Here is a 56824-nt window from a genome sequence, read left to right as displayed (position 1 = left end):
CGGCGGCGAAGCGTTCGAGCGCGGTGACGGCGTCGCGGCTGCGCCGCCACGGGCGCACGATGAGCCGGTCCACGCCCAGCGCCTCCCAGGCGGGGATCTCGCCGGGCGACGCGAGGGCGTAGGCGTGGACGGTCGCCGGGACGTGCCCGCGCGCCCGCAGGCGGGCCAGCTGCGGCCGGACCGACTCCAGCGTGTGCGGCATGCCGATCCACCCGTCGCAGGACTCGCCCGCCGCCCGGCGCAGGGCGGCCGGTGACTCGCCGCCGGCCAGGACCGGCAGGCGGCGCTGCACCGGCTTGGGCTCGAAGGCCACCTCGGGAAAGGAGTAGAACCTCCCGGCGTGGGCGACGGCGGGCTCGCTCCACAGCCGGCGGGCCACGGCCAGCGCCTCGTCCAGCCGCGCCCCGCGGGTGGCGAAGTCGACTCCGGCCGCGTCCCACTCCACCCGGTACCATCCGGCCCCCACGCCGCAGACGGCCCGGCCGCCGGAGACCACGTCGAGCGTGGCGAAGGCGCGGGCGGACACGAAGGGGTGGCGCAGCGCGAACAGGTGGACCGCGGTGCCGAGCCGTACCCGCCGGGTGTGGGCGGCCAGCCAGCACAGGTAGGCGGGCGCGTCGAACAGGGGCGTGGCCGGCTTGATGCCCGGGTCGGCGCCGCCGGGGTAGGCCGCGGTCGACAGGTCCGTGGCGAACACCAGGTGCTCGGGCAGCCAGACCGACTCGAAGCCCAGCTCGTCGGCGGCCACGGCGACGTCCTTCCAGGCGTCCGGGTGCAGCAGGCCCAGCGGCACGCCGTACTTCACGGCCATCTGGGCACCCCCGCGACCGCCTCGCGCACGCGCGCCCGGTGCTCGGCGGTCCCGCCGTAGGCGGCGGCCAGCGACCACGCCCGGGCCAGCCAGTGCCGCAGGTCCAGCTCGTGGGTGTAGCCGACGGCCCCGTGGACCTGCAGCGCGGTCCGGGCGGCGAGCACGGCCGCCTCCCCGGCCGCCGCCTTGGCGCCGCTGACGTCGCGGTCGGCGGTCGCCTCCGAGCAGTCCACCGCCAGCGCGGCCCGGTAGACCAGCGGCGCGGCGAACTCCACGGCCACCGCCACGTCCGCGAGCATGTGCTTGACCGCCTGGAAGGCGCCGATGGGCCTGCCGAACTGGGTACGGACCTTGGCGTAGGCGACCGAGGTGTCCAGCAGCCACCGGGCCACCCCGACGAGCTGCGCGGCGGTCGCGACGGTCGCCCTGCGCAGGGCCGGTACGGCGGAGCCCGGCAGCAGAACCGCCTCCCCGTCGAAGGACGCCTCGAACATGCGGCGGCCCGGATCGGTGCCGGGATGCGGCGTCAGCCGTACGGCGTCGCGCCCGGCGGCCCGCGGCCAGGCCACGACCAGGTCGGCGACGTCGGCGTCCACGGCGAGCCCCGAGCCGGGCTGCACGAGCGTGACGCACAGCGCGCCGGTGGCCAGCTTGCCCAGTTCCGGCCCGCCCAGCAGGAACGGCGCGGCCACGGCCGTCTCCACCACGGGCCCGGGCAGGCAGGCGCGGCCGGTCTCCTCCAGGGCGAGCACGACGTCCGCGAGCCGCAGGCCGAGTCCGTCGTGCTCGGCCGGGACGAGCAGGCCGAAGAAGCCGAGCTCGGCCAGCCGTGCCCAGGCCGGGCCGCGCCGCTCGGCGAGCAGGCCGGGGCCCTGGGCGGCGAGCAGGTCCCGCACGGTGGCGGCCAGGGCCAGCTGGTCGTCGGTGAAGGCGAAGTTCATCTCCCCAGCCCCAGATCCATCTCGGCACCCAGGTTCATCTCGGCAGCCCCAGCACGCGCTCGGCGATGATGGTGCGCTGGATCTCGTTGGTGCCCGCGTAGATCGGTCCGGCCAGCGCGAACAGGAAGCCGTCGAACCACGGCGTGGCCGCCGCGCGCTCCCCGAGCAGCTCCAGCGCCAGCGTGTGCATGCGCAGGTCGAGCTCGGACCAGAAGACCTTGCCGAGGCTGGCGGCGGGGCCGAGGTCCCGGCCGGAGGCGATGCGGCGGGCGACGGCGTAGGTCTGCAGGCGGTAGGCCTCGGCGTCGAGCCAGCAGCGCGCGGCCCGGTCGGCCAGGGCCGGGTCGGCGCCCGCGGCCAGCTCCACGAGCCGGTCGGCGGTGGCCAGGAAGCGTCCGGGGCTGCGTAGGGTGAGGCCGCGCTCGGAGGAGGTGGTGGCCATCGCGATCCGCCAGCCCTCCCCCGGCGCGCCCAGCACCCCCGAGTCGGGGACGAACACGCCGTCGAAGCGCAGCTCGGCGAAGCCCGGCTCGCCGTCGAGCTGGGCGATGGGCCGCACCTCGACGTCCCGCAGCGGGAACAGGAAGTACGTCAGGCCGCGGTGCCTGCCCTCACCGGAGGTGCGGAACAGGCCGAAGCCGTGCGAGGCGTGGGCGGCGCGCGAGCTCCAGGTCTTGTGGCCGTGCAGCAGCCAGCCGCCGTCGGTCCTGACCGCGCGCGAGGTCAGGGCGGCCAGGTCGCTGCCCGCCTCGGGCTCCGACCACGCCTGCGCCCAGACGTCCTCCGCCCGCGCCATCCGGGGCAGGAACCCGGCCTTCTGCTCCTCGGTGCCGTAGGCGAACAGGGTGGGCGCCAGGAGGAAGATGCCGTTCTGGCTGACCCTGCCCGGCGCGCCCGCCGCCCAGTACTCCTCCTCGAAGATCAGCCACTCGACCAGGGAGGCGCCGCGCCCGCCGTACTCCTCCGGCCAGGACACCACCGACAGCCGCGCGTCTGCCAGGCGCGCCTCCCACTCGCGGTGGGCCTGGAAGCCGGCGGGCGTGTTCATGGAGGGCAGGTTCCGCGGGACGTTGGCGGCGAGCCAGGCGCGCACCTCGGCGCGGAAGTCACGTTCGGCCGCCGTGAAGTCGAGATCCACGAAACCAAACTAGCGCACGCTTGGTTCTCTGGCCAGGACGCCCAGCCCGAGCAGGAACATCAGCGCCGAGCACACCACGACGCTGTGCAGGGCGGGCGCGTACCACACCGGCGCGCTCTCCAGCAGCCGCCCCTCGGGAAACGGGGTGACGCGCGTGACCTGGTCCAGCAGGGCGAGGTACGGCAGCGCGAACGCGCCCACGGCCACGAGCGGCCCGCTGGAGGACCCCCGCACCCTCGCCGCCCACGCCAGCATCGCCAGGCAGACCGCCGCGAGCCCCAGCAGGACGCCCTGACGCCCGAGAGCCGAGACGTCCACCGCGGCGGCGTGCCCCCCGGAGTGCTCGGCGATCGCGACCGCGCCCAGGACGACGACGACCGGACCGGCGGACAGGCCGTGGGCGAACAGCGCGGCGGCCACGGGCGCGGGCCTGGCCCCGGCGCTGCGCGGCAGGGCGAGCACCCCGGCGAGGTAGGTGGCCACGGCGCAGGCCAGCAGCACGGGCCGCGCGACGGCGAACCACAACGGCACAGCGCCTGGCACCCCCGGGAACAGGTCGACGCCGGACACGGCCACCAACGGCACGCTCGCCTGGAACAGCAGGACGCCGAGCACGGCCAGGTACGGCGCACCGAACAGCCCGGCCAGCAGCGCGCCCAGCGGCTCGCCCCGGTAGACGAGAACCGCGGGGAAGGCCAGGAGCACGGCCGCCACGGCGAACACCGGCGCGTCGAGGACCACGAGGGCGCGGTCCCTCGCGACGACGTCCAGGGTGATCGTCAGCAGCCCGTACAGCGGCACGTGGCCGAGGAGAACGGCGGCCGTGGAGTTCGTCCTCATAGGGCTATGACGCCTCACGATGTGGGCCCAGCGCAACGCCCGGCGCCATGATTTAGCCAAGCGCTTGCTACACTCGGCGCATGCTCCAGGACGTCGCCCCAGCTCATGCCCGAAGAAGACGCCCAGGTCACGGCCGTTCACCCGGCCCGCCCAGGCTCATCCCAGGTAGGCGGCCCTGACCGCCGGGTCCTCCCGAACGGCGGCGGGCGGCCCGGTGGCGATCACCTTGCCCAGGTCCAGCACGACGAGCCGGTCGCACACGCCCATGACGAACCCCATGTCGTGCTCCACCAGCAGCACCGTGGTCTCCAGGGCGGCGATGACCTCGCGCAGCCTGGCCATCTGGTCGGCGTCCAGCCCCGAGGTCGGCTCGTCCAGCAGCAGCACCTTGGGGCGGCCGGCCAGCGCCCGCGCCAGCTCGACCAGCCGCCGCTGCCCCACGGGGAGGGCGGCCGCGTAGGCGTCCCGCAGCCGGGTCAGCCCGCACAGCTCCAGCACCTCGGCGACCCTCCGGCGGCGCTCGGCCTCCAGCCGCCGCCGCGCTGGCCAGCCCGCCAGGTCGGCGAGGAACGCCTGGTCCGGCCACTCCAGCGCGGCCAGCACGTTCTCGGCGACGGTCAGCCTGCCGAACACCTGGGTGCGCTGGAAGGTACGGCGCAGCCCCGACCTGGCGCGCCCGACGGCCGAGACGCCCGTCACGTCCCTGCCGCCGATCGCCACCCGGCCGCTCGTGGGCCGCCGCAGGCCCGAGATCACGTCGAACAGCGTCGTCTTGCCCGCGCCGTTGGGCCCGATGACCCCGCACACCTGCCCCTCGGGCACCTCGAACGACACCCCCGACAGCGCCCGGACGCCGCCGAAGGCCACCGAGACATCCCGGACGGCCAGCATCGTGCCGTTCATGCGACCCCCAGGTAGGCGGCGGTCAGCCGGTCGTCGTCCACGTCGCCCCTGTCGCCCGTCCAGGTGATCTCGCCCAGGCGCATGAACGCCACGCGGTCGGCGACCGCCAGCGCCTCGGTGGCCTTCTCCTCCACCAGCAGCAGCGCCACGCCGCGCTCGCGCAGCTCGGCGAACAGGGCGAAGACCTGCTCGACGACCCGCGGCGCGAGGCCCAGCGAGGGCTCGTCGGCGATCAGCACCTTGGGCGGCCGCACCAGGGCCGGGGCGAGGGTCAGCAGCTGCTGCTCGCCGCCGGACAGGGCTCCGGCGGCGACCGTACGGCGCGCCGCGAGCTGGGGCAGGCGGTCGTAGACGGGGGCGGGGTCGGGCAGCCAGGTGCGCAGGTTCTCCTCGACGGTCAGGCCGGGGAACACGCCGCGCCCCTCGGGGGCCAGGAAGATCCCGGCCCGGGCGCGGCGGTGGGCGGGCCAGGGGGTGACGTCGAGGCCGTCGAGGAGGACCCGGCCGCCGGTCAGGGGCAGGTCACCCGCGGCCACGGCGCACGTGGTGGACTTGCCCGCGCCGTTGGCGCCGAGCAGCGCCACGACCTCGCCCGCGCGAACCTCGAGGCTGACGCCCCGCAGCACCGTGCAGTCGCCGTACCCGGCCACGACGCGGTCGAGGACGAACAGCGGCCCCTCGCCGTCCCCCCGCCCCGCCGTCCCCGCGGCCGAGGCCACACGCTCCGACGCCGGGGGTGCCTGCGGTACGGCGGGGCGGGACGTCGGCGAGCGCCGGTGACGACGCTCGGCCAGCTGGGCCAGCACGCCGTCGGGATGCTTGGCCAAAATCACGCCGCCCAGCCCGAACAGGATCGCCCCCACGTGAGCCGAGACGCCCCAGTTCGCCAGCAGCTCCGGGAAGCCCGCCGCGATGAGGCCGCCCAGCACCGCGCCGCCGATGCGTCGCACGCCCTGGAGCACCACCACCGCGAGCCACACGAACCCCGCGAAGGCCGGCAGGTCGGTCGCGGTGATCGAGCCCTTGGACACCGCGAACAGCACCCCGCCCAGCCCCGCGATCGCCGACGCCAGCGCGAAGAGCATGATCTTGGCCCGTGGCGCCGACAGCCCCGAGGTGGTCGCCGCCGCCGGGGCGGACCGCACCGCCAGGATCGCCCGCCCGGACGCCGAGCGCTCCAGGTTGCGCACCAGCCACGCGACGACCGCGATCAGCGCCAGCAGCACCACGACCCGCACCCGCGGGGAGGTCGTGTCGGCGAACCCGAAGCCGATCGCCGGCAGCGGCCACCCGATGGTCCCGTTGCTGAAGGCGTCCACCTGGAACAGCACCTGGTCGGCCAGCAACGCCAGCGCCAGCGTGGCCAGGGTCAGGATCCGCCCGCCCAGCCGCAGCGCCGGCAGCGCGACCAGCACGCCCACCGCCGTGGCCGCCAGCACGCCGAGCACGATGGCCGCGAAGAACGGCAGCCCCGACGCGAACGCCCAGCCGCACGTCAGCGCCGCCATCGCGGCGAAGGCCGCCTGCGCCAGGTTGACCATGCCGCCGATGCCGGTCACCACGACGAACGAGCAGAAGATCAGCGCCAGCACCAGCCCCTGGGCCGCGACGCCGACGTAGTAGTCCGGCGCGGTGAAGGCGAAGGCCAGCAGCGCCGCCAGCCCGGCCGCCCAGGGCAGGCGCCGCCGCCACGCCGGCAGGCCCGCCAGGTAGTCGGGCGGCGGCGCGTCCTCGGCCGTGCTCCCCGCGACCCGCTCGCGCGACCGGTTGAGCAGCACCAGCCCCGCGAACAGCAGGATGACCGGTACGGCGGTGCGCAGCCCGGTGACCTCCTCGAAGACGTCGGCGTACCCGGCGACGAGGTTCTGCACCACGCCCAGGGCCAGCCCCGCCGCGAACGTCCACGGCACCGACCGCAGCCGCCCGAAGACCGCCGCGGTCGCCGAGGCGAACAGCAGCACGGTGTAGGCGTGGGAGTCCAGCCCGAGGACGGGCGCGGCCAGCACGCCCGCCAGCGCGGCCAGGGCCGAGCTGAGCATCCAGGCCACCGCCGACGTGGCGTCGGCGTCGATGCCGCGCAGCCGCGCGAGCCCGCGCCGGTCCACGCACGCCCGGGTGCGCAGGCCGTACGGCGTGTGCCGCAGGAACACCCACAGCCCCGCGGCGGCCAGGACGGCGAAGCCGAAGGTGATCAGCTGGTCGGTGTCGAGCGCCGTGCCGAGCACGGTCACCGTGGCCGCGGGCGTGGGGCCGAGGCCGCGCGGGTGGGCCACGTCCACGGGCAGCCAGCCCAGCAGGTCGACGAGGAACAGCCCGAGCGCGGGCAGCGCGATCGTCAGCCCGATGGTGCCGACGATCTGGGCCGTCTCGCCCGCCTGGGCGAGCCCGCGGAACATGGCCTTGTGCAGGGCGTAGCCCAGGGCGGGCGCGAAGACCCCCACGGCGGCCGCCGCCGCGGCCCAGGACGGCACCCCCAGCCCCACGGTGAGCTCGTAGTGCAGCAGCGCGGCCAGGAAGCCGATCGCGCCGTGCGCGAAGTTGAACACGCCCGTCGCGGCGTAGGACAGGGTCAGGCCCGACCCCATCAGCGCGAAGATCGCGCCGGTGACCAGGCCGCTGAGGACGTAGCCGAGGAGCTCGCTCATGTCACGGCTGTCACGGCTTGAGCGGGACGTTGTCGAAGCACTTCATGTTCCTGGCCACCTGGAAGGCGCCGCCCTGGATCCTGACCAGCGCGCCGCAGCCGTTGGGCTCGTCGTGGTCCTTGGGGTACTGGATCCTGCCGAACCCGGCGCTTTCGTAGGTGAAGCCGGAATTCGCGGTGTCCAGGAACTTCTGCCTGGTCAGGTCCTTGCCGGTCTGCTCCAGCACCTTGAGGAAGATGTCGGCCGACCAGTAGCCGATGGCCAGGTGCTGGGTGAGCCGGGTGCCGGGGACGACGGCCTCGACGTCCTCGCGCATCTGCCGGATCTCCGGCGCGCTGGACTCGAAGGGCTCGAACATGGGCGCCGCGATGACGCCCTCGAAGGCCTGCGCCTGCGCGGGGTCCTTGAGGATGTTGGCGTCGTAGCTGGTGGCGTCGGTCAGCACGCCCTTGTAGCCGGCCTTCTTCAGCGCCGCGTAGAGCCCGGCGTTGAACTTGGTCCCGGCGATCACCGACACCACGACGTCGGGCGCCTTGCCCTGGTTGGAGGTCATGATCTTGTTGACGTAGGGCAGCCAGTCGGGCGGCGGCGCGGCGGCGGGCAGCGCGGAGTTGACGCCGACGACGGTGAAGCCCGCGGCCTCGAAGGACTGGGAGATGGTCTTGCCGCCGTACTTGCTGCCGCTGGAGTCGGAGGTCTGCACCCAGACGGTCTTGCCCTGCGCGCCGCCGAGCAGGTCGGCCATCTGCCGCCCCCACCAGGTCTGCGAGCCCGCGCCCGGCTTGGGCGCCAGGCAGCCGTTGTAGCCGAAGCCGGTCTTGGTGCCGCACCACTGCGGGCCCGTCGCCCAGCCGAACCACGGCACGCCCTGCTGCTCCAGGAAGGCCGCGCCGCCGAAGTTGGGCGCGTGCACCGGCACGAGGGCGAAGACGCCGTCTTTTTGCACCAGCTTCTTGGCCGCCGCGTCGCCCTTGGCCGCGTCCTGGGTGTCGTCCTCGGCGCCGACGAACTCGATCCTGCGGCCGTGGACGCCGCCGGCCGCGTTGGCGCGCTCGAAGCGGGCCCTGGCGCCGATCTCGGCGTCCTTGGTGGAGTAGCCGGTGGCGGAGGTCTTGGTGAGCACCCCGCCGACCTTGACGCCGGTGGCCGTCACTCCCGCGCCGGCGGCGCCTGCCGTACCGGACTGCTGCTGGGCCGCGCATCCCGCTGCGGCGAGCACCGCCGCGGTGAACAACACCATACCTCTCATGGCACCCGCCTCTTGGCCTAGCGCTCGCTTGGGTGACGCCAGCGTAAGCCAAGCAATTGCTTGCTACAAGACAGGCGTACGGCTAGCGTGACGTGCATGTTGATGCGCGCCGCCGTCCTGACCGACTTCCACGCGCCGCTGGAGATCCGGGAGGTGGAGATCGCCGATCCGGGCCCCGGCGAGGTGCGCGTCCGCATCAAGGCCTCGGGCATCTGCGGCTCGGACCTCAAGGCGATCGACGGCAAGAGCCCGGTCGTCGCCCGCCCGCCGTTCGTGCTCGGCCACGAGAGCGCGGGCGTGGTGGAGAGCACAGGCCCCGGTGTGAACGGCGTCCGGCCGGGCGACCACGTGATCGTCGCGATGAGCGGGGCCTGCGGCCGGTGCCGGGGCTGCGGCGCGGGCCGCTTCCACCTGTGCTCGGGGCCCGACCGGATGACGGCCGTCATGGGCGGCCCGCCACGGATCGCCATGGACGGCCGGGAGGTGCGCCGCTTCATCGGCATCGGGTCGTTCGCCGAGTACGCGGTCGTCCGCGAGGCGATGTGCGTGAAGGCCGGCCAGGACACGGCCTTCGACGCCATGGCGCTGCTGGCCTGCGGCGTGATCACGGGCGTGGGCGCGGTCCTGAACGTCGCACGCGTCGAGCCGGGCTCCAGCGTGCTGGTCGTCGGCTGCGGCGGCGTCGGGCTCAACGTGATCCAGGGCGCGGTGCTCGCGGGCGCGACCACGATCGTCGCCGCCGACGTGGCCGAGCACAAGCTCAAGCTGGCCGAGCGGTTCGGCGCCACCCACACGCTGATGGCCGGCGACCTGCCCGCCCAGGTGGGCGAGGTGGTCAGGGGCGGGGTGGACTACGCCTTCGACGCCACGGGCGCGCCGGGGGTGCTGGCCCAGGCCTTCGCCGCCACCCAGCCGGGCGGCACGACCGTCATGGTCGGCAGCCCGCCGCGGGGCGCGCCGGTGGAGATCGACCCCGCGCTGCTGTTCTCGTCGCGGCGCCTGATGGGCACGCAGGGCGGCGACGCGGCGCCGCTGCGGGACCTGCCCATGCTGGTCGGCCAGTACCGGCGGGGCCGCCTCGACCTCGACGGGCTGATCTCCGAGCGGGTCGCGCTGGAGGAGGTCAACGAGGCGGTGGACCGGGTACGGCGGGGCGCGGTGGCCCGCAGCGTCATCGTGTTCTGAGCCGGTCCGGGTACGGCTCGCGCCGTACCCGGACCGAGGGACGGATCAGAGGGACGGATCAGAGGAAGGAGCGCACCCAGGTCAGCACGACCGGGATGTCCACCCGCTGCATGCCGCCGAGGTAGCGGCAGTTGTCGGTGTAGCCGTAGCTGGTCACGGTGACGAGGTTGCCGCCGTGGAAGCCGGGGCCGCCGGAGTCGCCGAAGCAGGTGCCGCCGGTGCCGCGCGTGTCGTTGTAGTTGCCGTTGACCTGCAGGATCTGCTCGGTGAGCTTCTGGCCGGGAGACTCGGCGAAGCGCCGCATCAGCGGGTAGCTCATCGGCTGGGGCTTCTGCGGCCCGGTGAGGGGCTTGCGGACCTCCGTGCCGTAGCCGACGAACGTGAAGATCGTCTTGTTGAGCTTGGGCTGCTCGTAGGCGTCCAGGTAGCGGGAGGGGGCGAGCTTCGCGGGGGCGATGCCCGAGACCGGCTTGTCCAGGACGACCACGCCGACGTCGTTCCAGTTGTCGAGGTCGGTGAAGCCGGAGTACTGCGGGTGGGTGTGGGCTGTGCCGGACAGGTAACCGGCCTTGGCGATCTCGTCGGCGGTGTAGCCCTTGCCCGGGTCGGCCGCAGCGGGGAACGGCGCGGGCGGGTTCTCCGCGATGACCGAGCCGAAGGTGACGAGGGTCTTGCCGAGCGTGCCCTGCGTGCAGTGGGCCGTGGTGAGCAGGACCGTGGGTGAGATCAGGGTGGCCGAGCAGCGGAAGCGCCCGTCCGGCCGGTAGTAGCGGATGAGGGCGACGTTGGGGTGCCGGTTGCCGTCGGACGCGCCTCCGGTGATGGCCGAGGCGGGCACGGCCGACGACAGTAAGGCGACAAGGGCACTGCGGCACTGGTCAATGCCTTGCGCATAGCTCGCATAGGGGACGTTCTTCCACGTAATCACACGGTGTGCCAACGGCCGTGACCCTCCGGATATCCCGTGAGTGCACGGCCGTGACGGTCACCGGCCCGACAGGGACAGCTCCCGCGGCGCCGCCTCGTCCTCCTCCTCGTGCCCCTCCACCGACAGGTTCGGCAGCAGCCGGTCCAGCCAGCGCGGGCACCACCAGTTGAGCCGGCCCAGCAGCGCCATGGTGGCCGGGACGAGGAAGCCGCGGATGATCGTGGCGTCCACGGCGATGGCCACCGCCAGGCCCACGCCGAACACCTTCACCAGCGGGTCGGGGTAGGCGATGAAGGCCACGAACACCGCGACCATGATGAGCGCGGCCGAGGTGATGACCCGGCCGGTCGAGCCCAGCCCGTCGGCCACGGCCCTGCGGTTGTCGCCGTGCCTGAGGTAGGCCTGCCGTACCGCGGTCAGGAGGAAGACCTCGTAGTCCATCGACAGCCCGAACAGCACCGCGAACAGCATCAGCGGCACGTAGGTGTCGATCGGCACGCTGAAGAAGTACGCCTCCAGGTAGGAGGGGGTGGCGGGCGGGTCCATGCCGACCAGGCGGCTGCCCAGGCCCAGGGAGAAGACCAGGGCGAGCGCCCCGAAGGCGGCGCCGAGCGAGATGAGGTTCATCAGCGCCGCCTTGAGCGCCACCACCGGCGCGCGGAAGGCCAGCAGCAACAGCAGCGCCGACAGCAGCACCACCACGCCGATGACCAGCGGGGTCCGCCCGGAGATGCGCTCGCCCGCGTCGGCCAGCGCGGCGACCTCGCCGCCCACGTGCAGCCCCTCGATGGGCAGCGCGCGCACCCGCTCGACGACCTCCAAGGCGCGCGGGTCGCTGGGGGCGTACTCGGGAATCGCCTGGACCAGCACCGCGGTGCCGGAGTCGTTGACCTTGGCCGGGGCGACGTGGGCCACGCCGGGCACCGCGGCGACGGCCTCCTCGACGGCCTCGCCCCAGCTGGTGCCCTCGGCCACGACCAGCAGCGGGCCGTTGACGCCCGGGCCGAATCCGGTGGCCATGAGCTCGTAGGCGCGCCGCTGGGGAGAGCCCTGCTCGGCGTAGCCGTCGTCCAGCGGGCCGAGCTTGAGCGCCAGCGCGGGGGCCGCGAGCGCGGCCAGGACGACCACGCTGCCCAGCAGTACCCGCCAGGGCCGCCCGGCCACCCAGGAGCCCAGCCGGCCCCAGGCCGACGGGCCGGACTCCGACGTCCTGAGCACCCGCAGCGCGTTGACCCTGTGCCCGAGGAGACCCATGATCGCCGGGACCAGCGTGACGGAGGTGAGCACGGCGGTGATCACCGAGATACCGGTGATCCACCCGAGCGTCCGCAGCAGCGGGAAGCCGCCGAGGACGAGCGCGCTCAGCGCGATGATCACGGTGCCGCCCGCGAACACCACCGCGCCGCCGGAGCCGGCGGCGGTCCTGCGCACGGCCTCGTGGACCGGCACCCCCTCGGCCAGGAGCCTGCGGTGGCGCGACATCAGGAACAGCGCGTAGTCGATGCCCACGCCCAGGCCGATCATGGTGGCCATGATGCCCGCCTGCTTGGGGACGTCGGTGACGTGGCCGAGCAGGCCGATGACGCCGAGGCCGGTGGCCACGCTGACCAGCGCGCTGAAGATGGGCACGAGGGCGGCCACGAGCGTGCCGAAGGCGAGGACGAGCACGAGCAGCGCGCAGACGACGCCGATGATCTCGCTCGGCCCGGTCTTGATCTCCTTGTCGGCCGGGGTGGAGCTGTCGGCGGGGACGACCTCGACGCCGGCCGCGCGTGCCGGGTCGGCCGCCCTGGACAGCGCCTGGGTGGTCTCGGCCAGCTTCTCCCGGTCGTGCCCCCGCAGGCGCACGGTGATCAGGCCGATCTGCCGGTTGGAGGACAGGCCGCCCATGCGGTAGGGGCCCTCGGCCTCGGCCACGTGCGGCACCCGGCGGACGCGGGCGAGCGAGTCGTCCACCGCGTCCTTCAGATCGTCGTCGGTGAGGGGCCGCTGAGAGTGCAGGACGAGCTGGACCGTGCCTCCCGCGTCGAAGCCGGGGCCGAAGCCCTGGCGCAGCAGGTCGTGGGCCCGCTGCGCGTCCGTGCCCGGGATGGAGACGTCGTTGCTCACCGGGCGGCCGAGCGCGAGGCTGGCGCCCGTCAGCCCCACCGCGATGATCACCCACAGCGCCAGCACCGTCTTGCCGTGCCGCGCGCACCACCCGCCCAGCCGGCCCAGTAAGTCAGCCATCGACTTCCCCCTCGTCCTGTACAGCCGTACAGGACCTACGATATGCATCCCGGTTCCCCGTGGAAATGAGACGATGACCACACTCGACAGGACCACACCCGACGACGGGAGCGACACCAGAAGCCGCATCCTGGCGGCGGCCCGGCGGCTGTTCGCCGAGCGCGGCTACGCCGCCACGTCCCTGGCCGACATCGCGGCCGCCGTCGGGCTGACCAAGACCGCGGTCGCCTACCACTTCCACCCCAAGGACCGCCTGGCCGCCGAGCTCATCGCACCCGCCGCCGACGACATGCTGGCGCTGCTCGGCGCGGAGTTCCCCGACTGCCGGGCCTTCGCCGAGGCGCTGGTCGCCTTCACGGTCAAGCACCGCACGGTCATCCGGCTGATGATGGAGGACATCGGCAGGCTCGACGAGGCGCCGCCCGGCTCGGTCGGGGAGGCCGTGATGACCTTCCGCGACGCCATCTACGAGCGGCTGACCGGGCCGGACCCCGACGCCGCCGCGCGCGTGCGGGGCTGGGCCGTGCTCGGCGCGGTCGAGTGGGGCGTGGTGCAGACGATGGACCTGCCGGAGGAGGAGGTGCGCGAGACGCTGCTGCGCACCGTCACCGGGGCCCTGTCCGGCTGACGCTCAGCCGGTCGCCGTCGCGCTGGGCTCGGAGGTGGGCGTGGGCGTGGGCTCGGTCGGCTCCGGCCCGGTCTGCGCCATGACGCCGACGGTGATGACCACGGCCGCGCCGCTCGCGGCGCACGTCCCGGCCGCGACGCTCTGGGCCAGCACCACGCCGGCCTGGCCGGCGTCGCTCACCAGCTGCGGCCTCACCCGTACGGCGAAGCCCGCCGCCCGCAGCTGCGCCCGCGCCTGTGCCCGCTGCTGCCCGACCACCGAGGGCACGCTCGCCCCCTTGCGCGCGACCACCAGGGAGACCGGCGTGCCGCCCGCCACCCGGGTGCCGCCCGCCGGGTCGGAGGAGAGCACCGTGCCACCGGCCTGCGCCGTACAGGTCGACCGGACGCCTCCCACCTTCAGCCCCGCCCCGGTCAGCGCCGACTCGGCCGCCTTGCGGGACAGCCCGGTGAGCGGGGGCACCACGACCCCGTTCGAGACCGTCAGAGCCACCCAGGTGCCGCGTGCCACGCTCGTGCCGGGGGCGGGCGTGGCGGACAGCACCCGGCCGATCTTCCGCGGGGAGTCCACCTCGGCAACCTCGCCCGCGGCCAGCCCCGCCCGCTTGAGCGCCTTCACCGCGCCGGCACGGTCCATGCCGACCACGGAGGGGACCGTGACGAGCGCGGCCTGGGGCGTCGTGGCGGAGGGCGTCGGCCGTGGCCCGGCGGTGTGCAGCGGCGCCGCCGTACGGCCCTCGGCGGACACCTCGCTCTCCACCTGCGGCCGTGGCAGCGGCAGGGCGGGCATGCTGCTGACCGCGGTGGCGGCGGGCGCCGCGGCCTGCGGCTGGACCTCGCGGGAGCGCAGGCTCGGCACCAGCACGGCGACCAGCACGGCCGTGCTGACCAGGAGCGCCGCGGAGGCTGCGAGGCCCGCCCGGCTCGCCGGACCCGCCTTCCTGCCCTCCGAGGTCTCCTCCGGCAGCCGGTGCCCGCCGGTGGCCAAGCCCGTGGCCTCCTCGGGGAGCCGGTATCCGCCGGAGCTCAGGCCTGTGGTCTCCGGCTGGGCGATCGGCGGTGCGCCGCTCTCCAGCTCCGCCCGCCGCGGCTCCTCCACCTCCGGGTACGGTTCGGCCGTCCGGGGCGGCGGGACCGGGGAGAACGCCTCGGCGCGCAGGATGTGCGGCGGAGGCGAGCGCAGCACCTCCGCCGGCACGCCGTCGGACCCGCCCAGCAGCTCCAGCAGGAGGTCCCGGCTGGCCGGCCGGTTGCGCGGGTCCTTGTCCAGGCACGCCCTCACCAGCACGCCCAGTTGCCCGTCCAGCCGGCCCAGCTCCGGCGGGGCGGTCAGGATGCGGTGCAGCACGGGCGCGACGGAGTCCTGCCCGAAGGGCGCCCAGCCGTTGGCCGCGTAACACATGGTCGCGCCCCACGCGAACACGTCGGCGGCCCCGGTCACGGCCGAGGCGGTGATCTGCTCGGGCGCCATGTACGCGGGCGTCCCCACGCCCCTGCCGCTCTGCGTCGCCGCCGCGTCCAGCGCCCTGGCCAGGCCGAAGTCGATCACCCGCGGCCCGTCCGGGCCGAGCAGCACGTTCTGCGGCTTGAAGTCGCGATGGACGATGCCCGCGCGGTGGATGGCGGCCAGCGCGGTGGCGCAGCCCACGGCCAGCCGTTCCAGGGACGCGCCGCGCTTCGGGCCGGTGAGCGCCACCTCGCGGTGCAGGGACGGCCCGTCCACGTACTCACTGACGATGTACGGCCGGCCGTCCTCGGCGAACCCCACGTCGATCACCTGGGCCGTGCAGAACCGCGCCACGTGCTTGGCCAGCTCGACCTCGCGCAGGAAGGCGTCCTCCTCCTCCCCGACCGGGCCGTGGACCAGCTTGACCGCGTACCGCTCGTCGTCCCGCGCGCCGAGGTAGACCACTCCCTGGCCGCCCTCGCCCAGGCGGCCCACCAGCTCGTAACCTCCGAGCCTGTGCGGGTCCCCCGTCATCAGCGGTCGCGCTATCGGCACGGGCGTCTCCCCTCGCTGCCACCCGTTGCTTCTTTCCACTGAAGGCAACCGGATCGCCGCCGTCAACGGAGCCGGGACGATTGCTGCCTGACCGTGACACAGCAGGTCAAGAGGGGCGAGCGAGGGTGCCCGTGTAGGTGATGGAGCTGTCACCTCGGCGTGTCACCTTGATGGCCACCTGGTTGGCGTCGCGCGTCGGGGTGAGGACCACGGTGCCGGGGTGGCAGGCCTCGCCCGTGACGCGGTCGAGCGTGAAGGTCAGCGGCCTGCCCGCGGGGCTCAGCCGTCCCACGCAGTGCAGGTCGGCGCCCCAGCGCAGGCGGGACCGGCCGCCGGGGTCGACGATCAGCTCGACGGGGAACACGCGGCCCGCCCTGGGGTGCTCGGCCGTGCCGCTCCACGTGCCCCGCAGGTCCGGCACCTTGGGGGCGTTCACCCACATCGCGAACCCGCCGGCCGCCGCCGCGGCCCCCGCCGCGATCACCACCCCCTGCCACCACCGCAACCGCCGCCTCCCCCGGCCCGGCGCACCACCGACTACAGTGCTCCCCTGGTCCCGCATCGGGCCGGTGGCCGGCGCGGCATGGGCCGCCTGGAGCCACCGCAGCACCTCCTCGGCGCCCGGCCGCGCCGACGGCTCGTGCGCGAGGCACGCCTCGACGATCTCCCGCAACCGCCCCGACAGCGCTCCCAGGTCCGGCGTGCCGTACAGGACCCTCGCCAGCACCTCCTGGTAGGTCTCCCCCTGGTAGGCGTGCCGCCCGTTCGCCGTGTACGCCATGGTCAGCGCCCACGCGAACACGTCCGCCTCCGGCCCGGCCGCCTCCCCCTTGATCTGCTCGGGCGCCATGTACGCCGGCGTCCCGACCGCCGGCCGCGTGACGGTCGCCGCGGCGTCCATCAACCGCGACACGCCGAAGTCGATCACCCGCGGCCCGTCGAGGCCGAGCAGCACGTTGCCCGGCTTGAAGTCCCGGTGCACCACGCCCGCCCGGTGGATCGCGCTCAACGCGGTGGCCGTCCCGATCGCCAGCCGGTCGAGCGATCCCCCGGTGCGCGGCCCCCGCGTCACGACGTGCTCGCGCAGCGACACCCCCTCGACGTACTCGCTGACCAGGTACGGCCGGTCCCCCTCGAGGTCGGCGTCGAGCAGCTGCGCCGTGCAGAAGGGCGCGACCCTGCGCACGGCCTCGACCTCGGCCAGGAAGCGCCGCCGTACCGCGGGGTCGTCGGCCACGCTGGCGTGCAGCAGCTTGACCGCGACCGGCGGGTCGCCCAGGTAGACCACGCCCTGCCCGCCCTGCCCGAGGCGGCCGACGAGCGTGTAGGGCCCCAGGCGCCGCGGATCCTCAGCGCGGAGCGGGGTGATCTCGGACATAGGCGGCCATTATGGCAGCGAGCTCGTCCAGCGCCGGGAGCACGGTGCCGACGGGACCACCGGGGACGTTCGCGACCACCTCGTCGATGCCCAGCGAGGCGAAGTACTCCAGCTTCTCCGGCGTGGGCCGCGACCCGAAGGGGATGACCCGCACCGGACGGTCGCCGCACGCCTGGCGCAGGGCGGGCAGCGCCGCCTTGACGCCCCTGCCGCCGATCGGGATCCAGCCGTCGGCGTACTCGGCGATGTGGGCGAACAGCTTGGGCCCGGCCGCGCCGCCCAGGTAGACGGGCGGCATCCGCGACGGCTTGGGCCAGGACCAGGACGGCTCGAAGCCGTCGAAGGCGGCCACCTCCTGGCTCCACAGCGCCTTCATGGCCAGCACGTTGCGCCGCACGACCGCCCTCCTGCTCTCGTACGGCACGCCGTGGTTCTCGACCTCGGCCCGGTTCCAGCCGAACCCCACCCCGACGGCCACGCGCCCCGGAGCCAGGTGGTCGAGGGTGGCGATCGCCTTGGCGGTGACGATGGGGTCGCGCTGGGCGGCCAGGAGGATGCCCGTGCCCAGCGTGATCCGCTCGGTCACGGCCGCCGCCGCGGCCAGCGCGACGAGCGGGTCGAGGGTGCGCTTGTACTGCTCGGGCAGCGGCGACTCCATCGGCGAGGCGGCCGTGGAGACGGGCATGTGGGTGTGCTCCGGCAGGTACAGCGAGGCCAGCCCGCGTTCCTCGACCGCCCTGGCCAGCTCGGTGACCGGCATGGACAGATCGGTGGCGAACATCGTGACACCCAGGCGCATCCGGGACCCCTCCTCGACCAAGCGATTGCTCGGTATCGAATCTTAGAGTAGCTTGCTGCCATGTTCTTGGAGCTGCGGACCGGCGTGAGGCTGTTCTACACCGACGACGGCTCCGGCGACACCACCCTGCTGCTCGTCCACGGCTGGGGCGCCGACTCCCACCAGTGGGTGCACCACCTGCCCGCGCTGGCGCGCGAGCACCGGGTGATCGCCGTCGACCTGCGGGGACACGGCTACTCCACCTGCCTGGCCACCGGCAACACGGTCGGCCGGATGACCCTCGACCTGGTCGAGCTCCTCCAGCACCTCGGCGTCGCCCGCTGCGTGCCGGTGGGCCACTCGATGGGCGCGGTGATCGTCTCCCGCCTGGCCGTCGAGCATCCCTCCCTCGTCGCCGCGCTGGTCGCGGTCGACCCCGGCTACGGCTTCCCCGAGCGGGTCGGCGCGCTGTCCCTGCGGCTGCTGGACGGCCTGCGCGGCCCCGACCCGCGCGCGGCGGCCGTCGGCATCGACCAGTGGTGCTACACCCCCGCCTCCCCCGCCTGGCTGCGCGAATGGCACCGGCGGCGGCTGCTGGCCACTCCCCCGCACGTGCTGGCCGAGGCCTTCGAGTCCCTGTGGGCCGGGCCCGAGGCGATCGGCACCCGCCCGGCCGCCGAGCCGTACCTGTCCCGCCGCGAGTGCCCCGTCCTGTCCTTCTGGTCCGACCCGGCGCAGGCCACCTGGGAGTCGGGCCTGTTCAAGCACCCCGCCTCCCGGACGGTCTGCTGGCCGGGCAGCGGCCACCGCCTGCACGAGGAACGGCCCGCCGAGTTCACGCTCGTCGTCTCCCAGTGGCTCGCATCCATCCATGGCTGAAAGAGGTTCGCGGTGAAGTTCGCCATCTTCTTGAACCCCCAGATCCCCGGCTCGGGGTACGCCGCCGAGGAGAACGCCCGCGCCAGGCGGCCCATCGGGCGGGACACCGAGTCGTACCAGAAGCTGTTGCACGAGGTGCGCGAGATCGCGGTGCACGCCGACCGGATCGGGTTCGACGCGCTGATGATGACCGAGCACCACTTCCATTCGGAGGGCATGGAGTTCTCGGTCAACCCGCTGATGTTCCTGACCGACCTGGCGGCGCGGACCGAGCGGATCCTGCTCGCGCCGCTGGGGCTGGTGCTCCCGGCGTGGGACCCGATCCGGGCCGCCGAGGACGTGGCGTTGCTCGACCAGTTCTCCAAGGGGCGGCTGCGGCTGGGGGTGGCCCGCGGGTACCAGAACCGGTGGATGAACGTGCTGGGGCAGCGCTGGCACGCCGCCGCCGCGCGGTCGGACGGCTCGGCCTCGGACACGCGCAACTTCGACGTCTTCGGGGAGATCCTGAAGATCATGAAGATGGCGTGGACGCAGGACACGCTGCGCTACAAGTCCGAAATTTTGGACTATGAGGTGCCTTATCCCTATGAGGGGATCGAAGGCTGGCCGGCCCAGGAGTGGACCCGGACCTTCGGCGCCCCGGGCGAGCTGGACGACGAGGGCCGCGTGGTGTCCGTGTCGGTCTGCCCGCGGCCGTACCAGTACCCGCATCCGGAGCTGTGGCAGCCGTTCACCATCTCCGACCGCTCGGTCATCCGCGCCGCGCAGGAGGACATCCTGCCGTGGCTGTTCACGCCCAACCCGGACGACCACGCGGCGAAGGCGCGGCTGTACCAGGAGGAGTCCGCCAAGTGCGGCAGGCACTACAAGCTGGGCGAGCACACGGGAATCCTCAAGATCGTCGGGATCGCGGACACGACCGAGGAGGCGATCAACACCTACGGCAAGGGCATCCCCAAGGACTTCGCCGCCTTCTTCGGGCCGTTCGGGTATCTGGAGGTGCTGCGGAAGAAGGAGGACGACCGGCACCGGCCCATCTCGCCGGAGAAGGGCGACGTCAAGCGCATGAACGAGGTGGAGATGGCGCTGTTCGGCTCGCCGGACGACGTCAAGCGCGGCATCCAGCGCATGCTCGACCGGATGCCGGACCTGGAGTGGTTCGGGCTGTACATGCAGGGGCAGCAGGGCGTGCTTCCGCTGGACACGGTCAAGCGGAACCTGGAGCTCTTCGCGACCAAGGTGATTCCGGAGTTCGCGGGATGAGGGACACCGCCCCTTCCAGGACGGACGGCACGGCGGACGGCGAGGAGGCAGGGCGTTGAGGTTCTGGCTGGGGGCGTCGTTCGTGGACGCCGGGGAGTTCGTCGAGCTGGCGCGCATGGCCGAGCAGTACGGCTTCGACACCCTCACGCTGTCCGACCACCTGTTCTACGCCGAGTTCGCCTCGCCGTACCCCTACTCGAAGAGCGGCAGGCCCCGCTGGGACGCCGCCACGCACTGGCCGGACCCCTGGGTGACGATCGGCGCGATGGCCGCCGTGACCTCCACGCTGCGCTTCTCCCCCAACGTCTACGTCGCCCCCGCCCGCGACCTGTTCACGGTCGCCAAGCTGGTCTCCACCGCCGCAGTCCTCTCCCGCGACAGGGTGACGTTCGGCGTCGGCGTCGGCTGGTGCAAGGAGGAGTTCACCGCCACCGGCCAGGACTTCCACACCAGGGGCCGCCGCCTGGACGCCATGATCCCGATCCTGCGCCGGCTGTGGCGGGGCGAGACCGTCGAGCTCGACGGCCTGCCGCCGCTGTCGATCGCGCCGACGCCGCGGCGCCCGATCCCCGTCTACGTCGGCGGCGACAGCGACGCCGCCCTCCGCCGCGCCGCACGGCTGGGCGACGGCTGGATCGGCAACCGCGTCTACACCGAGGAGCAGCTCGACGAAGTGCTCGCCAAGCTGCACGGCTTCCTCGCCGAGTACGGCAGGCCGCGCGAGGCCCTGGACGTCGTCGCGCCCCTCGCCGTCATGCCCGACGCCGCCACCTACCGCCGGTTCGCCGGCAAGGGCGTCACCGCCACCATGGCCGCGCCCTGGTGGCTGGCCTCGCCCGAGGAGAGGGCCGGGTACGGCTCGCTGGAGCTCAAGCGCGTGACGATGGAGCGCTTCGCCGAGGAGGTCATCGCGAAGATGTAGCCTTCAGGGCGTGCTCGAACGGATCACGGCGACGCGCTACGTGGCGCCCCTGCGCGAGGGCGGCTCCCTGCCGGGCGTCGTCGAGGCCGACGACCTCGGCACCTACGTCGTGAAGTTCCGCGGTGCCGGCCAGGGACGCCGCGTCCTCGTCGCCGAGATCATCTGCGCCGAGCTGGCCCGCCGGCTCGGCCTGCGCACCCCCGAGCTCAAGCTGATCGACCTGGACCCGCGGTTCGGCGTCCGCGAGCCGGACGAGGAGATCCAGGAGCTGCTGAAGAACAGCGCGGGGCTCAACCTGGCGGTCGACTTCCTGCCCGGCGCGCTCGGCTTCGAGCCGCTCACCTGGACGCCCGACCCGCTGCTTGCCTCCCGGGTGCTGTGGTTCGACGGGCTGGTCCACAACGTGGACCGCAGCTGGCGCAACCCCAACCTGCTGCTGTGGCACGGCGACGTCTGGCTCATCGACCACGGCGCCGCGCTGTGGTTCCACCACAACTGGAAGAGCGCCGACCCGCGCCGCCCCTACGACGCCTCCGACCACGTGCTGGCGCCCTTCGCCACCGAGGACGGCGCCCTGGAGATCGGCAGGGACCTGCTGGAGGAGGTGGCCGCGCTGGTACCCGACGAGTGGCTGGAGGACGAGCCGGGGTTCGAGTCGGCTCGGGCCGTACGGCAGGCGTACGTCGAGCACCTGCACCGGCGGGCGCGGGAGGGCTGGGAGATCAGGCACGACGAACGGCGGCGCACCGGCCCCGGCTCGGTCGGCGCCTTCCACCGGGGGACGCCGTGATGGACGCCTACGAGTACGCGGTCATCCGCGTCGTCCCCCACGTCGAGCGCGGCGAGCTCATCAACGCGGGCGTGCTGCTGTACTGCCAGCCGCGCGGCTACCTGTGCGCGCGGGTGGAGCTCGACGAGCGGCGGCTGCGCGCCCTCGACCCCGCCGCCGACGTCGAGGCGGTACGGCAGGCACTCAGCGCCTACGAGCTGGCCTGCGGCGAGGATGCCGGGCCGCTGGCGGAGGAGTCTCCGGGCAGCCGCTTCCGGTGGCTGACCGCGCCGCGCAGCACGATCGTGCAGACCGGACCGGTCCATCCCGGCCTCACCGACGACCCGGAGCGGGAGCTGGATCGGCTGTTCGCCCGGCTGGTCCTCACTCCGCCGGCGGGCCCTTGAGCTCGTGGAAGCCGGGCGTGCCCGCCACCAGGACCACGCCGTCCCACAGCCGCCCCGCCTCCTCACCGCGCGGGATCCGCGAGATCACCGGGCCGAAGCAGGCCAGCCCGTCGGTGGCGATGATCGGCGTGCCGACCTGGCCGCCGACGCGGCCCACTCCCCGGGCGGGATACCACAGGTAGCCCTCGGTGTCGCCCTCCGGGTCCACCTCCAGGTGCTCGTTGAGCGCCGACAGGCTGAGGATCTGCCAGCGGACGGTGACGGGACGGACCCGCTCGACCTCCAGCAGCCAGCGGGCGGCGTTCCAGGTGTAGGGGCAGCTCGGGTCGAACCAGAAATCAACCAGCACAGCTAGAGAAGTCTAGAAAAGTACCGACATGAAGGTGTCGACCTCCTGGAAGCCGACCTTGCGGTAGACGGCGCGGGCCGCGTGGTTGTAGTCGTTGACGTACAGCGTCACGATCGGCGCGAAGCACTCCAGCGCCGCCTCCACCACCGCGGCCATGCCCGCGGCGGCGTAACCGCGGCCGCGCAGCTCCGGCGCCACCCACACGCCCTGGATCTGGCAGGCGTGCGGGGTGACCGCGCCGATCTCGGCCTTGAAGACCACCCGCCCGTCGTCGATGCGCGCGTAGGACCGGCCGATCCTGATCAACTCGGCCACCCGGTTGCGGTACAACGCCCCGCCGTCGCCGATGTTGGGGGAGATGCCCACCTCCTCGGTGAACATCGCCACGCACGCCGGGAGGAGGATGTCGAACTCCTCCGGCCGCACCCGCCGCACGAGCGGGTCGGCCGGGATCGGCGGCCTGCGGGAGGTGGCCATCACCGGCTGGCGCCAGCGGATCGCGCGGGCCCTGCCCCAGTGCGGCTCCAGCCGTTCCCACAGCTGGGAGACCGCCTCGACCGGGCCCACGATGGACGAGCAGCGGCGCCCCTGGCGGCGGGCGCGGTCGGCGAAGGCGTGGACGGCCTCCGGCCCGGCGTTCACCGGCACCATGTTCGCGCCCGCGTAGCACAGCGACACCAGCGAGCCGCGAGGGCCGTACCCCCACATCTGGCCGCCCAGCCGCGCGGGGTTGAGCCCGACCGTGCGCACCCGGGAGGCCACGAAGACGTTCGCGATCGGATCGGTGTCGAGGAGCGCGATGACCTCGTCCCGATCGCCGTCGTCCAGAACGCGCGAGGCCGAAGTGCGCAGCATCACATGGTCAGCCTACCCCCGGACCCGGAGGATCTCCGTGAGCCGCTCATGTCGGGTACGTCCGCCCGCGGCCATCTGCTGGATCGGCCGCGGCTCGGGCAGCGCCCGGCAGGAGGCCCGCCTCGGCCGGGTGCCGTCGGTGAGGTAGGCCACCAGGTGGCGGTCGACGCACTCGTTGCCCGCCAGGGAGACCCCGTGGTTGCCGCCCCCGTCCGTCACCACCCCGGCCGTCGGGAAGCGCCTGGCCATGGCCATCCCCCCGCGGTACGGCGTGGCCGCGTCGTCGCGCGCCTGCAGGATCAGGACGGGCGGCAGCTTCTCCGACCCCCTGACGTCGACGGGCGTGCCGCCGGGCACCGGCCAGAACGCGCACGGCGCGTTGTACCAGGCGTTGGGCCAGGTCAGGAACGGCGCCTCCCGGTGCAGCCGCGTCATGTCCGCCCGCCAGCGCGTCCAGTCGCGCGGCCAGGCGGCGTCGCGGCACTCGACGCCGAGGTAGACCGCGTAGCCGTTCTCGTCTTCCTTGTCGTTGTGGGCGCGCAGCCGGTAGGCGGCCACCAGTTCCTCGACGTCGCCCCTGAGCACGTACGCCGACCAGGCGGCGGCCAGCTGCGGCCAGACGGTGTCGGTGTAGCCGGCCATGGTGAACAGGTCGTCCAGCTCGCTCGGGCCCACCACGCCCCCCGCGGGCCGCTCGCGCAGCCGCGACCGCATCGAGGACCACGCGAAGCTCGTCTGCCGGAGCGAGCCGCCGAGCTTGTAGACCTCGTCGTGCCGGGCGGTCCAGGCCAGGAAGGCCCGGTGACGGCGCTCGAAGGAGCGGTTCTGCGCCAGGTTGTCCTCGTACCACACGCCCGAGGGGTCGATCGCGCTGTCCAGGGCCAGCCGCTTGACCCGGTCGGGGAAGAGCGTGGCGTAGACGGCGCCGAGGTAGGTGCCGTAGGAGTAGCCCAGGTAGCTGATCTTCTCCTCGCCCAGCGCCTGGCGGATGACGTCCATGTCCCTGGCCGCGTTCTCGGTGGTCAGGTACGGCAGGAACCACGCCCACCGGTTGCCGCAGCTCGTGGCGTACTCCTTGGCCCGGCCGAGCAGCACGTCCTCGTCCTCGGCCGAGCGCGGCACCTGGTCGGGACGCGGCGGCTTGTAGTAGACCTCCGGGTCCACGCAGCTGAGGCTGGGCTCGCTCCCGCCGACGCCGCGCGGGTCGAACCCGACGATGTCGTACCGCCTGGCCAGCCCCGGGGGCAGCATCGCCGCCACGTACGGGGCCAGCCGCCGGCCGGAGGCGCCCGGCCCGCCCGGGTTCACCAGCAGGGTGCCCAGGTGGTTGTGATCGCGCGAGACCGTGCCCTTGATCCGGTTGAGCGCGAGCGTGATCTGCTGGCCGGTCGGCTCCCGGTGGTCCAGCGGGACCCGCAGCTCCGCGCACTCCACCTCCACCGCCGGCGCCGCCCCACCGGAGGGCCTGTCCTCGCACGGCCCCCAGGCCAGCGCGGAGCGCGGGAAGGACCGGGCGCCGGCGGTCCCCGGCGCACCTCCCACGGCACCCAGCATCGTCACGATCGCGACTATCCCCACCGCTCGTTTCACCCGGATGCTCTCCTCTGCTCGCAGGTCCGACCCGCATGATCTCAGAGTGATCGCATGGTGACCGAGCGTATTGCCAACTTGTCAGCCGTTCATGACACAGTTCCAACCCGGTCCCGGGCGCGACGTGTTCAGGATGAGAGGAGATGGAGGGACAGACAGGAAGGACCTCGCCGACGCTCGGCGAGGTCCTCTACGCCGTCACCGCGCCGCCGCTTCCCGCGGTGGAGCGGCACGGGCTTGGCCTGCTAGCGGACGACCACCTCGGGGCCGGGGGCGTCGTCGTCATCCAGGTCGACCTCGACGCCCATCTCCTCGGCCAGCCGCAGCGCCTCCTCGATGAGGGTCTCGACGATCTGCGACTCCGGCACGGTCTTGATGACCTCGCCCTTGACGAAGATCTGGCCCTTACCGTTGCCCGAGGCCACCCCCAGGTCGGCCTCGCGGGCCTCGCCGGGGCCGTTGACGACGCAGCCCATGACCGCCACGCGCAGCGGCACCTTCAGGCCCTCCAGACCGGCCTGGACCTGGTTGGCCAGCGTGTAGACGTCGACCTGGGCACGGCCGCAGGACGGGCAGGAGACGATCTCCAGGCCCCGCTCGCGCAGCCCGAGCGCCTCCAGGATGGCGATGCCGACCTTGACCTCCTCCACCGGCGGCGCCGACAGCGAGACCCGGATGGTGTCGCCGATGCCCTCGGCCAGCAGCGCGCCGAAGGCCACGGCCGACTTGATCGTGCCCTGGAAGGCCGGGCCCGCCTCGGTGACGCCCAGGTGGAGCGGGTAGTCGCACTTGTCGGCCAGCTGCCGGTAGGCGTTGACCATCACCACCGGGTCGTTGTGCTTGACCGAGATCTTGATGTCGCGGAAGTCGTGCTCCTCGAACAGCGAGGCCTCCCACAGCGCCGACTCCACCAGCGCCTCCGGGGTGGCCTTGCCGTACTTCTGCAGCAGCCTGGGGTCCAGCGACCCGGCGTTGACGCCGATGCGGATCGGCACGCCGTGGTCCTTGGCCGCCTTGGCGATCTCGCCGACCTTGTCGTCGAACTTCTTGATGTTGCCGGGGTTGACCCGGACCGCCGCGCAGCCCGCCTCGATCGCGGCGAAGACGTACTTGGGCTGGAAGTGGATGTCGGCGATGACCGGGATCTGCGACTTCTTGGCGATGATCGGCAGGGCGTCGGCGTCGTCCTGCGAGGGGACGGCGACGCGGACGATCTGGCAGCCGGCGGCCGTCAGCTCGGCGATCTGCTGCAGGGTGGCGTTGACGTCGGCGGTGACCGTGGTGGTCATCGACTGGACGGAGATGGGTGCGTCGCCGCCGACCGGCACGGAGCCGACCATGATCTGCCGGGAGCGGCGGCGTTCGGCGATCGGCTTGGGACGGACCGAGGGGATGCCGAGTGCTACGGAAGTCACCTTGCCAGTTTAGGTGGTCAGTTCGCGGGCGCGCGCCCGAGCCCAGGCGTCCGCCGCCAGCACTTCGTCCACCGTGTCCGCCGATGTCACCACATGTTCGGACACCACGCGCGCAACCGTGTCCACGATGGCCAGGAACGGCAGCGCGCCCCGCATGAACGCCTCCACGCACACCTCGTTGGCGGCGTTGTAGACCGCCGGGGCCGTGCCGCCCGCCGTGCCGACCTCGCGCGCCAGGGCGACGGCGGGGAAGGCCTCGTCGTCGAGCGGCTCGAAGGTCCACGTGTGGGCGCGGGTCCAGTCGACCGCGGGGGCCGCGCCGGGCAGCCGGTACGGGTGGCCGAGGGCCAGCGCGATGGGCAGGCGCATGTCGGGCGGGCTGGCCTGGGCGATGGTCGAGCCGTCGACGTACTCGACCATCGAGTGGATGATCGACTGCGGGTGCACGACCACCTCGATCCGGTCGAAGCCGAGGTCGAACAGCAGGTGCGCCTCGATGACCTCCAGCCCCTTGTTGACGAGCGTGGCCGAGTTGACGGTGATCACGGGGCCCATCGACCAGGTCGGGTGGGCCAGCGCCATCTCGGGCGTGACGTCGGTCAACTCGGCCCGCGTGCGCCCGCGGAACGGCCCGCCGCTGGCCGTGACCACCAGCCGCCGCACGGCGTCGGGGTCGTAGCCGCCGGGGCCGGCGGCCCACAGGCACTGCTGGAGCGCGGAGTGCTCGGAGTCGACCGGCACGATCTGGCCCGGCTTGGCCAGCCGCTTGACCAGCGGGCCGCCGATGATGAGCGACTCCTTGTTGGCCAGCGCGAGCGTGCGGCCCGCCTCCAGCGCCACCAGCGTGGAGGTCAGCCCCAACGCTCCGGTGATGCCGTTGAGCACCGTGTCGCACGGCAGCGCGGCCACCTGGGCCACGCCCTCGGGCCCGGCGAGCACCTCGGGGCTGACGCGGCGCGCGGCCAGGGCCTCCTTCAGCGCGGGCACGGCCGCCGCCTCGGCGACGGCGACCACGGGCACGCCGAACTCCGCCGCCTGCTCGGCCAGCAGGTCCACCCGCCCGCCCCCGGCCGCGAGCCCCGCCACGGTGTAGCGGGCCCGGCGGACGACGTCGAGGGCCTGGGTGCCGATGGAACCGGTGGAGCCGAGGACGACCACTGAACGCGGGCTCGTTGACTGCACCCGCCCATTGTCCCCTGACCGCGGACGTGCTCGGCAACGCGATCCCCTGCACCGCCTGTCCGCGTGATGGCCGCCCGTGCCCGGCCGGCAGGCGCTCCGGCCCTTTCCCGTACGGCGGGGCCGTACGGGAAACTCATGTTAACCAGGATATTCAGGTTTATTTATGTCGGAATACCGCTATATCCGAATTCGCAGATCATGAGAAATGCGGATATTGGCCCCGTTACCTTCCAACCTCAGATCAGGTTCCGGGAGGTAACCCCATGCATCGCAGACTCGCTCTGCTTTCCCTCTCCGCCCTCGCCGCCGGGGGTCTGCTCCTGCCGGCCGCCCCCGCGGGCGCCGCGCCCAAGACCGCGCCGCCCGCCGAGGAGGAGGCCGCCGACACCAGAGCCGAGCAGCGTCAGGTGCTCGACTACTGGACGCCGTCGAAGATGGCCAACGCCCAGCCGCTCGCCGCCCCGGCGCCCAGGCCCCCCGCCGGCAACGGCCAGGGCGAGCCCGGCCAGCCCAACGGCACCCGCTGGACCGCCCCGCCCACCGACCCCCAGGCGACGGTGAGCACCGGCAACCCCTGGACCAAGGGCGGCCAGGTCGTCAGGACCACCGGCCGGGTGTTCTTCACCTACCAGGGACGCAACGCCTCCTGCTCGGGCAGCGCCGTGACCAGCGCGAACAAGAGCGTCGTGATCACGGCGGGGCACTGCGTCAAGCTGGGCGGCGCCTTCCACACCAACTGGGTGTTCGTGCCGGGCTACGACAACGGGCAGCGCCCCTACGGCACCTGGGTGGCCACCAAGCTCATCACCACGCCGCAGTGGAACGCCCGGGAGGACATCAACTACGACATCGCCGCCGCCGTGGTCGCCCCGCAGCAGGGCAGGTCGCTCACCGACGTCGTGGGCGGGCAGGGCGTGGCGTTCAACCAGCCCAGGAGGCAGCAGATGTACGCCTTCGGCTACCCGGCCGCCGCGCCGTACAACGGCTCCAAGCTCATCTACTGCGCCGGGCGGGCCTTCGACGACTTCCTGCTCTCCCGCGACCACGGGCTCACCTGCAACATGACGGGCGGGTCGAGCGGCGGGCCGTGGCTGGTCGGCTTCGACGAGTCCACCGGGCACGGAACGGTGAACTCGGTGAACAGCTTCAAATACAACTTCGCCCCCAACTGGATGTTCGGCCCTTACTTCGGAAATGAGGCGCAGGCCGTTTACAACGAGGCACAATCCACCGGAGCCGCATAAGGATCTTTACGGAAAGTAGCCACAAGAGCACATCTCGTCGTGCACACTCGGGGGCCATGACCCTGAGCACCCCACTGCTGGCGGCCGCACCGCTCGTCGCGGGCCTCCTGGGCCCCGCGCTGGTCGGCGCGGCCCCCGGAGTTCCCCAGCCGATCGTCCGCCCGGCCGCCCAGGCTCAGCGGACCGACGTCGTCGAGCACGCCGCCGCCCGGACGCCCGCCGACCAGCAGCGCGTGCTCGACTACTGGACCCCCGAGCGCATGGCCGCCGCCCTGCCCATCGACCTGCTCGACGCCTTCTCCGCCGACGGCCCCGCCGCCAAGAACCGGCTGGTCGGCAAGGGCGGCCTCATCGGCAAGGGGGATCTGGTCGGCAAGGGCGGCCTCATCGACGAGGGCGGCCTGACCGGCAGGGTCGGCCTCGGCCTCGCGCCCGAGCTGGCCAACGGCGCCGCCAGGGTGATCCCGCGCCACCAGTCGGCCCGGCCCCTCACCACCACCTCCGGATCGCGCTGGCTGACCGGCGGCGCGGTCACGCGCACCACCGGACGGGTCTTCCTCACCCTCGACGGGGTGGACTTCGTGTGCTCGGCCGGCACGGTCCGCAGCGCCAACCGGGACCTCGTCGTCACCGCCGGGCACTGCGTCAAGGACGGCGCGGGCGCCTGGGCGCGCAACTGGACCTTCGTCCCCGGCTACCGCAGGGGCGGCGAGCGTCCCTACGGCTCCTTCACCGCCCGCCGCATGTTCGTCGCGGGCCCGTGGGCCCGCAGCGGCGACGACAGCCACGACCTCGGCATGGTGGCGCTCAACCGGTCGGGCGGGCGCCACGTGGCCGACGTCGTGGGCTTCCAGGAGATCGCCTTCAACCGGCCCCGCGGCGGCCAGATCTTCGGCTTCGGCTACCCCGCCGACCCTCCCTACGACGGCGAGCACCTCGTCTACTGCTCCGGCCGCGTCCACGACGACCCCCACGACGCCACGCGCGACCAGGGCCTGGGCTGCGACATGACGGCCGGCTCCAGCGGCGGCCCGTGGCTGTCGTCCTTCGACCCGGGCACCGGCCGCGGCGTCGTCACGTCGGTGAGCAGCTTCAAGTACAGCAACGACAGCCGCACCATGTACGGGCCCTACTTCGGGGAGGTGGCCAAGGCGCTTTTCAGTACGGCGGAGCGAGCGTGATGACAGTTATCGACGACGTTGAGGAGGGTACAGTGACACCGGTGATGTCCCTGGAGGAGCGCGTCGGCGCACTGGAGTCCTGGGTATTCCAGGCCCAGCCGATCCTGGTGAAGGCGGCCTCAATGCAGAAGACCCTTGACGAACTGCCCCAGCGGATACGAGAGGAATCCCTGGACTATCTCGAGCCGATGTTCGGTCTCACCTGGGAGAAGCTGGCCTCGAAGGAGGATCTGGCCGCCGTCCGCGACGAGCTCAAGGGCGACATCGCAACCCTCGACCGCAAGATCGACGCGGTTCGGGACGAGCTCAAGGGTGAGATCGCGACCCTCGACCGCAAGATCGACACGGTTCGGGACGAGCTCAAGGGCGACATCGCAACCCTCGACCGCAAGATCGACACGGTTCGAGACGAGCTCAAGGGCGACATCGCAACCCTCGACCGCAAGATCGACACGGTTCGAGACGAGCTCAAGGGCGACATCGCAACCCTCGACCGCAAGATCGACACGGTCGACCGAAAGATCGACACAGTTCGCGACGAGCTCAAGGGTGAGATCGCGGAGCTTCGCGGCCGGATGGACACCATGGACGACAAGCTGGACATGATCTTGGCGAAGCTCTCGTAATACCTACGAAACACGACGTCGGCTAGCTTCACGGGTCATGGAGGTCACGCTCACCCGCCCGCCGGGCGATTCCCCCGTGGTCCTCGAGCTGTGCGCCGAGCAGCAGGCCGAGCTGGCCTGGCGGCAGCGGCACGTCGTCGACGACACCCCCAAGCACCTCGACCCCCGCATCGAGTTCGTCCTGCTCATGGAGGGCGGCCGGGCGCTCGGGTGCGCCGGGCTCCAGCCGCTGGAGCCCGGCGTCGGCGAGGTGAAGCGCATGTACGTCCGGTCGGCGGCACGCGGGCGCGGCCTGTCGCGGCTGCTCCTTCGCGAGATCGAGGATCTCGCGAAGGAGCGCGGCATGGGCGTGCTGCGCCTGGAGACCGGCCGGCTGTTCCAGGAGGCGATCTCCCTCTACACCTCCTCCGGCTTCGCGCCGATCCCGAGGTTCGGCCCGTATGCCGGCTGCGCGGAGAGCGTCTGCTTCGAGAAGCGCCTCTAAAGCGTCAGCCCGGTGAGCACCATCGTCTTCTCGTAGGTCAGGTCCTCCATGGCCGAGCGCAGGCCCTCGCGTCCCACGCCCGACTCCTTGACCCCGCCGTACGGCATCTGGTCGGCCCGGTAGGACGGCACGTCCCCGATGATCACGCCGCCGACCTCGAGCTCCCGGTTGGCGCGGAAGGCCAGGTCGAGCGAGCGCGTGAACACCCCGGCCTGCAGGCCGTACCTGGAGGAGTTGACCGCCTCGAAGGCGGCGTCGGCGGACGGGACGGTCTGCACGACCATGACGGGCCCGAAGACCTCCTCGGCCGAGACCTTGGCGTCGGCGGGCACGTCGGCCAGCACGGTCGGCGCGATGGCGGCGCCGTCGCGGGTGCCGCCGGCCAGCACGCGGGCGCCCGCGGCGACCGCCTCCTCGATCCACTGCTCGACCCGCTCGGCGGCGGCCTCGGAGACCAGCGGCCCGACCTGGGTCTTCTCGTCGAACGGGTCGCCGGTCACCAGGGCGGAGACGGCCGGCAGCAGCTTGCCGAGGAAGGCCTCGGCGACCGGCTCCTCGACGATGACGCGCTGGACGGCGATGCAGCTCTGCCCGGCCTGGTAGTTGGAGAACAGCGCGATGCGGGAGGCCGCCCAGTCGAGGTCGGCGTCGCGCAGCACCACGGCCGCGGCGTTGCCGCCCAGCTCCAGGACGACGTGCTTGCGCGGCACGGAGTCCATGATGGAGTACCCGACCGGGCCCGACCCGGTGAAGGAGACCACCGGCAGGCGGGGGTCGTTCACCAGCGAGGCGGCGCGGTCGTTGGGCACCGGCAGCACGGAGAACATCCCGGCCGGCAGGTCGGTCTCGGCCAGGATCTCGCCCAGCGCCAGGGCCGACAACGGCGTGGCGGGGGCGGGCTTGACGACGACGGGGGCGCCGACGGCGATCGACGGGGCGACCTTGTGGGCGACGAGGTTCAGCGGGAAGTTGAACGGCGTGATCGCCAGGACCGGCCCGTACGGCACGCGCGAGACGTAGGCCAGGCGCCCGGCCGCGGCGGGCTCGGTGTCGAGCCGCATCACGCCGCCGGACCAGCGCCGGGTCTCCTCGGCGGCGAAGCGGAAGGTGGACACGGCCCGGCCGACCTCGGCGCGCGCCCACATGAGGGGCTTGCCGTTCTCGCTGGTGATGAGGTGGGCGAGCTCGTCGGCGCGCTCGGCGATGCGGCGCGACACGTGGGCGAGGGCCTCGGCGCGCACGTGGACGGGCAGCGCCGCCGCCTCCTTGGCCACCGCGTCGGCGGCGGCGACGGCCTCCTCGACCTGGGCCTCGGTGGGCACGGAGTGAGCGGCGACCACGCGCCCGTCGTGGGGGTTGGTGACGGTGAGCTCGGAGTCCCCGGTGGCGGGGCGTCCGGCGAGCCAGAAAGTGCGCACGTCCATACCTCGACGCTAGTTCACCCGTCGCCGGAGGGACCACGCCTGCCTGCACAAGAACCCCGCCCGACCCCTCCGTTACGCACAAACCCCACTATGTAACGAAACTGGCACTAATTCAGGATGTTTAGCGTGTGGAGCGGTTTGAACGATCTCCGCCCGGGCTAAGGATCCACCGGATGACTCTGCCGGAAGGGTGTGGCTCATGACGTCGGCGCCGCTGGGCCTGCAGGGCGCCTATCTCCTCGGTGAACGCGCGACACACGACGAGCTGCGCTCGCGTCTCCTCGACGTGGCGATCAAGATGCTGTCCAGCGACGGGCCCGAGGGCCTGTCCATGCGCCGGATCGCCGCCGAGGCCGGATGCTCGACCACGGTCATCTACACCATGTTCGGCAACAGGGAGGGCCTGGCCGAGGCGCTGTACCTGGAGGGCTTCGAGCGGATCAGGAAGCACCTGGAGTCGGTGCCGCCGCGACACGACCCGTTCGAGTACCTCACCGCGCTGGGCCCCGCCTACCGGGCCGCCTGCCTGGCCGAGCCGGGCTACTTCAGCCTGATGTTCGAGCGGGCCATCCCCGGTTTCGAGCCGAGCGAGCGGGCCAGGACGCTGGCGCGGGCCGCGCTCAACATCTTCGACCGGGTGATCGCCGACTGCATCTCGGCCGGGTATCTCATCCCCACGCAGCCCCGCAAGATCGCCGACGCGCTGTGGGCCGCCGCGCAGGGGGCGATCAGCCTGGAACGTGCCGGGCACCTGCGCGACGACCGCGTCTACGAGGCGGTGACCACGGCGACGATCTGCTGCTACCTGGCGGGCAGGGACATAGGCCCGCGCCGATAGGCGGCAAGCGGCCCCAGGAGGTCAGCGCAGGCAGGCCAGCGCCACCCACAGCTCCGCCCGCACCCCGGGATCGTCCAGGTCCCGGCCCAGCAGCTCGGCCACGCGCCTCATCCGGTAGCGCAGGGTGTGCCGGTGGATGCCGAGCCGTTGCGCCGCGGCGTCCCAGTGGCCGTTGCTGGCCAGGTAGGCCGCCAGCGAGCCGACCAGGTCGGCGCGGGAGCCGTACTCGAGCAGCGGGGCCAGCAGGGCGGCGGCGAAGGCTCTGGCGGCGGCGGGGTCCAGCAGCGACAGCAGGCCCTGTCCGGCCAGCTCGGTGAAGCGCACCAGCGTGCCGCCGCGCCTGGCCGCCGCGAACGCCTGCCTGGCCTGCTCGACGCCCTCGGCCAGCCGGTCCAGGGGCACCGGGCCGCCCATCCCCGCCGCGCCGGGCAGCTCGGCGGCCACGCGCTCCGCCTCCTGCACGTGGGCCAGCACGATCAGCTCGCCCTCGGCGCCGTCCGCCACGAAGCCTCCGGCTCTCACCTCGCCGGCGGTCACCAGCGTGACGACGGGCTCGTCCGGCAGCCGCTCGCCGAGCCGGGCCAGCGCCTCGCGCGCTTCCCCGGTCTGCCCCGCCAGGAGCAGGCGCAGGACGGCGGCGCGGACGCGGCGTTCGGCGGCGGCCTGGACCCGGCCGCGCTCCAGCGCCAGGGTGAGGATCGACGCGGCCGTGTTGATCACGGTGTGGGTGACGGGCGAGAAGGGGTGCCGGGCCCCCACGGCGAGCAAGGCGCGGATGCGGCGCCCGCTGCCCAGCGGCTGGACCACGATGTGCGCGCCGGGCGAGGACAGGGCGAGCGAGGACGGCGCCCTGCCCGCCACGGGAGCCGCCCGCCGCAGCCTCGCCAGCTCCTCCACCACGGGCTCGACGTCCGCGCCCGGCGTCGCGTGCCGGACCGCTCCGCCCTCCTCCAGCAGCGCCGCCCAGCCGCCCACCTCCCCGGCCAGGCGGCCGACCACCGCCTCCACGCCCTCCAGCGCGGCCCTGGTGAGCCGGCCCTGCGCCGCGAAGGCGCGGCTCAGCTCCTCGTACTGCTCGGCGGCCAGAGCCTCGCTGACGACCTTGCCGATGGCGATGAACGGCGTCTCGCGCGGCACCTCCACCAGCGGCAACCCCGCGGCGCGTGCGGCCTCCACCAGCTCGGGCGGCGTGGTGTCGTGCCCGAGCCCCACGCCGAACCCCAGCCCGGCCACCCCGCGCTCGATCAGCCGGCGGATATACGGTTCGTACGGCGGGGCCAGCCGCATCCCCGTGGTCAGCAGCAGCTCCCCGCCCTCCAGGAACGGCGTGGGATCCTCCAGCTCGCTGACCGCCACCCAGCGCACGGGCACGGCCAGGCCGCCCGCCAGCACCGGCAGGCGCAGCCGCCTGACCACGGTCTCCAGGGTTGGGGCCACCGGCGTTTGTCCATTTCGGCGCAGGTCTCTCAGGCCATCGTGCCACAGCGGAGTATCGGTCCGGCGCGCCGCCCGCCATACCGTCGGGAGCATGAGTCTTCCGCAGGAGCGCCGCCTCGTCACCTCCATCCCCGGCCCCAGGTCGCAGGAACTGCTGGCCCGCAAGCAGGCCGCCGTGCCGCCCGGCATCGGCACGACGCTGCCGGTCTTCGTCACCAAGGCGGGCGGCGGCGTCGTCGTGGACGCCGACGGCAACTCCCTCATCGACTTCGGCTCGGGCATCGCCGTGACGAACGTCGGCAACGCCGCCCCGCGCGTGGTCTCCCGGGTGCAGAGGCAGGTCGCCGACTTCACGCACACGTGCTTCATGGTCACGCCGTACGAGTCGTACGTCGCCGTCTGCGAGAAGCTGAACCGGCTCACCCCGGGCGACCACGAGAAGCGAACGTTCCTGGTGAACTCGGGCGCGGAGGCCGTGGAGAACGCCGTCAAGGTGGCCCGCCACGCCACCGGCCGCCAGGCGGTCGTGGTGTTCGACCACGGCTACCACGGGCGCACGCTGCTGACGATGACGCTCACCGCCAAGAGCATGCCGTACAAGCACAGGTTCGGGCCGTTCGCGCCCGAGGTGTACCGGGTGCCGCTGGCCTACCCCTTCCGCTGGCCGACCGGGCCCGGCAACTGCGCCGAGGAGGCCTACGCCCAGGCCGTCGACGTGATCACCAAGCAGATCGGCGCGGAGAACGTCGCCGCGGTGGTCATCGAGCCGATCGCGGGCGAGGGCGGCTTCATCGTCCCGGCCCGCGGCTTCCTGCCGCGCATCGCGCGGTTCTGCCGCGACAACGGCATCGTGTTCATCGCCGACGAGGTCCAGACCGGCTTCGCCCGCACCGGCGACCTGTTCGCCTGCGAGGACGAGGGCGTGGTGCCGGACATCATCTGCACCGCCAAGGGCATCGCGGGCGGCCTGCCGCTGGCCGCCGTCACCGGGCGCGCGGACCTCATGGACAAGGTGCACGTGGGCGGCCTGGGCGGCACCTACGGCGGCAACCCGCTGGCCTGCGAGGCCGCGCTGGCCGTGCTGGAGACCATCGAGGCCGAGGACCTGGTCGCCAAGGCCCGGCGGATCGGCGAGATCATGCTGCCGCGCCTGGAGAGCCTCAAGGAGCGCCACGACGTCATCGGCGACGTGCGCGGCCGCGGCGCGATGATCGCGATCGAGCTCGTCGAGCCCGGCACCAAGATCCCCAACCCGACGGCCACCCAGGAGATCGTCAAGCGCTGCCACGCCGAGGGCCTGGTGGTCCTCACCGCCGGAACCTATGGCAACGTGCTCCGCTTCCTGCCGCCGCTGGTCATGCCCGAGCACCTTCTGGAAGAGGGCCTGTCCATCCTGGAAAAGGCTGTGTCGATGGTCACGCCTATGGCGTGACGGCTCGGGGCGCCCGAAAGGCTCGCTCTTCCCTCGCGGCCAGAGCGAGCCGCGCCCCTCGCGGCCAGAGCGAGCCGCACCCCTCGCGATTTTTCGGGGGTAGGCATTTCTGGGGACAAAAAGGGCATCCGTCTTGCGATGGATGCCCTTCTTTGTTGCCGTACGGCAGGCGCCCGGGTGGACTTTTCACTCACCCTTGACGCTGAGCTGGACGACCGGACCGGCCGGCACGGCTATAACGGATCCGGTACAGGCCCGGGCGATCACTTCGGGGAGCGTGTTGACGTCCTCTCCCTCGTAAACGAGGGGATTCCAACCCACCGACCTACACGGAAAGGAGGACAGGTTGAGGTTCGCGGTGCACCGGCCCGCCATCGCGTGGCCCTTCCCGCGCAGACACGGCACGCCCTGCCGCCAGTTTGATGTTGCGGGCCGCGTTCACATCCGCGTGGCCGGCGACTCCGCAGGACCGGCAGCGGAACAGTGCTTGGCTCTCGCGACTGTTCCGATCCACGGTCCCGCACGCCGAGCACCGCTGGCTCGTGTACGCGGGGTTGACCTTCACCACCCGGCCGGGCGCCTTGTGTTCCAGCCGCTCTGCCAACCGGCCCCAGCCGGAGCCGAGGATGCCCCGGTTCAGCCCGGCCTTGGCCCGCACGTTCCGGCCGGGCGCCTCGACGGTGCCGCGCGCCGAGCGGGTCATGCCACGGATATTCAGCTCCTCCACGGCGATCACGTCGAACCGGCGGGCCAGGCAGGTAGAAGTCTTCTCCACCCAGTCCCTGCGCCGGTCGCTCTCGCGGGCCTTCAGCCGGGCGATCTGGGTTTTGGCCTTCGCCCGGCGGTTCGACCCGCGCCGGGCGCGGGCCAGCCTGCGCTGAAGCCTGCGCAGCCGAACCTGCTCCGATGTGGTCAAGCCGGGTGCGGTCAGCAGCTCGCCGGTGGACAAGGCGGCGCTGACGGCGACCCCGCGGTCCACGCCGACCATCTCGCCGGTGCCCGGTGCGGGGATCGGGGCGGGGAGCGCGGCGAAGGCCACATGCCAGCGCCCGGCCCGATCCCGGGTGACGCGGAAGGACTTGGCCCCCTCGGGGATGGGGCGGGACCAGCGGAAGCGCACCCATCCCACCTTGGGGATCCTCACCTCGCCCACCTGCCGCGAGACGCGGCGCGCCTCCCAGTGCCGTCCCCGGGTCCCGACGATGCGGAACCCCTCGTGCCGCCCGGCCTTGCGCCAGGTCGGCCGGTCGTGGGTGCCGTTGAAGAAGTTGGCCATGGCCTGGGCGAAGTCCCGCAACGCCTGCTGCTGCACCGTCTGGCTGCCCGCACGCAGCCAGGGAAACGCCGCGCGCGCCTCGGTCAACTGACGCGACTGCTCACCGTAGCCCGGCGCGCCGGCCCGTCCCAGCCGCCAGTGCGCGTGCTGCTCCACCGCCAGATTCCACACAAACCGCGCATGCGCGCAGTGCTCCAGCAACGCCGCCTCTTGGGCAGGCGTGGGCTGGAGACGGAACCGGGACATGTGATCAACCTAGCCGACCCCACCGACAAAACCGAGGGAGGAAGGGGCTTCCTCTCCCGTCTGACGGCGAGGGTCTCCGCCCCGACATTCGATGAACTGGGGCCCGACCGGAACGGTGAACAGCATGGTGACGTTCGACCCTGAGAGCCTCACCCTGGCCCAGTGCTTCGGCGACGCCTGCGTGGTCTGCCACAAGAAGTGGCCGCGGCCGCGCGTGCGCGTCGGCCGCCTGCCGGACGAGTCCGCGGTGATGGCCTGCCACGACTGCGCGGAGGCGCTCTTCCCCGCCCAGCTCGCCACCGTCCTCGCCTTCCCCACCCGCTGAGCGGGCGGCGTCCCGGCGCGGGCCGGGCCTAGGCCGCCAGGAGCCGGTGCTCCTCGCGCATGCCGCACGGCGAGCCGTACTCCTCCAGCAGCGTCAGGAACGGCACGGCGTCGAACGCCTCCGGCCCGAGCACGCCCTCGCCCCGCCACACCCCGTGGGCCAGCAGCTCCAGCGCGACGACCGGGTGGACGGCGGTCTGCCAGACCACGGCCTGCGCGCCGTACTCGGCCATCGACCAGGCGTTGTCCACCACGTGGTAGAGGTACACCTCGCGCGGCGTGCCGTCCTTGCCCAGCCCCTTGACCCAGGTGCCCGCGCATGTCTTGCCCCGCATGCGCTCGCCCAGCGTGGCGGGGTCGGGCAGCCGGGCCGCCACCAGGTCGCGCGGCGATACCTCGACGCCGCCCACGCGCACCTTCTCGGCGCTGTCCAGGCCCAGCTTGTGGAGGGTCTTGAGGACGGCGATGAACTCCTCGCCCAGGCCGTACTTGAACGTCACGCGCCCCACGTCGATCCAGCGCGGGACCAGCAGGACCTCCTCGTGCTCGACGTTGACGCACTCCACGGGCCCGATGCCCTCGGGGAAGTGGAAGATCTCCGGCTCGCTGAACGGCTCGGTGGTGTGCCAGTCGCCGTTCTCCCAGATCACCGGCGGGTTGAGGCACTCTTCGATGGTGGTCCAGATGGAGAAGGTGGGGGCGAAGTCGTAGCCGTCGACGACGAGGTTGGAGCCGTCCCTGACGCCGATCTCGTCGACCCGGCCGAACAGGTGGTCGGCGGCGTAGCGGGCGAAGACGTCGGCCAGGCCGGGCTCGACGCCCATGCCGACCAGCGCCAGCCGCCCGCGGTCGCGCCACTGGCCGTCCAGCGCGAACTGCTCGTCGCCGAGCTTGACGCCCGTCTTGCGGTACGGCTCGCGCGGATGGGGCCTGGACAGCGACATGGCCATGTCGAGGTAGTGCGCCCCGGCGTTCAGCGCGGCGCGGAACAGCGGCATCGTGAAGCGCGGGTCGACCGCGTTGAACAGCACGTCGCAGCGGTGCACGCGCAGCGCCTCCTCGACCTGGGCCTGGTCGGCGGCGTCGAGCCGGATGGCGCTGAAGCGGGGGTCGTCCACGCGGGCGACCGCCTCGGCCGCCCGGCTCTGTTTGGAGTCGGCGACCACGATGTGTTCGTAGAACTTTCGGCGAGCGGCGATCTTGACCATGGCGGAGCCGACGCCGCCGGCTCCCACAAGAAGGATTCTCATGCGCTGAGCCTAACTGACTGACTGACTAATCAGCCAGTCGGGATGCGGCCGAGCATCCCGCCCGCTCCGGAAGGTCCGGAAGGGAGGAGGTCAGCTCACGAGGTTCTTCCAGCGCCTGTCCCAGGCGGCCAGGTCGGTGCACTCCCCGTCACGGGACCGGCAGTCGCCGGGCGGGAACGCCACGCTCTTGAGCCGCTCGGGCCGGCCCACGCCGTACAGCCCGCACAGCATCCTGACCCGGTCCCACTCACCCGATTTGTCAGATTTATCGGATTTGTCGGATTTCTTCGCCTCGCACGCCTCGGGAGCGGCCGGAGCCAGCCCCATCCAGGCCGCGGCGGCGCGCTGGGTGTCGGCGGAGGCGGTCCAGCCGAGCCAGCGGTAGGCGCAGTCGACGTTGGAGACGTTGGCGCCCAGCATCCAGGAGTCCACCCAGCCGGTGGTCCTGGCCGTGGCGAGCCTCTTGACCGGCTCGCCGGCCTTCGCCAGGGCGCTGCGCACGTACGGCGTGGCCTGCGCGTAGTCGATCTGGCCGGTGGCGAATCCCCTGACGATGTCGAGCGTGCTCGTCCAGTACTGACGCTTGTGCGCCTTCAGCTCCTCGGTCAGCCGGCCCAGCGCCGCGGCCGGCAGCTCGAGGGGGTCCTCGCCGAACGCCAGCGCCGCGTGGCCCAGCGTCAGCGGCGTGTCCCTGACCGCCGCCCGCTCGGAGGTGTAGAGCTGCTCGGCGCGGGGCCGCCCGACCCGCGTGGCGTCGTAGACGGTCTCGTAGAAGCCCCACAGGAACGGCACGCCGTACGTCTTCCCGCCGCGCACGGCCTGCTCGCGCAGCCGCTCGGTGAGGTCGTCGTAGCCGGGCACCCTGGCGGTGTCGACGGGTTGCACCCGCCTGTCCGCCACCAGCGAGTCCAGCAGGTCGGGACCGGCCGACAGCACGTCGTAGGACCGCCTCGCGGCCGCGTCCCGCAGCTCCTGGGGCGTGCGGACGAGGTCGAGCCGCGCGATGCGGCAGCCCGTCGCCTCCTCGAAGGTCGTCACCCAGTTGACCTTGGAGCTGGAGCCGCCGTACTCGGCGTAGCCCCGGTAGGCCAGGATCTGCAGGGTGCCGTCGCCCCTGGTGGCGCCGGCCGTCGGAGCCCGGCTCGGTGCCGGGCTCCCTGTCGGGCTGGGCGTGGGGCTCGGTGTCGGGGGGCGCACCGCTCCCGTGGACGCGATCAGCACGGCCAGGACGGCCAGCGCGGTCACGGGTGTACGGCTCGGCACGTCGCCCCCCTTCGCTCGGCTTGTCGGCTGGAGCCTACCGGGCGTTCCAGCCGACCCGCCGGAGAGCTACTTGTTGGTGGGGAAGCCCAGGTTCACCCCGCCGTGCGAGGGGTCGAGCCACCGGGAGGTGACGACCTTGCCGCGGGTGTAGAAGTGGACGCCCTCGGCACCGTGCACGTGCGTGTCGCCGAACAGGGAGGACTTCCAGCCGCCGAAGCTGTAGAAGGCCATCGGCACCGGGATCGGCACGTTGATGCCGACCATGCCGACCTCGACCTCGTTCTGGAAGCGCCGGGCGGCGCCGCCGTCGTTGGTGAAGATCGCGGTGCCGTTGCCGTACTCCAGGGAGTTGATGACCTCCAGGCCCTCCTCGTAGGAGCCGACCCGCACGATCGACAGGACCGGGCCGAAGATCTCCTCGGTGTGCACCCGGGAGCCCGGCTTGACGTGGTCAAGCACGGTGGGCCCGAGGAAGAAGCCGGGGTGCTCGGTGACCGCGACGGAGCCCACGCGGGCCTGCCGGCCGTCCACGACGATCTTGAAGCCTTCGTCCAGGTCCAGGTAGGAGGCGACCTTGTCGCGGTGCTCGCGGGTGACCAGCGGCCCCATCTCGGAGGCGGGGTCGTCGCCGGGACCCACCTTCAGCCGCCCGACCCGCTCCACGATCTTGTCGACGAGCTCGTCGCCGATCGGGTCGACGGCCAGCACCACCGAGATGGCCATGCACCGCTCGCCCGCCGAGCCGAAGCCGGCCGACACCGCCGAGTCGGCGACCAGGTCCAGGTCGGCGTCCGGCAGCACGAGCATGTGGTTCTTGGCGCCGCCCAGCGCCTGGACCCGCTTGCCGTGCCTGGTGCCGGTCTCGTAGATGTAGCGGGCGATGGGGGTGGAGCCCACGAAGGAGACCGCCTTGACGTCCGGGTGCTCCAGGAGCCGGTCCACCGCGACCTTGTCGCCCTGCACCACGTTGAAGACCCCGTCCGGCAGCCCGGCCCGCTTCCACAGCTCGGCCATGAGCAGCGAGGCCGACGGGTCCTTCTCCGAGGGCTTGAGGATGAAGGCGTTGCCGCAGGCGATGGCGATGGGGAACATCCACATCGGCACCATGGCCGGGAAGTTGAACGGCGTGATCCCGGCCACCACGCCGAGCGGCTGGCGGATGGAGTAGGAGTCCACGCGGGTGGACACGCCCTCGGAGAAGCCGCCCTTGAGCAGGTGCGGGATGCCGCAGGCGAACTCCACGACCTCCAGGCCGCGCGCCACCTCGCCCAGGGCGTCGGCGTGGACCTTGCCGTGCTCGGCGGAGATGAGCGCGGCCAGCTCGTCGCGGTGGGCGTCCACGAGCTCGCGGAAGCGGAACAGCACCTGGGTGCGCTTGACGAGCGAGGCGTCGCGCCAGGCGGGGAAGGCGGCGGACGCGGCGGCCACGGCCGCGTCGACGTCGGCGACCGAGGCCATCGCGACGTGCCCGCTGACCTCGCCGGTCGCGGGGTTGTAGATCTCACCCGTACGGCTGCCGCCGTCGGCGGGGGATCCGTTGATCCAGTGCTTAACGGACTTCATCGTTGATGGTCTCCAGAGCGGTCACGATGATGCCGAGGCCTTCGCGGGCCTCGTCCTCGGTCAGGGTGAGCGGCGGGGCCATGCGGATCGCGGTGCCGTACAGGCCGCCCTTGCCCGCGAGCAGGCCGAGCTTCTTGGACTCCTCCATGAACCGGGCCGCCAGCTCGGGCGAGGCCAGCTCGACGGCGAACATCAGGCCCTTGCCGCGCACGTCCTTGACGATGGGCAGACGCCCCGCGGCCTCGCGCAGGCCCTCGATGATGATCGCGCCGGTCTTGGCGGCGTTGGCCTGCAGGTCGTGGTCGAGCACGTAGTCGAGGGTGGCGTTGGCGGCGGCCATGGAGATCGGGTTGCCGCCGAAGGTGGCCAGGCCCACGGCGTGCAGGGAGTCCATCAGGTCGCCGCGCGCCACGACGCCGCCGACCGCAAAACCGTTGCCCAGGCCCTTGGCGAAGGTCATCATGTCCGGCGTCACGCCGTGGTTGTGGATGCCGAAGAACGCCGAGCCGGTGCGGCCCCAGCCGGTCTGCACCTCGTCGGAGACGAACAGGATCCCGTGCTCGTCCAGCACCTCCTTGTAGGCGGCGAACAGCCCGTCGGGCGCCATGGTGAAGCCGCCCACGCCCTGGATCGGCTCGGCGATCAGCGCGGCGACGTCGCGGGAGCAGGCCGTGGCCAGCACGTGGCGCAGGTCGGCCACGCACGCCTCGATGTACTCCTGGTCCGTCATCTTCGCGAACTGCGGCAGGTGCCGGTCGGCGCCGTGCAGGAAGTGCACGTTCAGCGGCGAGAGCGAGTTGTTCTTCCAGGAGGCGTTGGAGGTGACGGAGATCGCGCCGAAGGAGCGGCCGTGGTAGCTCTGCCGCATGGCCAGCACCTGGTCGCTCTTGCGGGCGTAGGTGGCCAGCAGCAGCGCGGTCTCGTTGGCCTCGGTGCCGGAGTTGGTGAAGAACACCTTGGCGTCGGGGATGCCCGACAGCCTGGCGATCTTCTCGGCCAGCTCGACCTGGCCGCGCAGCAGGTAGACCGTGCTGGTGTGGACCACGCCGGTGGCGAGCTGCCGCTCGACCGCCTCGCGCACCTCGGGCACGTCGTACCCGATCATGTTGGTCAGGATCCCGGCGAAGAAGTCCAGGTAGCTCTTGCCCGTCGCGTCGACGACACGGTTGCCCTTGCCGCGGACGATCTCGATGGGCTCGTTGTAGTACAGGGCCACCCAGTTGGGGATCACTGCCCGGTGGCGCGCAAGAAGGTCGGACATATATCGAGTATCCAGGCTCTTCGCCATGCTTCCTACCGTCAACCTGTCGGGGATGCGCCGATCCCGCCTTACAGGGTGCCGGATCCCCTAGGGGATCCCCCGTGCGCCTGGCGCGGTACGGCCCGGCCGCCGGTTACCTCTCCGGGGGCAGGCCAGATGCCCTCCGGGGGCCGACGCCCGGACGGGGGCTGTTCGCCGACGATCGGATCACCGATGAAACGGGAGGAGATCCGGACATGACGCTCACCGTCGACCACCGCCCCGAGGCCCTTGCCGGCCCGCCGAAGCTCACCCGGGAGCAGCTGCGCGCCGCCCAGGAGGAGACGCTGGCCGCCCCGCGCATGGACTACAGCCTGCTGGCGCGGATGATGTTCAAGCCCGTGGACCTCCTGTACGGCAGGCAGGGCTCGTTCACGAAGTTCGCGATGCTGGAGATCATCGCGCGCGTGCCGTACCAGGCCTGGGAGCGGATGGGCTACTGGGCGGTCCACCGGTACCGCACGCGCTCCGACCTGGCCCGCCGGGTGTTCGAGCGGATCGTCGAGGCCCGCTCCGACCAGGACAACGAGCAGTTCCACCTGCTGATCCTGGAGGACCTGGTCGACCGGCAGGGCATCAGGCGCAACTGGCTGCTGCACCGGGTCGCGCCGTGGCTGATCTCGTTCTTCTACTACCACGTCTCGTGGCTGCTGTTCCTGGTCCACCCGAAGTCGAGCTACCGGCTCAACGCCGAGTTCGAGGACCACGCCGAGCACTCCTACATGGAGTTCGTGGCCGACAACCCGCACCTGGAGTTCGTGCCGGACCCCGGCGCCTACACCCGCGAGTACGGCCACTACCGCTCGGTGGCCGACCTGCTGCGGCAGATCGGCCACGACGAGCGGGTGCACAAGCTGGACAGCCTGGAGAAGATGGCCGAGCCCCGTCTCTAGGAGCCCGTCTCTAGGAACTCTGCAGGACGGCCTCCTGGGCCTGCGGCTTGCGCGAGCGCAGCAGCGCCAGGCCCAGCAGGGCCGCCGCCACGCTGAACCCGGCGCTGATCCACGAGCCGGTGGCCATGGCGGTGGTGAAGGCCTCCTTGGCGGGCTCGGCGAGCCCGAGCTGGAACGCGGCGCCGATGGAGTCGCGAGCGGCGGCGGGGGCGTCGCCCGGCATGTTGGCGCCGAAGACGCCCGCCAGCACGCTGCCCAGCACCGCGATGCTGACGGCCATGCCGACCTGCTGGAGGGTGTCGTTCATGGCCGAGCCCACGCCGGCGTGCTCCAGCGGGATGGCGTTCATGATGGAGGCGTAGGCGGCCGGTCCCGCCAGGCCGCCGCCGATGCCCATGACCAGCATGCTGACCAGCACCGGCAGGTAGCCGGAGCCCGTGGCCAGGATCGCGAAGGCGCCGGCCATGACGAGCAGGCCCGCCACGATGAGCGTCTTGTTGCTCACCTTCTTGCCCAGCCCGGCGCCCACGCCGTTGAAGACGGCGGCGGCCACGGCGTACGGCAGCAGCGCCAGGCCGGCCTGCATCGGCTCGTAGCCGAGCACGAACTGCAGGTACTGCGTGAGCATGAGCAGGACCGCGCCCATGCCGAAGACCATGAGCAGCAGCGTGAAGCAGGTCCCGGTGAAGTCGCGGCTGCGGAAGACGGCCAGCGGCAGCATCGGGTGGGCCGAGCGGCGCTCCCACCACACGAACGCGGCCCAGGCCACGACCGCCAGCGCGATCACGGGGACGTTCCACTCCCTCTCGATGATCACGTAGACGGTGGAGGTGAGCGCCGCGATGGACAGCACCACGCCGACCAGGTCGACCTTCCTGCTCGACTGGCCCTTGGTCTCGGGCATCAGCACGAGCGCGGCCACGATCGCCAGGGCGGCGACGGGCACGTTGATCAGGAAGACCGAACCCCACCCGTAGTGCTGCAGCAGGAAACCGCCCAGGGTGGGCCCGAGGACGACCGCGACCATGGAGGTGGTCGCCCAGGCGGCCATGGCCTTGCGCCGTTCCTCCTCGTCGAAGACCGTCATCATGATCGACAGGGTGGAGGGCATGAGGACGGCGCCGCCGACGCCCATCACGGCCCGGGCCGCGATCAGGTGCCACGGCTCGGTGGACGCGACGGCCAGGAGGGAGGCCGCGCCGAAGACGGCCAGGCCCACCAGCAGCATCAGCCGCCTGCCGTACCGGTCGGACAGGCTGCCCGCGGTGAGCAGCAGGCCGGCGAAGACCAGCACGTAGGCGTCGAGGATCCACTGGACGTCGGAGGTGGTGGCGCCCAGGTCCGTCATGAGGGACGGGATGGCCAGGTTCAGCACGGTGCTGTCGATCATCAGCACCAGGACGGAGAGGCAGAGCACCGCGAGGATCCACCAGCGGCGCGGGTCTCGCACAGCGTTCGAGTCCACTCGTACATCGTTCGACTTCACTCGCACAGTGTACGACAAATCTCGTACAGTGTGCGAGCCGTTTTAGACTGGCGGTGTGACCAAGCAGTTCTCCTCGGTGTGGACACGCGAGCCGCACCCGCCCAGGCAGGCCGGACTGAGCCGCGAGCAGATCGTCAAGGCGGCCCAGGAGATCCTCGACGCCGAGGGCCTGGAGGCGCTGAGCATGCGCAAGCTCGGCGCCAAGCTCAACGCCGGCGCGACGAGCCTGTACTGGCACGTGGCCAACAAGGACGAGCTGCTGGAGCTGGTCTACGACGAGGCCTGGGGCGCGGTGCGGCTGCCGGATCCGGACGAGACGAGCTGGCGCGAGGTCATGACGACCTTCGCCTACAGCCTCCAGGACGCCATGATGCGCCACCCCTGGATGACCTCGCTCATCGGCCGCATGGCCGCGCTGGGCCCCAACGCGCTGCGCCTGACGGACCGGCTGCGCAAGGCCTTCAAGAAGGCCGGGTTCACCGGCATCGACGTCGACTTCGGCTGCGCCGCGATCATGTCCTACGTCCTGGGCTACACCATCCCCCAGGTCGCATGGATCAAGGCGGCCGGCGGCGACTACGACCTCGACAGCATCGTGGCGGCCATCGAGCGGGCCGGCGCCGACTACCCCGAGCTGGTCGCCGAGTACCGGGATCTGCACAGCCACGATCCGGCCGCCCACCGGGCCATGGCCTTCGACTTCGGCCTGCTGTGCGTGCTCGACGGCCTTGAGTCGCGGCTGCGCAAGGGAGCAGGATCCTAACCATGAACGACGTCAGCGCCTTTCACGCCGCCCGTGACCTGCTGCTCGAGTCCGACTACGCCACCGCCCGCCGCGAGTTCCGCTGGCCCGTGCTGGAGGAGTTCAACTGGGCGCTCGACTGGTTCGACCGCCTGGAGGGCACGGCCCTGAAGTTCGTCGACGGCCCGAGCTACACCTTCGCCGAGCTGTCCAGGCGCTCCAACCAGGTCGCCAACTGGCTGCGCTCCCAGGGCGTGCGCCGCGGCGACCGGGTCCTGCTCATGCTCGGCAACCAGCTGGAGCTGTGGGAGTCGATGCTGGCCTGCATGAAGCTCGGCGCGGTCATCATCCCCGCGACGACCCTGCTGACCGAGAAGGACGTCGCCGAGCGCATCGAGCGCGGCCAGGTCGCCCACGTCATCGCCAACGCCGGCGACGCCGCCAAGTTCACCGGCGGGCCGTACACCAAGATCGCGGTCGGCGAGTCCTACGGCTGGCTGCCCTTCCACGAGTCCGCCACGGCGCCGGAGGACTTCACCCCCGACGGTCCCACCAAGGCCTCCGACACCCTGCTGCTGTACTTCACCTCCGGGACGACCTCCCAGCCCAAGCTGGTCGAGCACACTCACGCCTCCTATCCCGTCGGCCACCTGTCGACGATGTTCTGGATCGGCGTGCGGCCCGGCGACGTGCACCTCAACATCTCCTCCCCCGGCTGGGCCAAGCACGCCTGGAGCAGCTTCTTCGCGCCGTGGAACGCGGGCGCCACCCTGCTGGTCCACGACTACCAGCGCTTCTCCGCGCCCCGCCTGCTGGAGGTGCTGCGCGACGAGCGCGTGACCACCTTCTGCGCCCCGCCGACCGTCTGGCGCATGCTCATCCAGGAGGACCTGGCCGCCTGGAAGCTGCCGCTGCGCACCGCGGTCGCCGCCGGCGAGCCGCTCAACCCCGAGATCATCGACCAGGTCGCCAAGGCGTGGGGCATCACCATCCGCGACGGCTACGGCCAGACCGAGACCACCGCGCAGATCGGCAACGTGCCCGGCATGCCGGTCAAGCCCGGCTCGATGGGCCTGCCGCTGCCCGGCTACGACGTCGTCCTCCTCGACCCGTCCACCGGCGAGCCGGGCGACGACGGCGAGATCTGCCTGCCGCTCGGCGACGGCCGCCCGCTCGGCCTCATGCGCGGCTACGTCGGGCGCTCGCTGACCGCCGAGGACGGCTACTACCACACCGGCGACGTCGCCACCCGCGACGCCGACGGCTACATCACCTACGTGGGCCGCACCGACGACGTCTTCAAGGCCTCCGACTACCGCATCTCGCCGTTCGAGCTGGAGAGCGTGCTGCTGGAGCACGAGGCCGTGGCCGAGGCCGCCGTCGTCCCCGCGCCCGATCCGGTACGGCTGGCCGTGCCCAAGGCGTTCGTCACGCTCGCGCCGGGCTACGAGCCCACCGAGCAGACCGCCCGGTCGATCCTGGAGTACTGCCGGGCCAACCTGGCCCCCTACAAGCGCATCCGCCGACTGGAGTTCGCCGAGCTGCCCAAGACCATCTCGGGGAAGATCCGCAGGGTGGAGCTGCGCGAGCAGCCGCCGGGGGTCGAGTACACCGAATGAGCCCTGACATCAACCCGTAAAGGGATTGTTGTCCAGAATTACAGTCTGATCGGATAGGCTCGCCCCGTGCTGCCCACCATCGCCGACGTTCTCGCACTGGAGACGGTGCGCCGGGGGAACCCGCGCGTCGTCGCCGGGGCGGACCGGCTCGACACGCGCGTGCGGTGGGTGCACGTGGGCGAGGTGGCCGACCTGGCCCACCTGCTCAGGGGCGGCGAGCTGGTGCTGACCACCGGGGTCGCGCTGCCCGAGGACCCCGAGAAGCTGGCCGCCTACATCGGCGAGCTGGCCGCGGTGGGCGCCTCCGGGCTCATCGTCGAGCTGGGCCGCAGGTTCGTCCGCGAGCTGCCGCCCGCGGTGGTCAAGACGGCCGAGGAGCACGGCCTGCCGCTGATCGTGCTCACCCGCGAGACGCCGTTCGTGCAGATCACCGAGTCGGTCCACTCGCGGATCATCGACATCCAGCTGGAGGAGCTGCGCGCCTCCGAGCAGCTGCACGAGGTCTTCACCGAGCTGTCGGTCGAGGGCGCCTCGCCCGCCGAGGTGCTGGCCCAGGTCGCCCGGCTGGCCGGGCGGCCGGTCGTGCTGGAGAACCTCGCCCACCAGGTGCTGGCCTGCGAGTCGGCGGGCCGCGACACCGGCACGCTGCTGGCCGGGTGGGAGACCCGTTCGCGGGCCGTGGCGCCGGAGGAGCGCACCGCCTACGACAAGGCCTCCGGCTGGCTGGTCACCGTGGTCGGCGCCCGCGGCCAGGACTGGGGCCGGCTGATCCTCGTCTGCGACTCGCCGCCCAGCCCCCGCGACATGGTGCTGGCCGAGCGGGCCGCCACCACGCTGGCCCTCGGCCGCCTGCTCGAACGCCACCAGGAGTCCCTCGAACGCCAGGCGCACGGCACGATCCTGCACGGCATCCTCACCCACGCCTACGCCGACCCCGACGAGGCCGCCGCCCGCGCCCGGGCCGTCGGCGTGCCGCTCACCGGGCGCAGGCTGGTCAGCGTCGTCATCCGCCTGACCGAGCAGGCCGAGCAGGCCCTCGACGGCCAGGCCGAGCTGGGCGAGCTGGCCGAGGCCGCGGCCGCCGCCTGCCGCGACGTGCGCCTGCCCGCCCTCGTCGGCACGCTCGACCAGGACCGGGTCGGCCTGCTGCTGCCGCTCCCGCCGCGCACCAGCGTCGAGCCCGCCCTGACCGCGCTGGCCGAGCGGCTGCGCGCCCTGTGGCAGCCGGGCTCGGCGTTCGTGCTGGCCGCGGGCTCGGTGGTGGACTCGGTCCGCGACGTACGGCGCAGCTTCCTGGAGGCCGAGCAGGTCGCCGGCGTGGCGGTGCGCCAGCCGGACGGCCGGGCCTTCTACCGGCTGCCCGACCTGCGCCTGCGCGGCCTGCTCCACCTGCTCAGGGACGACGCCCGGCTGCAGACCTTCGCCGAGCGGGAGCTGGGCACGCTGCTGGCGCACGACGCGCAACGCGGCGGCGACCTGACCAGAATCCTGCGCATCTACCTGGACTCGGGCAGGAACAAGGCGGTCGCCGCGCAACGCGCGCACCTGTCCCGCCCCGCCTTCTACGACCGCCTGCGCCGCCTGGAGCGCATCCTCGACACCGACCTGGACGACGTGGAGTCGTGCCTGTCGCTGCACGTCGCCCTGCTGGCCCTGGAATCCTTCCGCCGCGATACCCGTTAGAGAGCCCTGTTCATGTCCGACGCCGTGCCTTCGCCGCTCGCCGCGCTGCCCTCCGCGGGCGCGGTCGCCTTCCCCGCCGGATCGGCGCGGCTCGTCCCCGACCCGCTGGACCCGGCGCAGATCGTGGCGGGCACCCCGGAAACGTCCGTGCTGGAGCTGGGCGAGGGGCGCGGCGTCTGGGAGATCACGCCGGGCGTCGTGACCGACGTGGAGCGGGACGAGATCTTCGTCGTGCTGTCCGGCCGGGCCACCATCGAGGTGGAGGGCGGCGCGACCGTCAAGGTGGGGCCGGGCGACGTGTGCCTGCTGGCCGAGGGGGCCAAGACGACCTGGACGGTGCACGAGACGCTGCGCAAGGTCTACCAGGCCCGCTGACGCCCGTCCCGGCCGCGCCCTGCCGTACGGGAGGCTAGCGGGGGTCGGCGCGCAGCCTGAGCTCCTCCACCGCCTCGCACGTCTCGGCGACCGGGTCGTCGCCGCGGCCCAGTGCGCCCGCCAGGCGGCAGGCCATCTCGCGGAACGCCGGGGCGTCGTCGCCCAGGGCGGCCAGCACGTGCTCCTCCACGTGCCGCAGCCGGGCCTGGACCTGCGACCACACCTCACGCCCGCGCTCGGTGGCGACCACCCGGCGGTTGCGCCGGTCGGCCGGATCGGGGCGGCGCTCGACCAGCCCCAGCCGCACCAGGTCGTCGATGAGGTAGGTCAGGACCGTGCGGTCGATGCCGAGCTGGCGCGCGATGGCGACCTGGTTGGCCGGGAGGTCCTGGACCGCGGCGGCGAGCACCTGGTAGCCGCGCGGCCCCCCGGGCAGGTCGCTGATGACGGCGTCGGCGGCCTTGACGTAGGTGCGGAAGACCGTGCCGAGCGCCCAGCCGAGGTCGGCGTCGAGCCCGGTGTCCGTAGTCATGACCCCAGCCTACCATCAAGTTCGCTTCGCAACCTTCTGTCTGATATATCATCTGTGAACAAGAAGGTTTGGTTAAGGAGGGCCTGTGTCGGACTACGGGCACGATCTGCTGTTCGGTGTCTTCCTCACCCCGGCGGCCGCGCAGGCCGACCGGACCCTGGCGCTCGCCCGGCTGGCCGACTCGGCGGGGCTGGACCTGGTGACCGTCCAGGACCACCCCTACCAGCCGGCGTTCCTCGACGCCTGGACGCTGCTGTCGGTCATCGCCGCGCGCACCGAGCGGGTGCGGGTCGCGCCCAACGTGGCGAACCTGCCGCTGCGCCCGCCCGCCGTCCTGGCCAAGAGCGTGGCCAGCCTCGACGTCCTCAGCGGCGGCCGGGCCGAGCTCGCCCTGGGCGCGGGCGCCTTCGCCGACGCGGTCGCCACGCTGGGCGGGCCCCGCCGCACCCCCGGCGAGTCGCTGGAGGCGCTGGAGGAGGCCATCCAGGTGATCAGGGCGCTGTGGTCGCCCGGGACCGCGGCGTTCGAGGGCAGGCACTACCGGCTCCAGGACGCGCGGCCCGGGCCGTTCCCGGCGCACGAGGTGGGCATCTGGCTCGGGGCGATCAAGCCGCGCATGCTGCGCCTGACCGGGCGTGCGGCCGACGGCTGGCTGCCCAGCGCCCCTTATGTGCCGCCGGAACGGCTGGCCGAGTCCAACAAGATCATCGACGAGGCGGCCCGGGAGGCGGGCCGCGACCCGGCCGCCGTCCGGCGCCTCTACAACATCGGCGGCGGCTTCCCGCGCGGCTCGGCCGCCGACTGGGCCGAGCAGCTCGCCGAGCTCACGCTGACCGAGGGGATGAGCGCCTACATCCTCGCCTCGGACGACCCGGACACCATCCAGGCGTTCGCGGCGGAGGTGGCCCCGGCCGTACGGGAGCTGGTCGCGGCCGAGCGCGCCGGGACGGGGGCGGAGGAGGCGCGGGCCGTGCCCGAACCGGCCTCCGCCCCGCACGCCGGGGAGACCGCCCCGGACGCCGGGCAGATCTCTGGCCTGCGTGCCGAGCCTTCGCACGAGCAGGCCCCGGCCCCGCACTCTGAACTCCCGCGTGTGCAGGCCCCGGCTTCGCGCGCCGCGCGGGGGCCCGTCTCCGGGCTGGGCGTCACGCCCACCCCCGCCCCCGCCGTACGGCACAGCGACGAGCGGCTGTGGGACGAGTCGGCCCGGCCCAAGGGCCCGGCGCCCGATCCCGGCCGCACCTACAGCCCGCGCGAGCGCGCCTCCGGCCGGCACCTCGTCGACGTCCACGACCACCTGCGCACCGAGCTCGACCAGGTCCGCGACCTGGTCGAGCAAGTCATCGCCGGATCCATGGACCCCGGCGCGGCGCGCTCGCACATCAACGCCATGACCATGCGCCAGAACAACTGGACGCTGGGCGCGTACTGCTCGGCCTACTGCCGGGTCGTCACCGTGCACCACACGCTGGAGGATGAGAGCCTGTTCCCCCAGCTGCGGCGCGCCGACCCGCGGCTGGCCCCGGTGATCGACCGGCTGGAGGAGGAGCACCAGGTCATCCACGGCGTCCTGGAGCGGGTGGACCGCGCGCTCGTCGCCGCCGTGAGCTCGCCCGGCGGGCTGGCCGAGCTGCGCGGGGCGGTCGACGTGCTCACCGACGCGCTGCTGTCGCACCTGTCGTACGAGGAGGCCGAGCTCGTCGAGCCGCTGGCCCGGCTGGGCGTCATGTGACCGAGCCGGGTCCGTGGCGGCCCCGGCCGTGACCGCCGGGCCCGGGCGGCCGTTCGGGCGGTCATGCGGGGGTGATGCGGGCGGTCACGAGGACGAGCGCGGTCATGAGGCGGCGCGGGAGGCGATCGTGTACCCCATCGCGTCGCGCACCTCGTCGAGGGTCCGCACCGCCACCTCCCGCGCCCGGGCGTTGCCCTCGCGCAGCACCGCCAGCGCATCGCCCTCCCCCAGCTCGCGGCGGCGCCGGCGGATGGGGCGGCAGAACTCGTTGACCGCCTCGGTGACCAGCCGCTTCAGCGCGGCCGCCCCGCCGTACCCGATCTCCTCGGCGATCTCCTGCGGCCGGCGGCCCAGGCACAGTCCGGCGAGCGAGAGGAGGTTGGCCACGTTCGGCCGGCGGTCCGGCTCGTAGGTGATCAGCCGCTCGGAGTCGGTCACCGCCCGCCTGATCAGCGCGGCGGTCTCGTCCTCCGTGGCCTTCAGCGCGATGGCGTTGCCCCGCGACTTGCTCATCTTGCCGCCGTCCAGCCCGGCCACCAGCGGGGCGTCGCTCAGCATCGCCTCCGGGAGCGGGAAGACCGGGCCGTAGCGGTCGTTGAAGCGCCGGGCGATGGTCCGCGTGACCTCCAGGTGCGGCAACTGGTCCTTGCCCACCGGCACGAGCGTGGCCTTGCAGAACAGGATGTCCGCCGCCTGGTGCACGGAATAGGTGAACATCAGCCCGCTGACCGCGGCCTGCGAGCTGTGGGCGATCTCGTCCTTCACGGTCGGGTTGCGCCCCAGCTCGGACACCGTCACCAGGCTCAGGAACGGCAGCATCAGCTGGTTCAGCTCCGGCACGGCGCTGTGCTGGAAGATCGTCACCTTGGCCGGGTCCAGGCCGACCGCGAGGTAGTCCAGGACCAAGTCGGTGACGTTGCGCCGGATCTCACCCGGCCGGTCCCGATCGGTGATCACCTGGTAGTCGGCGACCAGCACGAACACGGGATGCAGGTCCTGCAAGACCAGCCGGTTGGCGAGCGACCCGAAATAGTGGCCAAGGTGGAGCGAGCCGGTCGGGCGGTCGCCGGTGAGGACGACATGGGTTGACGTTCGGTGCATTCTGGGTCCCTTTCCACCGTCCCCAGACACCGAAAAGGCCGTCCGAGGACGGCCTTATCTCGCATGCGGAATCAACGGCCGTCGGGCGGCCGCCACCACATGCTGATCAAAACCATGCACCCAGTGTAGATCCAATGGTGTCAATCTCGTAACCACACCTCATGCTTTCGCGTGTTCGGCTGACCTTCACGCCTTGATCTCGCCAGGATGGTCCGGTCCCGTAAGACCCTCCTGGAGTTGCTTCATGTCACGACGCACCCTCGTCGTCGGCCTAGCGCTGGCCACGTCGCTGACGACGACGGCCGTACCCCTCGGCCCGCTGCCCGCGACCGCCCAGGTCACCGCCCAGGTCCAGGCGGTGCGGTTCCCCGGCGGCTCCTTCCCGCTGGGAACGCCGCGCGCCGTACCGGCCAGAACCCAGTCCAGGGTCGCGCCGGGCGTCGACCTGTACACCGTGTTAGCGGGCAAGTCCACCGACGGCTACACCGTCACGGTGCTCATGCCCAACGGCAGGGACGCCGGCAGCCGCGCGGACGCCGACCTGAAGGCCGCCGAGGTCGAGGCGGCCGGTGAGACGCCGAGCGTCCAGTCGGTCACCAAGCCGGCCGTCGCCGACGGGCCCGCCAAGGAGTACTTCATGGTCCGCGTGGGCCTGTGGCCGCTGAAGGACAAGGCCAAGGCAGACAAGACCGCCGCCAGGCTCAAGGAGGCCGGGCTGAAGGTCAAGGTCGACTACCTGGGCGACGACGGCACCAAGACGAGCGGTCCGTGGGACATGCGGGTGCTCACCGTCGACCGCAGGGCGTTCCGCGGCTCCTACGCCGCCAGCCTCGGCGTCAGCGTGGCCAAGCGCGAGACGACCTCGTCCATGGCCAAGGCAGCCAAGGCCATCGCGGCCGTCAACGGCGGCTTCTTCAACATCCACACGCTGCCCGCGCTGCGCGGCGAGCCGACCGGCGTCTCCGTCGTGGGCGGCAAGCTGCTCAGCGAGGCCGTGCCCGGCCGTTCCGCGCTGGTCCTCAAGGGCCGTACGGCCCGCGTCACGGAGATCAGGACCTCCGTCGCCGTGGTGTCGCAGGACGGGGCGCGCATGAACGTCAACGGCGTGAACCGGCTCGCCGCGGCGGACGAGCTCGTCCTCTACACCGAGGAGTTCGGCGCCAAGACCCCGGCCGACGGCGGCGCCGACGCCGTGGTCGACGGCAAAGGCAAGATCGTCGCCCTGCGCGAGCCCGGCGCCGCCGTACCCGCCGGACACCGGGTCCTGCACGGCAACGGCGTCGCGGCGCAGTGGCTGTGGGAGCACGCATGGGAGTCGTGGACGCTCACGGTCGACACCAAGGTCGTCGACCTGCGCACCGGCCGGGCCCTGGCGCTCACGCCGGACCTGCACGTCATCGGCGGCGGCGTCGGGCTGGTGCGCAACGGCCGCATCCGCGTCACCGCCGCTCGCGACGGGCACGACAGCATCAACATGGTGCTGCGCCGTCACCCGCGGACGCTGGCGGGGGTGACCAGGAACGGCAGCCTCATCCTGGCCACGGTCGACGGGCGCAAGCCGGGCGTGTCGGTGGGGGCGAACATGATCGAGGCGGCGGAGCTGATGCGCTGGCTGGGCGCCGTCCAGGCGATCAACCTCGACGGCGGCGGCTCCACGGCCATGGTGGTGGGCGGCAAGGTCGTCAACAAGCCGTCGGACGGCCGGGAACGTGCCGTGGGCGACGCGCTGCTCGTGCTGCCGAAGTGACGCATCGTCTCGCGCTGCCGAGACAACGCGCTGCGAGGGCGTTCCCGCGCTTCGTCGCCGGAACGCCCTCGCCTTTTGTGATATGTGTATTCCGCTTCCACAAGTCACGGGGTACGGTCACGACCCGCCGCGATCGCCCGCTTCGCCTCGGCGATGTACTCGCGGACGTAGGGGTGCCCCGGGTAGAGCGCCAGCACCTTGCCGAACCCGTGAAGCGCGGCCCTGTACCGGTGGGCGAAGAAGTCGTCGAGCGCCTTGTAGTAGACGCGCGAGGTCTTCGACAGAACCGGCTTGACCCCCGCGGCGGCCAGCTTCTTCTTGACCACGTCGACCGGCAGGACGAGCCCTGTGGTCTCCGTCTCCCCGCCGACGCGATCCTCCAGCAGCCTGGCGATCACGATTCCGACCACCTTGCCCTTCTTGTCGAAGACAGGACCGCCGGAGTTGCCGCCGTAAACGGAGGCCTGGGTCTGGATGTACGGCACGCCGAAGATCGAGGTCCGCCGAGCGCTGTACACGCCCTCCGTCAGCGTGGGCCGCAACTTCGACTGGAAGTCGAGCGCCAGGCTGCTGGTGACGATGCCGGGATAGCCGTTGATGTACATGGTCTCGCCGACCCGCACGTCACCGTCCTGTCCGAACGGCACGGTGGGCAGGTTCCGCACCCCCTCGGCCTTGAGCAGGGCGTAGTCGGCCCCCGGCCAGGCCTTGCCCTTCGAGAGCACCCTCAGCCGGGTGCCCGCGGCCTTGCCCTTGCCGTCGGGCCTCAGCGCCACGATCTGCCGGCTGACGTCGTGCAGCCGCATGTGCTTGGCGTCGAACTCGCCGAAGAGCTTGGTCGCCAGCTTCACCATGCCGTCGTCCGGCTGGGCCAGCTTCGTCGCCTCCGCCATGAACGCCTTCACATCCGCGTTGACGATCTTCGGTAGCGCGAACTGCCCGAGCGTCGAGCGCAGCGCTTCCTTGGTTTCGGTGACGCAGTGCGCCGCGGTGAGCAGGTGTCCCTGAGGCGTCACCCATGCCCCGGTGCAGACGCCGGACGGCCCTTTGCCGCCCGGCTTCACCTTGACGATCCGGTACGGCTTGGCGGCCGCGAGATAGCGGTCGGCGTCGGCGGCGGCCGTCTTGAGAACCCACTTCACCTGGCTCTGCCGATCAGCCGGGATGCGCCCCGCCTTGGCATATTTCTCCGCCTTGTCGAACAGCGCACGGAAAGCCCTGGTGGGCTTGATGGATGGAATCTCCATCGTCGCGCCGTACTGCATCATCAACAGCTGAACCGCCGGATCGGTCCTGGCGGCCAGCATGGTCCCGACGGCCACGTCTTCAGGTGGCGCGGCGGCGTGCGCCGGCACGGCCATCTGTGCCCGCGGGACTGTCTGCGCTTGCGCGCCCGTCTGTGTTGCCGCAAGCCCGGCCATGGCGACCAACCCCAACGCGCCGGCCCTCAGCAGGTGTGTGCGCATGTTCCCCCCTCGGTTCGAGTGGGGTCAGCATGCGGTCCCGCGGTGGAGGACGGCTTGCAGGCGGGCAACGCCCGGTTTCCGTCCGCTTACAGTGCGATCTTTCGGTTACAGTGCGATCTTTCGGCGCGAGATGTGGGGCTGGGGTGACGTGGCCGGTTCGTTAGAGCCAGCACCCCTCCGGTGGAATGGCTAGAAATGACAAAAGGGGCCACCCCTCCGGGTAGCCCCCATAACACAAAAAAAAGGGGGCCGCCCCTGCCGGGCAGCCCCCCCTT

Annotated in this window: 49 protein-coding genes (1 of these 49 cut by a window edge); 21 read left to right on the top strand and 28 right to left on the bottom strand. The window is 72.4% G+C overall.

Annotated elements, in window-relative coordinates:
* The 7 genes from BSB02_RS13110 to BSB02_RS13080 all read right to left on the bottom strand — a co-directional run.
* On the bottom strand, positions 1-811 hold the 5' portion of the coding sequence (locus tag BSB02_RS13110; protein WP_084959057.1) for a TIGR03619 family F420-dependent LLM class oxidoreductase. 47 nt of this gene lie to the left of the window's left edge; only the first 811 of its 858 coding nucleotides appear in the window; the start codon lies at positions 809-811; its stop codon lies beyond the left edge, outside the window.
* Positions 802-1752, bottom strand: coding sequence for an acyl-CoA dehydrogenase family protein (locus BSB02_RS13105; protein WP_084959056.1), 951 nt, complete (start codon positions 1750-1752; stop codon positions 802-804). Before BSB02_RS13105 ends, BSB02_RS13110 begins: the two co-directional genes overlap by 10 nt.
* 34 nt (positions 1753-1786) lie before the next feature.
* Complete coding sequence (locus BSB02_RS13100) at positions 1787-2890, bottom strand: acyl-CoA dehydrogenase family protein (RefSeq protein WP_084959055.1); 1104 nt, start codon at positions 2888-2890, stop codon at positions 1787-1789.
* Between the two features lie 9 nt (positions 2891-2899).
* A complete protein-coding gene (locus tag BSB02_RS13095) occupies positions 2900-3730 on the bottom strand; it encodes a hypothetical protein (protein WP_084959054.1) in 831 nt (276 codons plus the stop codon).
* A 156-nt stretch (positions 3731-3886) separates the two neighbouring features.
* Positions 3887-4633, bottom strand: a complete 747-nt coding sequence (locus BSB02_RS13090; RefSeq protein WP_084959053.1) for an ABC transporter ATP-binding protein — start codon at positions 4631-4633, stop codon at positions 3887-3889.
* The gene (locus BSB02_RS13085; protein WP_084959052.1) at positions 4630-7278 is read right to left on the bottom strand and encodes an ABC transporter permease subunit; all 2649 of its coding nucleotides are present in this window, start codon (positions 7276-7278) and stop codon (positions 4630-4632) included. Before BSB02_RS13085 ends, BSB02_RS13090 begins: the two co-directional genes overlap by 4 nt.
* Before the next feature lie 10 nt (positions 7279-7288).
* On the bottom strand, positions 7289-8518 hold the full coding sequence (locus BSB02_RS13080; protein ID WP_158088616.1) for an ABC transporter substrate-binding protein: 1230 nt from the start codon (positions 8516-8518) through the stop codon (positions 7289-7291).
* A 105-nt stretch (positions 8519-8623) separates the two neighbouring features.
* Between BSB02_RS13080 and BSB02_RS13075 the strand changes: the two genes are divergently transcribed.
* On the top strand, positions 8624-9712 hold the full coding sequence (locus tag BSB02_RS13075) for an alcohol dehydrogenase catalytic domain-containing protein (protein WP_084959050.1): 1089 nt from the start codon (positions 8624-8626) through the stop codon (positions 9710-9712).
* A 58-nt stretch (positions 9713-9770) separates the two neighbouring features.
* On the opposite strand, the gene BSB02_RS13070 is transcribed toward BSB02_RS13075, so the two are convergent.
* Both BSB02_RS13070 and BSB02_RS13065 read right to left on the bottom strand, forming a co-directional pair.
* On the bottom strand, positions 9771-10550 hold the full coding sequence (locus tag BSB02_RS13070) for a trypsin-like serine protease (RefSeq protein ID WP_206184663.1): 780 nt from the start codon (positions 10548-10550) through the stop codon (positions 9771-9773).
* A 147-nt stretch (positions 10551-10697) separates the two neighbouring features.
* On the bottom strand, positions 10698-12869 hold the full coding sequence (locus tag BSB02_RS13065; RefSeq protein WP_084959049.1) for an MMPL family transporter: 2172 nt from the start codon (positions 12867-12869) through the stop codon (positions 10698-10700).
* A gap of 73 nt (positions 12870-12942) precedes the next feature.
* Between BSB02_RS13065 and BSB02_RS13060 the strand changes: the two genes are divergently transcribed.
* A complete protein-coding gene (locus tag BSB02_RS13060) occupies positions 12943-13497 on the top strand; it encodes a TetR/AcrR family transcriptional regulator (RefSeq protein WP_084959048.1) in 555 nt (184 codons plus the stop codon).
* A 3-nt stretch (positions 13498-13500) separates the two neighbouring features.
* Here the strand turns inward: BSB02_RS13060 and BSB02_RS13055 are convergent, their stop codons facing one another.
* The 3 genes from BSB02_RS13055 to BSB02_RS13045 form a co-directional block, all read right to left on the bottom strand.
* Complete coding sequence (locus tag BSB02_RS13055; protein WP_143590589.1) at positions 13501-15498, bottom strand: protein kinase domain-containing protein; 1998 nt, start codon at positions 15496-15498, stop codon at positions 13501-13503.
* A gap of 106 nt (positions 15499-15604) precedes the next feature.
* Positions 15605-16876, bottom strand: a complete 1272-nt coding sequence (locus tag BSB02_RS13050; protein WP_084959046.1) for a serine/threonine-protein kinase — start codon at positions 16874-16876, stop codon at positions 15605-15607.
* Positions 16848-17675, bottom strand: coding sequence for a TIGR03619 family F420-dependent LLM class oxidoreductase (locus BSB02_RS13045; RefSeq protein WP_084959045.1), 828 nt, complete (start codon positions 17673-17675; stop codon positions 16848-16850). The genes BSB02_RS13050 and BSB02_RS13045 overlap by 29 nt, the downstream gene beginning before the upstream one ends.
* Positions 17676-17735: 60 nt before the next feature.
* Between BSB02_RS13045 and BSB02_RS13040 the strand changes: the two genes are divergently transcribed.
* The 5 genes from BSB02_RS13040 to BSB02_RS13020 are packed head-to-tail and all read left to right on the top strand — an operon-like array spanning position 17736 to position 21894.
* Positions 17736-18533: an alpha/beta fold hydrolase gene (locus BSB02_RS13040; RefSeq protein WP_084959044.1), complete on the top strand. Its 798-nt coding sequence runs from the start codon at positions 17736-17738 to the stop codon at positions 18531-18533.
* A 12-nt stretch (positions 18534-18545) separates the two neighbouring features.
* On the top strand, positions 18546-19796 hold the full coding sequence (locus tag BSB02_RS13035; protein WP_084959043.1) for an LLM class flavin-dependent oxidoreductase: 1251 nt from the start codon (positions 18546-18548) through the stop codon (positions 19794-19796).
* Between the two features lie 55 nt (positions 19797-19851).
* On the top strand, positions 19852-20718 hold the full coding sequence (locus BSB02_RS13030; protein ID WP_084959042.1) for a TIGR03619 family F420-dependent LLM class oxidoreductase: 867 nt from the start codon (positions 19852-19854) through the stop codon (positions 20716-20718).
* 10 nt (positions 20719-20728) lie between these two features.
* Positions 20729-21508, top strand: coding sequence for a HipA family kinase (locus BSB02_RS13025; protein WP_084959041.1), 780 nt, complete (start codon positions 20729-20731; stop codon positions 21506-21508).
* Complete coding sequence (locus BSB02_RS13020) at positions 21508-21894, top strand: DUF3037 domain-containing protein (RefSeq protein ID WP_084959040.1); 387 nt, start codon at positions 21508-21510, stop codon at positions 21892-21894. The genes BSB02_RS13025 and BSB02_RS13020 overlap by 1 nt, the downstream gene beginning before the upstream one ends.
* On the opposite strand, the gene BSB02_RS13015 is transcribed toward BSB02_RS13020, so the two are convergent.
* From BSB02_RS13015 to dxr, 5 genes are all read right to left on the bottom strand, one after another.
* A complete protein-coding gene (locus BSB02_RS13015) occupies positions 21872-22243 on the bottom strand; it encodes a DsbA family protein (RefSeq protein WP_084959039.1) in 372 nt (123 codons plus the stop codon). The genes BSB02_RS13020 and BSB02_RS13015 overlap by 23 nt on opposite strands.
* A gap of 12 nt (positions 22244-22255) precedes the next feature.
* Positions 22256-23098: a GNAT family N-acetyltransferase gene (locus BSB02_RS13010; protein WP_084959038.1), complete on the bottom strand. Its 843-nt coding sequence runs from the start codon at positions 23096-23098 to the stop codon at positions 22256-22258.
* A 12-nt stretch (positions 23099-23110) separates the two neighbouring features.
* Entirely contained in the window at positions 23111-24652 is a 1542-nt protein-coding gene (locus tag BSB02_RS13005; RefSeq protein ID WP_084959150.1) for an alpha/beta hydrolase, read from the bottom strand.
* 281 nt (positions 24653-24933) lie between these two features.
* Entirely contained in the window at positions 24934-26103 is a 1170-nt protein-coding gene (gene ispG / locus BSB02_RS13000) for a flavodoxin-dependent (E)-4-hydroxy-3-methylbut-2-enyl-diphosphate synthase (protein ID WP_084959037.1), read from the bottom strand.
* Positions 26104-26112: 9 nt separating this feature from the next.
* Positions 26113-27285 carry a 1-deoxy-D-xylulose-5-phosphate reductoisomerase gene (dxr, locus tag BSB02_RS12995; protein ID WP_084959036.1) on the bottom strand — a complete coding sequence of 391 codons (1173 nt, stop codon included), beginning with the start codon at positions 27283-27285 and terminating at the stop codon, positions 26113-26115.
* A 263-nt stretch (positions 27286-27548) separates the two neighbouring features.
* On the opposite strand from dxr, the gene BSB02_RS12990 reads away from it, so the two are divergent.
* Genes BSB02_RS12990 through BSB02_RS12975 form a run of 4 tightly spaced genes read left to right on the top strand, consistent with a single transcriptional unit; the run spans position 27549 to position 30820 of the window.
* The gene (locus tag BSB02_RS12990; RefSeq protein WP_084959035.1) at positions 27549-28529 is read left to right on the top strand and encodes a trypsin-like serine peptidase; all 981 of its coding nucleotides are present in this window, start codon (positions 27549-27551) and stop codon (positions 28527-28529) included.
* A 56-nt stretch (positions 28530-28585) separates the two neighbouring features.
* Positions 28586-29710: a trypsin-like serine peptidase gene (locus BSB02_RS12985; protein ID WP_084959034.1), complete on the top strand. Its 1125-nt coding sequence runs from the start codon at positions 28586-28588 to the stop codon at positions 29708-29710.
* Positions 29707-30336: a hypothetical protein gene (locus BSB02_RS12980; RefSeq protein WP_084959033.1), complete on the top strand. Its 630-nt coding sequence runs from the start codon at positions 29707-29709 to the stop codon at positions 30334-30336. The genes BSB02_RS12985 and BSB02_RS12980 overlap by 4 nt, the downstream gene beginning before the upstream one ends.
* 37 nt (positions 30337-30373) lie before the next feature.
* The gene (locus BSB02_RS12975) at positions 30374-30820 is read left to right on the top strand and encodes a GNAT family N-acetyltransferase (protein WP_084959032.1); all 447 of its coding nucleotides are present in this window, start codon (positions 30374-30376) and stop codon (positions 30818-30820) included.
* Here BSB02_RS12975 and BSB02_RS12970 read toward each other — a convergent pair.
* Entirely contained in the window at positions 30817-32244 is a 1428-nt protein-coding gene (locus tag BSB02_RS12970) for an aldehyde dehydrogenase family protein (protein ID WP_084959031.1), read from the bottom strand. The two genes, BSB02_RS12975 and BSB02_RS12970, sit on opposite strands and share 4 nt — an antisense overlap.
* Positions 32245-32443: 199 nt before the next feature.
* Here BSB02_RS12970 and BSB02_RS12965 point away from each other — a divergent pair, with 199 nt between their 5' ends.
* Positions 32444-33082, top strand: coding sequence for a TetR/AcrR family transcriptional regulator (locus BSB02_RS12965; protein WP_084959030.1), 639 nt, complete (start codon positions 32444-32446; stop codon positions 33080-33082).
* Between the two features lie 21 nt (positions 33083-33103).
* On the opposite strand, the gene BSB02_RS12960 is transcribed toward BSB02_RS12965, so the two are convergent.
* The gene (locus BSB02_RS12960) at positions 33104-34519 is read right to left on the bottom strand and encodes a PucR family transcriptional regulator (RefSeq protein ID WP_143590587.1); all 1416 of its coding nucleotides are present in this window, start codon (positions 34517-34519) and stop codon (positions 33104-33106) included.
* Positions 34520-34610: 91 nt separating this feature from the next.
* On the opposite strand from BSB02_RS12960, the gene gabT reads away from it, so the two are divergent.
* A complete protein-coding gene (gene gabT / locus BSB02_RS12955) occupies positions 34611-35951 on the top strand; it encodes a 4-aminobutyrate--2-oxoglutarate transaminase (RefSeq protein ID WP_084959028.1) in 1341 nt (446 codons plus the stop codon).
* A 325-nt stretch (positions 35952-36276) separates the two neighbouring features.
* Here the strand turns inward: gabT and BSB02_RS12950 are convergent, their stop codons facing one another.
* Complete coding sequence (locus BSB02_RS12950) at positions 36277-37473, bottom strand: RNA-guided endonuclease InsQ/TnpB family protein (RefSeq protein ID WP_084959027.1); 1197 nt, start codon at positions 37471-37473, stop codon at positions 36277-36279.
* Between the two features lie 124 nt (positions 37474-37597).
* On the opposite strand from BSB02_RS12950, the gene BSB02_RS12945 reads away from it, so the two are divergent.
* Positions 37598-37798, top strand: coding sequence for a hypothetical protein (locus tag BSB02_RS12945; RefSeq protein ID WP_206184662.1), 201 nt, complete (start codon positions 37598-37600; stop codon positions 37796-37798).
* Between the two features lie 28 nt (positions 37799-37826).
* Here the strand turns inward: BSB02_RS12945 and BSB02_RS12940 are convergent, their stop codons facing one another.
* From BSB02_RS12940 to BSB02_RS12925, 4 genes are all read right to left on the bottom strand, one after another.
* Complete coding sequence (locus BSB02_RS12940; RefSeq protein ID WP_084959025.1) at positions 37827-39047, bottom strand: saccharopine dehydrogenase family protein; 1221 nt, start codon at positions 39045-39047, stop codon at positions 37827-37829.
* A gap of 90 nt (positions 39048-39137) precedes the next feature.
* On the bottom strand, positions 39138-40310 hold the full coding sequence (locus BSB02_RS12935; protein ID WP_084959024.1) for an extracellular solute-binding protein: 1173 nt from the start codon (positions 40308-40310) through the stop codon (positions 39138-39140).
* A gap of 66 nt (positions 40311-40376) precedes the next feature.
* The gene (locus tag BSB02_RS12930; RefSeq protein WP_084959023.1) at positions 40377-41873 is read right to left on the bottom strand and encodes a CoA-acylating methylmalonate-semialdehyde dehydrogenase; all 1497 of its coding nucleotides are present in this window, start codon (positions 41871-41873) and stop codon (positions 40377-40379) included.
* A complete protein-coding gene (locus BSB02_RS12925) occupies positions 41860-43134 on the bottom strand; it encodes an aspartate aminotransferase family protein (RefSeq protein WP_084959022.1) in 1275 nt (424 codons plus the stop codon). Before BSB02_RS12925 ends, BSB02_RS12930 begins: the two co-directional genes overlap by 14 nt.
* Before the next feature lie 236 nt (positions 43135-43370).
* On the opposite strand from BSB02_RS12925, the gene BSB02_RS12920 reads away from it, so the two are divergent.
* Positions 43371-44066, top strand: coding sequence for an alternative oxidase (locus BSB02_RS12920; RefSeq protein ID WP_084959021.1), 696 nt, complete (start codon positions 43371-43373; stop codon positions 44064-44066).
* Positions 44067-44076: 10 nt separating this feature from the next.
* Here BSB02_RS12920 and BSB02_RS12915 read toward each other — a convergent pair whose 3' ends face one another.
* Entirely contained in the window at positions 44077-45531 is a 1455-nt protein-coding gene (locus tag BSB02_RS12915) for an MFS transporter (RefSeq protein ID WP_169729389.1), read from the bottom strand.
* 76 nt (positions 45532-45607) lie between these two features.
* Here BSB02_RS12915 and BSB02_RS12910 point away from each other — a divergent pair, with 76 nt between their 5' ends.
* The 4 genes from BSB02_RS12910 (at position 45608) to BSB02_RS12895 (ending at position 49971) form a co-directional block, all read left to right on the top strand.
* Entirely contained in the window at positions 45608-46315 is a 708-nt protein-coding gene (locus tag BSB02_RS12910; protein ID WP_084959019.1) for a TetR/AcrR family transcriptional regulator, read from the top strand.
* A 2-nt stretch (positions 46316-46317) separates the two neighbouring features.
* Positions 46318-47913, top strand: coding sequence for an AMP-binding protein (locus tag BSB02_RS12905; protein WP_084959018.1), 1596 nt, complete (start codon positions 46318-46320; stop codon positions 47911-47913).
* Positions 47914-47979: 66 nt separating this feature from the next.
* Positions 47980-49596: a PucR family transcriptional regulator gene (locus tag BSB02_RS12900; protein WP_084959017.1), complete on the top strand. Its 1617-nt coding sequence runs from the start codon at positions 47980-47982 to the stop codon at positions 49594-49596.
* Positions 49597-49608: 12 nt separating this feature from the next.
* Positions 49609-49971: a cupin domain-containing protein gene (locus BSB02_RS12895; protein ID WP_084959016.1), complete on the top strand. Its 363-nt coding sequence runs from the start codon at positions 49609-49611 to the stop codon at positions 49969-49971.
* Positions 49972-50005: 34 nt separating this feature from the next.
* On the opposite strand, the gene BSB02_RS12890 is transcribed toward BSB02_RS12895, so the two are convergent.
* Positions 50006-50503: a MarR family winged helix-turn-helix transcriptional regulator gene (locus tag BSB02_RS12890; protein ID WP_084959015.1), complete on the bottom strand. Its 498-nt coding sequence runs from the start codon at positions 50501-50503 to the stop codon at positions 50006-50008.
* A gap of 85 nt (positions 50504-50588) precedes the next feature.
* Here BSB02_RS12890 and BSB02_RS12885 point away from each other — a divergent pair, with 85 nt between their 5' ends.
* The gene (locus BSB02_RS12885) at positions 50589-52235 is read left to right on the top strand and encodes an LLM class flavin-dependent oxidoreductase (RefSeq protein WP_084959014.1); all 1647 of its coding nucleotides are present in this window, start codon (positions 50589-50591) and stop codon (positions 52233-52235) included.
* Positions 52236-52337: 102 nt separating this feature from the next.
* Here the strand turns inward: BSB02_RS12885 and trpS are convergent, their stop codons facing one another.
* Positions 52338-53336: a tryptophan--tRNA ligase gene (gene trpS, locus BSB02_RS12880; protein ID WP_084959013.1), complete on the bottom strand. Its 999-nt coding sequence runs from the start codon at positions 53334-53336 to the stop codon at positions 52338-52340.
* A gap of 244 nt (positions 53337-53580) precedes the next feature.
* On the opposite strand from trpS, the gene BSB02_RS12875 reads away from it, so the two are divergent.
* Positions 53581-55083 (top strand): phosphodiester glycosidase family protein, encoded by a 1503-nt coding sequence (locus tag BSB02_RS12875; protein WP_084959012.1) that lies wholly within the window; start codon positions 53581-53583, stop codon positions 55081-55083.
* A 104-nt stretch (positions 55084-55187) separates the two neighbouring features.
* Here the strand turns inward: BSB02_RS12875 and BSB02_RS12870 are convergent, their stop codons facing one another.
* The gene (locus BSB02_RS12870; RefSeq protein ID WP_206184661.1) at positions 55188-56444 is read right to left on the bottom strand and encodes a S1 family peptidase; all 1257 of its coding nucleotides are present in this window, start codon (positions 56442-56444) and stop codon (positions 55188-55190) included.
* Between the last annotated feature and the right edge of the window lie 380 nt (positions 56445-56824).

It is taken from the genome of Thermoactinospora rubra (assembly GCF_002093975.1).
GTDB classification, from domain to species: domain Bacteria; phylum Actinomycetota; class Actinomycetes; order Streptosporangiales; family Streptosporangiaceae; genus Nonomuraea; species Nonomuraea rubra_A.
Note: the sequence above shows the minus strand (reverse complement) of the source record. Positions and strands in the feature narration are given on the sequence as shown.

Coding starts and splice junctions, on each gene's coding strand:
- BSB02_RS13010 (WP_084959038.1), bottom strand. CDS start 23,098: ATGCTGCGCACTTCGGCCTCGCGCGTTCTGGACGACGGCGATCGGGAC.
- BSB02_RS12920 (WP_084959021.1), top strand. CDS start 43,371: ATGACGCTCACCGTCGACCACCGCCCCGAGGCCCTTGCCGGCCCGCCG.
- BSB02_RS12895 (WP_084959016.1), top strand. CDS start 49,609: ATGTCCGACGCCGTGCCTTCGCCGCTCGCCGCGCTGCCCTCCGCGGGC.
- BSB02_RS12870 (WP_206184661.1), bottom strand. CDS start 56,444: ATGGCCGTGCCGGCGCACGCCGCCGCGCCACCTGAAGACGTGGCCGTC.
- BSB02_RS13005 (WP_084959150.1), bottom strand. CDS start 24,652: ATGCTGGGTGCCGTGGGAGGTGCGCCGGGGACCGCCGGCGCCCGGTCC.
- BSB02_RS13090 (WP_084959053.1), bottom strand. CDS start 4,633: ATGAACGGCACGATGCTGGCCGTCCGGGATGTCTCGGTGGCCTTCGGC.
- BSB02_RS13075 (WP_084959050.1), top strand. CDS start 8,624: ATGTTGATGCGCGCCGCCGTCCTGACCGACTTCCACGCGCCGCTGGAG.
- BSB02_RS13080 (WP_158088616.1), bottom strand. CDS start 8,518: ATGGTGTTGTTCACCGCGGCGGTGCTCGCCGCAGCGGGATGCGCGGCC.
- BSB02_RS12950 (WP_084959027.1), bottom strand. CDS start 37,473: ATGTCCCGGTTCCGTCTCCAGCCCACGCCTGCCCAAGAGGCGGCGTTG.
- BSB02_RS13050 (WP_084959046.1), bottom strand. CDS start 16,876: ATGTCCGAGATCACCCCGCTCCGCGCTGAGGATCCGCGGCGCCTGGGG.
- BSB02_RS13105 (WP_084959056.1), bottom strand. CDS start 1,752: ATGAACTTCGCCTTCACCGACGACCAGCTGGCCCTGGCCGCCACCGTG.
- BSB02_RS13045 (WP_084959045.1), bottom strand. CDS start 17,675: ATGCGCCTGGGTGTCACGATGTTCGCCACCGATCTGTCCATGCCGGTC.
- BSB02_RS12945 (WP_206184662.1), top strand. CDS start 37,598: ATGGTGACGTTCGACCCTGAGAGCCTCACCCTGGCCCAGTGCTTCGGC.
- BSB02_RS12930 (WP_084959023.1), bottom strand. CDS start 41,873: ATGAAGTCCGTTAAGCACTGGATCAACGGATCCCCCGCCGACGGCGGC.
- BSB02_RS12970 (WP_084959031.1), bottom strand. CDS start 32,244: ATGGACGTGCGCACTTTCTGGCTCGCCGGACGCCCCGCCACCGGGGAC.
- BSB02_RS12990 (WP_084959035.1), top strand. CDS start 27,549: ATGCATCGCAGACTCGCTCTGCTTTCCCTCTCCGCCCTCGCCGCCGGG.
- gabT (WP_084959028.1), top strand. CDS start 34,611: ATGAGTCTTCCGCAGGAGCGCCGCCTCGTCACCTCCATCCCCGGCCCC.
- BSB02_RS13065 (WP_084959049.1), bottom strand. CDS start 12,869: ATGGCTGACTTACTGGGCCGGCTGGGCGGGTGGTGCGCGCGGCACGGC.
- BSB02_RS13040 (WP_084959044.1), top strand. CDS start 17,736: ATGTTCTTGGAGCTGCGGACCGGCGTGAGGCTGTTCTACACCGACGAC.
- BSB02_RS12890 (WP_084959015.1), bottom strand. CDS start 50,503: ATGACTACGGACACCGGGCTCGACGCCGACCTCGGCTGGGCGCTCGGC.
- BSB02_RS13095 (WP_084959054.1), bottom strand. CDS start 3,730: ATGAGGACGAACTCCACGGCCGCCGTTCTCCTCGGCCACGTGCCGCTG.
- BSB02_RS12965 (WP_084959030.1), top strand. CDS start 32,444: ATGACGTCGGCGCCGCTGGGCCTGCAGGGCGCCTATCTCCTCGGTGAA.
- BSB02_RS13060 (WP_084959048.1), top strand. CDS start 12,943: ATGACCACACTCGACAGGACCACACCCGACGACGGGAGCGACACCAGA.
- BSB02_RS12940 (WP_084959025.1), bottom strand. CDS start 39,047: ATGAGAATCCTTCTTGTGGGAGCCGGCGGCGTCGGCTCCGCCATGGTC.
- BSB02_RS12975 (WP_084959032.1), top strand. CDS start 30,374: ATGGAGGTCACGCTCACCCGCCCGCCGGGCGATTCCCCCGTGGTCCTC.
- BSB02_RS13020 (WP_084959040.1), top strand. CDS start 21,508: ATGGACGCCTACGAGTACGCGGTCATCCGCGTCGTCCCCCACGTCGAG.
- BSB02_RS12875 (WP_084959012.1), top strand. CDS start 53,581: ATGTCACGACGCACCCTCGTCGTCGGCCTAGCGCTGGCCACGTCGCTG.
- BSB02_RS13085 (WP_084959052.1), bottom strand. CDS start 7,278: ATGAGCGAGCTCCTCGGCTACGTCCTCAGCGGCCTGGTCACCGGCGCG.
- BSB02_RS12985 (WP_084959034.1), top strand. CDS start 28,586: ATGACCCTGAGCACCCCACTGCTGGCGGCCGCACCGCTCGTCGCGGGC.
- BSB02_RS12905 (WP_084959018.1), top strand. CDS start 46,318: ATGAACGACGTCAGCGCCTTTCACGCCGCCCGTGACCTGCTGCTCGAG.
- trpS (WP_084959013.1), bottom strand. CDS start 53,336: ATGCACCGAACGTCAACCCATGTCGTCCTCACCGGCGACCGCCCGACC.
- BSB02_RS12925 (WP_084959022.1), bottom strand. CDS start 43,134: ATGTCCGACCTTCTTGCGCGCCACCGGGCAGTGATCCCCAACTGGGTG.